Below are 57,671 nucleotides of genomic sequence, written 5' to 3'. Positions count from 1 at the left end.
GCGATCGCTCAAGTGAACCAGGCAAAAGCGAATGTAGTCAAGGATAAAGCCCAGGCAACAAATGCAGATGCACAAGCGCAACGTTATAGTAGTTTGCTCAAGCAAGGGGCAATCAGTAAAGAACAGGCCGAACAGTATCAAACCAGTGCTGATGCTCAACAGGCGACGGTGAACGCAGATCGAGGCGGTGTGGCAAATGCTCAAGCAGCAGTGGCAGCAGCCCAAGCAGATGTCCAAAATGCTCAGGCAGTAGTAGCATCAGATGAAGCTGCGATCGACAATGCCAAAGTTCAGCTTTCTTATAGTTCTATTTACTCGCCAATTGCCGGACGCACAGGTAGCTTAAAGCTAAATCAAGGCAACTTGGTACAGGCGAATGCCACCGATCCGCTAATTACAATCAGCCAAATTCGCCCGATTTACGTCAACTTTTCGATTCCCCAGCGATTGCTGCCAGATATCAAAAAATACAGTGCGAATAACGGCAAGTTAGAAGTCGATGCTTTACCTCCTAAAGATGCAGGGCATCCAGTACGGGGCGAACTAACTTTTGTTGATAGTGGAGTCAATACCCAAACAGGCACAATTCAACTTAAGGGTACTTTTGCCAATGCTGATGAACGCCTGTTTCCGGGGCAGTTTGTCAATGTAGTACTCAAACTAAGCGAAGAACCAAATGCCATTACTGTTCCTTCTCAGGCAGTACAAAGTGGACAAAAGGGGCAGTTTGTGTATGTAGTTAAACCTGACAAAACAGCAGAAATGCGTTTAATTACCGTCGGCGACACCGTTGGGAATGAAACGGTAATTAAGCAAGGCTTGAAACCTGGCGAGCAAGTAGTTACTGATGGACAATTCAACCTCGTGCCTGGTGCCACAGTCCAAGTGAAACCGGAAGTGGGGAGCAGAGGGGCGGGGGGGCAGGGGGAGAAAGGTAAACTCCTAACTCCTCACTCCTAACTCCTCACTCCTAACTCTTTACTCAGCACTCATCCAAGGGAACGCGATGAACATTTCCGAGCTATTTATCCGGCGTCCAATCATGACGACTCTAGTTATGGTTGGCATTTTGATATTTGGGCTGATCGCTTACCAACAGCTACCCGTTAGCGACTTACCCAATGTAGATTATCCAACACTCCAGGTAACAGCTAATCTGCCCGGAGCTAGTCCTGAAACGATGGCTGCCTCAGTCGCAACTCCCTTAGAGCAGCAGTTTTCTAGCATCGCGGGATTGAGTTCGATGAACTCTACCAGTTCTTTGGGTACTACACAACTGACGCTGCAATTTGACCTAAATCGGGATATCGACGGCGCAGCCCAGGATGTACAGTCTGCTATTTCTAAGGGAGCGAAGCAGTTACCGACTAATATGCCTAATCCGCCATCTTACCGAAAGGTAAATCCGGCGGATCAGCCAGTTCTTTATATATCACTCAATTCGTCCATTCTGCCTCTATCAACTGTAGACAAATACGCTGAGACATTGCTGGCACAACGCCTGTCAATGGTAGATGGGGTGGCGCAAGTGCAGGTTTTTGGTTCTCAAAAGTATGCAGTACGAATTCAGCTTGACCCCGAATCGCTTAGTGCTAAAGGGATAGGAATTGATGAAGTAGCTGATGCGATCGCTAACGGAAATGTCAATCTACCTACTGGGACACTTTACGGTAAGCAGCAGAATTCTACCATCCAAGCAAACGGTCAACTCAACGATGCCGCCAGCTATCGCTCCCTAAATGTGGCTTATCAAAACGGCGCACCAGTGCAGTTAGGTGAACTAGGTCAAGTTCTGGACAGTGTGGAAAATGATAAGATTGCGAGTTGGTATTTTCCTGTCAAGAAGGAAAGTCGGGGAGCAGGGGAGCAGGGGAGCAGGGGAGCAGGGGAGAAGTCGCAATCTAAAGTTCAAAATTCTGGCGTGCGGGCGATCGTTTTGGCAATTCAGCGCCAACCGGGAACTAATACTGTTCAAGTCGTGGATGCAATCAAGAAACTGTTACCCACCTTTCGGACACAGATTCCGGCGGCTGTGAATATGGATATTCTCTACGATCGCTCTCAGTCAATTCGCGAGTCGGTGGATGATGTACAATTCACCCTGTTGCTCACCATTGCTCTGGTGGTGCTGGTAATCTTTCTGTTTCTCCGCAATATCTCTGCAACAGTCATTCCCAGTTTGGCAGTGCCGCTTTCGATAGTAGCGACTTTTGGAGTCATGGTGTTGCTGGGCTTCTCCCTCGATAACCTATCACTGATGGCATTAACCCTTTCAGTAGGTTTCGTGGTTGATGATGCTGTAGTCATGCTGGAGAATATTGTCCGCCACATGGAAATGGGTGAAAGCCGCATGGAAGCAGCCCTAAATGGTTCTAAGGAAATTGGTTTCACAATTTTATCTATGACCATTTCTTTAGTAGCAGTATTTATCCCGATACTGTTCATGGAAGGTATTCTGGGGCGATTATTCCGCGAGTTTGCTGTTACTATTAGCGTTGCAATCTTGGTATCTGGCGTAATTTCCCTCAGCTTAACGCCAATGCTGTGTTCCAGATTCTTGAGTCCACCTCATCATGAGGAAGAGAGTGAGGGAGTAGGGGAGCAGGGGAGCAGGGGGGCAGAGGAGCAGGGGAGCGTGGGAGCATGGGAACAGATGAGTATAGAAGAAATTCTTAATTCTCAGTCTCCAGTCTCTAATTCCTTATTGCCAGAGGAGGCTCCACCTTCCCCAGCCCCTAGTCTCCAGTCCCGAATCAAAAATTTCAACCATCGTCTCTACAATTTTTCAGAAAACATTTTTAATGTGATATTGGGGGGATACGATTGGAGTTTGAAGAAATCGCTCAAGTATCACCGCACAACGATGGTGATTTCGGGAGCGATTCTTGTAGCGACAGTGTATTTATTTATCATTGTGCCGAAAGGGTTTGTTCCCAACGCAGATGTCGGACAAATTACGGCAACTACTCAGGCATCAGAAGATATATCCTTTGATGAGATGGTAAAACATCAACAGGCTGTTGCTGCGATCGCTTATCGCGATCCGAATGTCGATTCTATCAACTCTAGTGTTGGGGCTGGCGGGCCCAATGCTTCTGCTAACGCTGGCAGACTTTTAATCGAACTCAAGCCTCGCCATGAGCGCCATCTCAGTGCTGATGAAGTTGTGCAGGAACTCCGACCAAAATTGTCAGTTGTGCCGGGAATCAAGGTTTTCTTGCAAAATCCCCCAGCCATCAATGTCGGTGGACAACAGACAAAAGCGCAGTATCAATTTACTCTGCAAACTCCCAATATTCAAGAACTTTACCAGTATGCTCCAGCTTTAGAAGAGAAATTGCGATCGCTCTCAGATTTACAAGATGTTAACAGCGATTTGCAAATCAAGAATCCCCAAGTCAAAGTAGACATCAACCGTAACCAAGCTTCGGCTCTAGGTTTGACTGCCAATCAGATCGAAACTGCTCTGAGTAATGCTTATGGTACTCGCCAAGTTTCTACCATCTACGCCCCCGATAGCCAGTACCAAGTAATTATGGGCGTGGAACCAAAATATCAACAAAATGCCAATGCTTTAGATTTACTCTCAGTTCGCGCCCCTAGTGGACAACTTGTACCTCTTAATGCAGTCGCAACCTTGAGCAAAGATGTGGGGCCGCTAACTATCAACCACAAAGGGCAACTAGCATCTGTCACCTTCTCCTTTAACCTCAAACCAGGAGTTTCACTCGGTAACGTCACTGGCAAAATTGAGGAATTGGCCCGTCAAACCCTGCCACCTACTATTAGTACAGGTTTCCAAGGTTCAGCGCAGGCATTTCAATCTTCAATTCAGGGTTTAGGATTGCTATTGCTAGTGGCTATCTTGGTGATTTATATCGTGTTGGGGATTCTCTACGAGAACTTCATTCACCCACTGACAATTCTTTCTAGCCTACCCTCGGCTGGATTTGGGGCAATACTGACCCTGTTGCTGTTTCAAGTTGACTTGAATATTTACGCCTTCGTCGGCATTATTCTACTAGTTGGGATTGTGAAGAAAAATGGGATCATGATGGTTGACTTTGCGATTATTGCCCGTCAAAACGGTAAAACGCCCTATGAAGCTATCTATGAAGCCTGCTTGGTGAGATTCCGTCCAATTATGATGACGACAATGGCAGCACTTATGGGTACACTACCCATTGCCCTTGGTTTAGGAGCCGGAGCAGATACACGCCGTCCCCTTGGTTTAGCAGTAGTTGGGGGATTAGTGTTCTCGCAGTTTCTCACACTTTATTTGACGCCCGTTTTCTACACCTACATGGAGTCTTGGCAAACCAAGCTGAAAAAACGCAGCTGGCGCAAACAGCCAATTTGAAACTCCCCCGACTGAACAAATAACGCTTGGTTCATTTGTTCAGTCGTGTTTCAACGATTCATTCTGGGAAAAATAGGATTTTTTTATTAAGCCTTTATTAAATATTTGCTTAACTGTCTTAATTGTCTTATCTGTCCTTGCATTTCCATTATAAAAGTCAGAATATAACATCAAGTATTCCGGCATCAATAAAAACCGAAACAAAAGTGTGATTATGAAGAATACAATTATTAAGTTAGTAGCTGTAGCTACTCTCGTGTTCTCTCTTGTCTTTTCGTGGGCGGCAACCCCTGCTTTTGCTTTTAATTTCAGCAGTTTGAATACGCTGATGGCAATAAATAGTGATGAAACTGTAGATAATACGATTTACAAAGTTGTAGTGAATCATGAGGAGCAGTATTCAATATGGCCAGCTGAGCGAGAGAATCCCCTTGGTTGGCGGGATGCTGGCAAAACTGGCTCAAAAATAGAATGTCTGGCTTACATCGAAGAAGTTTGGACTGATATGAGACCACTTAGCCTTCGCAAGAAAATGGAAGAAGCTGCTCGCAACCAGTTTTAGGGCATTTCCTAGCTAGTTCTATCCTCACAACCCATTTACAAACTAACAAAAGCTCCCTACGAGTTAATTCTAAAAGTGTAGGGAGCTTTTGATATAGGCAGAAGTTGCTACAGACTGCGCAAAACACCGAAACGTGAAGGCAGAAGTTCTTACAGGGAAGGCGGAAGCTGCTACAGACTGCGCGAAACACCGAAACGTGAAGGCAGAAGTTGCTACAGACTGCGCAAAACACCGAAACGTGAAGGCAGAAGTTCTTACAGGGAAGACGGAAGCTTCTACAGACTGCGCAAAACACTGAAACGTGAAGGCAGAAGTTCTTACAGGGAAGACGGAAGCTTCTACAGACTGCGCAAAACACTGAAACGTGAAGGCAGAAGTTAATTTTAACTTGCTTAACTTTACTATGATTGCGATCGCCTGGGTTGGGTACTTGGTGCGATCGCGAGGATCAAAAAAGTCGGGGAGCTTCTTTGTCACAATTGATTTAAGATTGCGATATCAGTTTTGCTTTGAGGAATAAAACCATGACTCAAGCCTTACGCAAACTAGTTACATTCGATGAATTTGTTGCTCAATACCCAGACAACCCACAACGACATTATGAACTCCATGATGGAGTAGTTGTTGAGATGGCACAACCAACAGGCGACCATGAAGAAGTTACAGGATTTTTGGTCAGAAAACTGAGTGTAGAATTTGACCGCTTAAATCTTGCCTATCTCATCCCAAAAACAGTATTCGTCAAACCACTTGAAAACGAATCAGCTTATTCACCAGATGTCCTTATACTAAATCAGCCTAATTTAATAAATGAACCTTTATGGAAAAAAGTATCGACTGTAAGCCAAGCTGCATCCATTCCTTTAGTGGTAGAGGTAGTGAGTACTAATTGGCGTGATGATTACCACAAAAAATATGCTGACTATGAACAAATGGGAATTCCTGAATACTGGATTGTAGACTATGCCGCATTGGGTGGTAGGGAATTCATTGGCAAGCCAAAACAACCTACTATCTTAATTTGCTGTTTGGAAGAAGGTGAGTATCTAATTAATAAATTTCGAGGTAATGACCGTATCCAATCACCAACTTTCCCAGAATTGAATTTAACCGCAGAACAAATTTTTTGCGCTGGTGCGGTCAGCTAAATTCAAAGTGTCTATAAAATTAGGCGTTGCTGAATCAAGGGATGATTTTTGTAGGGTGGGCGACACGAGAGCCCTGAAATACAAGGGACGGGCAAGATGCCATTGGTGTCAACTTAACGTGAAAGCAAGTCTAGAACTAGCTTTTAGATTGCCTCGTTCCCAGTCTCCGACTGGGAATGCTCGTCCTTGAGGCTCCGCCTCTCTTGCTGGCGGCAGAGCCGCCAGGAGTAGCATTTCCAGCCAGAGGCTAGAAACGAGGTTTTAAAGGAGTTTCAGCTTAAGTTGACACCAATGGCAAGATGCCCATCCCACAAAACTAGCAAAATCATCCCGCAAATATGCAACGCCTAAAATTACATTAGAATTCAGGAGTCACAAAGGAACCCACGCACAACTTTTTACGCCGACCTACTTAAAATTATGTCTAATGACGCAATTATTCAATCTGAATTATTAGAACACAAAACTGATAAAGAGCAAAACATCTGTAAAATTCTCAGCGTACAAGAATTAAGTCTTCTAAACAATCGCTCCAATAGCAAAGGGCTAGTTCAACTGATTTTGCACCTTACAGTCATGGGTTGCAGTGGCTACCTATGGGCAACAAAGTTTGGTAATTGGTCGGTGGCTATACCAGCACTGGTAATTTACGGCTTCAGTCTGGCTGCGATGTTTGCACCAATGCATGAATGCGTTCACAGAACGGCTTTCGCTAACAATCGTTTGAATGATGCTGTAGCTTGGTTTTCCGGGTTGCTTTCATTTTACAACAGCACATTTTTTCGCCGCTATCATAAATGGCATCACCGTTACACTCGCGTTCCTGACAAAGATCCAGAATTGACCGATCCCAAACCGAGCAATCTGGGCAAATACTTGTTAATAATTAGCGGTTTACCGTGGTGGTGGGGTAAAATACGCGGGCATTTTCAAGTTGCGACTGGTCAATTTGACAATTTTCCATTTGTGCCAGAATCAGCACGAGCCGAAGTTATTCGTTCTACACGTTGGCAATTAAGTATTTATGCAGGTGCGATCGCTCTTTCAATTGTAGCTAATCAGCCTTGGTTTATCCTCTATTGGCTGCTTCCCTTACTTGTCGGTCAGCCGATTCTCCGGTTTATTCTGCTGGCAGAACATACAGGTTGTACTCTTGATGCAAATCTGCTCACCAATACCCGCACGACTCTCACACTCTGGCCTGTACGATTTTTTATGTGGAATATGCCATTTCATGCAGAGCATCATTTGTATGCATCAATTCCGTTCCACGCGCTACCAAAAGCACATCAGCAATTGAGCAAACACTTTACTCACATTGAACCTGGCTATCTAAAAGTCAATAGGGATATCATAACTAATTCGTAATTCGTAATTCGTAATTCGTAATTAGGACACACAGAAAATTGCTGGCGTTGGTGATAAAGAAACTTTACCATCCCTACTTACTCCCCATTCCCTTTAATTTTAATTTGCTCTAAACTCGACCTGAACGTATCTTTATCAGATCGTGAAGAATAATTAAGAAAAACGAGTATAGACAAACAGTGATAAAAATGCTAGCTGAAAACTTGATGGGAATTGAGACAAGCTTACAAATTAATTGGGTTTGGCTAAATGCCAGCTTACAGTTTGCTAGTTGGGCACTCTTCTCACTTTTACTTGCTGAGATATTGAGAGACAGCTATCATGCTTTGTGTCACCAAGTCAGTTGGCTTGCTAAATGGCACAACAAGCACCACATGGCCTATCGCCGCGATTTATCGATAGTTTCCCTGAAAATTTACCAAGAATCCCAACTCTATCACGACATTTTAGAGTCGAGTCTACTGCTGGTGGTATTGGTAGTCGTTGCCTTAATTGTCCAACAACTGGGGTTATGGCTGGGCGTAGCTTATGGTTGTACCTTTTTGTATGGCGCGTCTGTGCGATATTTTCAGGGAAAAATTGATACAGATTACAACCACTTACCCGGCCCTTTAGAGACAATTCCATCCATTTGGTGGGTGAATCGGTCTTACCATTGGCGACATCATTTTGATGATGTCAACGCTTATTACAGTGGTGTCTTTCCCCTAGTGGATAAAATTCTGGGCACAGGACTGTCTCTCAAAGGTAAAACAATCGCTTTAACCGGAGCATCAGGAGCGTTGGGGCAAGCGTTGGCGGCTGAACTTGTCAAGAATAATGCTAAAGTCGTGGCATTAACCACTAATCCAGAAAAATTAGTAGAGCAAGTTGGGGTAAAGGTGGTTTCCTGGCAGTTGAGTAACGAAGCTGAACTGAGAAATAGTTTAGAGAAAGTAGATATTTTAATTATCAATCACGGAATCAATGTCTACGCCAGCCGCACATCGGAAGCTATCAATTCCTCTTATGAAGTGAATACCTTTTCAGCATTGCGGTTGATAGATATATTTTTGACAACTGTAACAGGCCCACAAGCGAAAGCAACCAAGGAAATCTGGGTAAACACTTCTGAGGCTGAGGTTTCTCCAGCACTGAGTCCACTTTATGAACTTAGCAAAAGAGCGTTAGGAGATATTGTTACACTCAAGCGTTTGGATGGGGATTGTGTAATTCGCAAGTTAATTCTTGGCCCGTTTAAGAGTCAACTGAATCCTTATGGTGTGATGTCTGCACAGCAAGTTGCACGTGCGATCTTATTTTTGGCACGGCGCGACTTCCGAAATATTATTGTGGCAATAAATCCTCTTACCTATCTGCTGTTTCCCTTAAAGGAAACTAGTACGTCACTATACTATCGAGTTTTCAGCCGGACAGCAAAAAGGGAACAGGACTTACGCAAACAATAGTCGAAAAGAATGATTTTCAGGTAGTAGTTTGTCAAGTTTAAATTGATAGAGAAGTAAGTTTGTAGTAAGGACTTTAGTCCTTATTTTCTAAGCACTGAAGTGCTTACTACAAACCCTCAAAAGTGAAAGTGAGCGCCTTAGCCTTGAATAGTTTTGACAAGCAAGGGCGCAGGCGATCGCTAAATTGAAACAGAATTTGGATAAACTTGAGCAAGCGATCGTTTTTTAATAGCCATCATCCGAACTCCACCATTAGGAGCAAGGGTAAATCCACGTCGTTGCAGTTTAATAGGTTTATTTTCTACTAAGGTAAGTTGATAATTGGATAAAACTGTTGCGAGGACTAATTTGATTTCTAACTGAGCCAGGGCATATCCTAAACATCGCCGAATTCCACCACCAAAAGGAATAAATTCCCAAGGGGAATACTGGCGTTCTAAAAAACGTTCGGGATTAAATTGTTGAGGATTAGGATATAAGTCTTCCCGGTGATGCAGAAGGTAGATACTTGGCATTAAAGTTGTATCAGGAGGAAACTCATATCCTGCAATATTTATGGATGATTTAGTAATCCGTGGGAAAAGCACTGGCAGGACTGGATACATCCGCAGGGTTTCTTGGCAAACTGCGCTTAAGTAAGGAAGTTGGGCAATTTCCATCGGGTTCGGATTTTCTCCCAAGCTTTCGAGTTCCTGCTGCAATTTTAAGAGAACATCTGGATTTCGGTGAATTTGATAGAAAGCCCACGCTAGGGTTGTTGCAGTGGTTTCATGTCCAGCAAATAAAATTGTGATCAATTCATCTTTTAATTCATCGTCGGTCATTGCTTGCCCATTTTCATCCCGTGCTGCCATCATCAAGCTCAGAACGTCACCCTGGCTCTGATTGTTCTTTGTTCTTTTCTCTTCAATTTCTGCTTGAAGTAGCTCATAAATATGGCTTTGTTTACTCTTCATCTGCCCCCAAGGAGTCCATTTTCCCCAGTCTTGTTGTAAGAATGGCAAAAATAGCATACTGGAGCGCAAAGGAGAATCAGTCATATCCAACCAACTAGTAAGTAGAGGTAAAATTAGTTGATAGCGTTCCCCTTCACTTAAACCGAAGACAATTTGTAAAATGACTTCTAGACTAACTTTCTGCATGGCAGAACGAGCCACAAAAGGTTGATTGATTTGCCATTGACTGGCGATTTGCTCAGTAATTAAGCAGATTTGTTGAGCATAAGTCTGTAGTCTTTCTCCATGAAAGGGGGGCATTAATAATTTTCGTTCTCGTCGATGGCGGGCACCATCCATTAACATGAGAGAATTTCGCCCAATCAAAGGTTCTGCAATTTTATTACCACGACCAATATCAAATTTAGAATCTTGACTGAAAATTTCTTGAATGGCTTGGGGATGGCTAATAATTACATAAGAACCGAGTCCACTCAGTTGCATGGAAAAAATATCTCCATACTCTTGATTACACTTTTTCTGAAATCCAATCGGATCGGCAATCCATTCGATCAGTTGCCACCACGAAGGGCTAGTAATGCGATTCGGTAATTGACTCAGCATAATATTTACCTGTGATTCCACTTGATAATCTCAAACAAATACACCTATTATCCCTGAGCGAGCGTATTTAGAGACTGGCTCATGACTGCATTTATTAAGCTATCTAGCAAGCGATCGCGTGATAAAAATGTAAGTTCTTTTCCATACAACATTTCTTGTGAAATCACGTAAGATACCAGCGAACCAAAAAAAATATGAGCCATTGCTTCTGGGTCGTTGATTCCTAATTCTGGATGAGATGCAAAATACTGACTTAGCATTTGCCGACCGCGTAGCACAACGGTTTGAGTATAAAGTTTGGCTAGTTCTGGAAAGTTTTGTGACTCGGTGATAATCAAACGCAACAATGCCAAATAATCGGAATTATCAGCGACTTCGGTTAAATAAATTTCAGCAATTTGACGCAAAAAAATCGCAGGTTCATCATTTAATTTTTCTTTGCAAAAAATACTTTGAAAACAAGCGAGGGTCAACCGTTCTATCAACGCTTTAAATAGCCCTTCTTTATCTTGAAAGTGACTGTATATTGTTTGCTTAGATACTCCAGCCGCCGCGCTCACACGATCCATACTTGTTCTCGCGTAACCCTCCTTCAAAAATACCTGTATAGCTCCTTGCAAAATTTGCTCCTGTTTTGGAGCGATCGCAGGTAAAGGATTTTCTAGTTGGAAAGTAGGGTTTATAGGCATGAAGAGTAAATTTTTTTACGTAATATATTGTATTGTCATACTAGACAGTCTAGTATATGACACTGAATTCAAAATTTTCAATTTACAAAATATTTTTCAAAATCCAGGGTGATACCATGACTCAGACTATCCCAACATCCCCGGAAAATCTCAAAGATGCAGTATCAAAGCAGAAAAACCGCAAGAAACCGATCCTTTTAACGATCGGGGTGCTGTTAGTGGCTGGTGGCATTGGCTACGCGGTGTGGCGCTCTCAACCGCAAGTATCAGCAAATATACTGCAAGTTAGTGGACGGATTGAGGGTTATGAAACCGAGATTGGGATCAAGCGTTCTGGAAGAATTGAAACAATTGCCGTGCGGGAAGGGGCAGCAGTTAAAAAGGGGCAAGAGTTAATTAAGTTAGACGACACAGACGATCGATTGCTGCAACAACAATTGCTTGGTAGTCAAGCGAGAGTGACATCTGCTAGATATGATGAACAGCAAGCAGTTTCAGATGTAGAGCGAGTCAGTAGAGAAATTCAAGAAATTAACAGCCAAATTAACGAAGCTAAACTTAATTTGCAGCAGTCTCAAGGAGATACCCAAGGAAGAATTGAGCAAGCACAAGCAAATGTTGCAGCAGCCAAAGCCACATTAGTGCAAGCACAAGCGCAAGTTAAACAGGCAGCAGCAGAAGTTAATTTAGCAAAAATCAACCGCGATCGCTATGCCCAATTGGTAAAAGAAGGGGCGGTAAATCAACAACAATTCGATCAAGCCCAAACTACTCTAGATACTGCGATCGCAACCCTAGAAGCACGACAGGCAGCAGTTAATGCCGAACGCCAGCAATTACAGGCTACGTCAGGAGCGTTAACTCAAGTTAAAACTACAGGTTTCAATCCTGACATTCGCAACGCCCAGTTAACAGCATTAGTCAGAAAGCAGCAGCAAAGTTATGCTCAACTTAAATCTGCACAGGCAAAAGTCAACTCTGCCCGTGCCAAAGTCAAAGATGCCCAAGCATCAAATCAGCAAATTCTCACCCAGATTGCAGACTCCAAAAAAGATTTAAATGTAGTTAGTCCTTTAGATGGAGTAGTTACAGCCCGTAATGTCGAACCAGGTGCAATAGTTAGCAGTCAGACTAATATTTTGACAATTGTTGACCCCAAAACAGTGTATTTTAGAGGTTTTATTCCCGAAGGTGATATTGGCAGAGTGCGTCTAGGACAAACAACAAAAATCTTCATTGATTCTGCACCGGGGAAACCATTAGAAGGTAAAGTCATTGCGATCGATCCGCAAGCTTCATTTACACCAGAAAATATTTACTTTCAAAAAGATCGAGTCAGACAAGTAGTAGGAATTCGGATCAAAGTTCAAAATCCTGATAGCTGCTTTAACCCCGAAAAACCTTATAGTGAATCAGATTTACCCTGCGCCAAAATGGGGATGCCAGCAGATGCCGAAATTAGTTTGAAGGCAGGGGAGCAGGGGAGCAGAGGGGCAGGGGGGCAGGATAGCGCAGTGGTAGCGAGTCCGCGTACTCTTACAGAGAAGCAAGCTACGCGCAGCGTCTCGCAGGGAGCGGCGGCAGGAGGTAGAAGGGAATGAAACAGCAAATTACTACTTTCTCTCGAAACTTACCCTCATCATCTAATCTGCCAACCACAGCAATTGAAGTTCGCGATTTGCACAAGCACTATGGCAACTTAGCTGCTGTGCGAGGAATTGATTTGAGTATCCACAAAGGTGAAATGTTTGGATTAATTGGCCCTGATGGTGCGGGGAAAACTAGTACATTTCACATTTTGGGCGGTGTGATGGAAGCAACGGCGGGAGAGGTACAAATATTTAATCAACCTGCACGAGATGCCCGATTAATCACAGGTTATCTTACTCAACAGTTTTCGCTGTATTTGGATTTGAGTATTGATGAAAACTTGCGTTATGCAGCAGGGTTGCGGCAAGTAGCAGATAATTTGTTACAGAAACGCCGCGATAAATATTTAAAATTAATGAATTTAGAGCGATTTGGCGATCGCTTAGTGGGACAACTTTCTGGTGGGATGAAACAAAAACTGGCGCTGTGTTGTGCTTTGGTTTCGCAACCAGAGGTATTGTTACTAGATGAACCTACCACGGGTGTCGATCCAGTTTCCCGGCGGGAGTTTTGGGATGTGCTGGGGGAATTGTCAGCCGAGGGGATGACAATTGTAGTTGCGACACCATATTTAGACGAAGCTGAACGCTGTCACCGCGTGGCTTTGATGTACAGTGGGCAAATTCATGAAATTGGCACACCCAAAGAGTTACGGGCTAACTTAGGCTTGCATCGCTTGGAAGTGCGAACAGCCAACCTGGAAGCGGCAGAAGAAATACTTTCCCAAGCTACTCAGACAAATATAGTAGATGTGCAAACTTTTGGCGATCGCTTGGATGTCCTCGTTGAAGATATAAATTCTGGCGAAACCCAAGTCCGCGAACTTCTGCAACAACATCAGTTACCTTCTCCCAGTATCGAGTATGGCGAACCCACATTAGAAAATGTCTTTGTCACGCGGCTGCGCCAACAAGGTTCCGTGCCGCAGTTTTTTCCATTTCCTCGTTATCGGAAGAGGGGAGCAGGGGAGCAGGGGAGCAGAGGGGCAGAGGGAGTATTTAATACTCAGGACTCAGCTTTAGCCATATATGCTCGCAACCTCAGCCGTGTTTTTGGCAAGTTTCAAGCCGTTAAAGATGTCAACGTCGAAGTGCGTTACGGCGAAATCTTTGGGTTGTTAGGTGCTAATGGTGCTGGCAAAACCACCACAATTAAGATGCTGTGTGGATTACTAGAAGCAAGCGGTGGTGAAATTTCCTTGGGTGGTGAAACCGGAAATTTGCGGAGTGCAGACTTACGACGACGCATTGGTTATATGAGTCAAAAATTCACCCTTTACGACGATTTAACTATTCTGCAAAATCTCGAATTTTATAGCGGAGTTTACGGTGTACCTCGCAAACTTCGACGGGAAAAAATTGATTGGGTAATTGCTACCTGTGGCTTAGAAGGACAAGCAAATATGATTACTGGGCAGCTACCAGGTGGTTGGAAACAGCGAGTTGCTTTCGGTGCTTGCGTGATGCACGAACCAGATATTTTATTTTTAGACGAACCAACATCAGGAGTAGATCCGTTGGCGCGTCGCCAGTTTTGGAAGCTGATTAATGACTTTGCTCGCAACGGTACAGCTATTTTAGTGACAACGCACTATCTAGAAGAAACTGAACAGTGCAACCGCATGAGTTTTATGGTTGCAGGAGAAACCGTTGCCGAAGGTTCACCCAGTTCTGTCAAAGCATCGCAACCGGGACAACTAATAGAAATTATTGTTAATCAAAACCAAGTAGCTTCTAAAATACTAAAACAACACTTTGAGTCTTGGCGCGTCTCGATTTTCGCTGATAGTTTACACGTTGTTCTCGATCGTCCCGAACAGGAAATAAATCAACTAACTCAACTTTTAAAATCTCATCAAATTACCATCAATTCTTTACGTCCAATTCCTTTTTCTTTAGAAGATGCCTTTATTGGTATAGTACAGCGATCGCAAAAATAGAAAAGGAGTATGCAGCAAATTATTCTCCAAAAACCTCTGCGTTACTCTGCGCTAACCTCCGCGTTCCTACCCTTCGGGAACGCCAAGGGCGAATGCGTTTAAAAAAACTCTAATTTTTGCCAAAGCCGTACTTAATATATATGAAACGAATTATTGCTCAATGTGTAAAAGAAATAGCTCAATTTCGCCGCGATCGCCTGACGTTGGCACTAGCATTTTTATTACCATTCATCACTTTAATAATTTTTGGCTTTGCCATTAGATTAGAGAGTAAAGATATTCCCTTAATTGTGCAAGATTTCAACCGTACAAACCTAAGCAACAGCTATATTGAAAGACTCTATGCCACCAATCAATTTGTACCAAAACAATGGTCTGGTGGCAATCCCACACGGGATGCTATAGATAAGGGAATTGCCAAAGTCGCAGTAATTATTCCGCCAGAATTTAGCCGTGATATTCAAGCAAGTAGAAGTACAAATGTGCAAGTATTAATCGATGCTACTGATGTTAACAATGCCCGTGTAATTAGAAATAGTATTCAGAGAGTGACAAACTTTTTTATGCAAGAGCATGGGCTGCTACCTACTACTAATAGTATTACAGCACGAATGCGTCTATGGTTTAATCCTGGAAGATTAGAATCATTGTATATTGTGCCAGGAACTTACGGAGTTGTACTGTGGATTTTTCCTTCATTGCTCTCTGCGATCGCAATGGTACGAGAAAAGGAAAAAGGGACAATTTTACAGGTCTACGCTTCTAGTATTAGTGCCACTGAATTATTACTTGGGAAAGGATTAGCATACCTGTTAATTGCCATTGCCGAGGCATTATTAGTTATGGTATTAGGCTCAATTATTTTCCAAGTTGGCATAGTTGGCAACCCCATAACATTAGTAATTGGTACTTTACTATTTCTGACAGATAGCGTTTTTTTCGGATTGCTTTTAGGAGTCCGTAGTAGTAACCAAAATGCTGCTGTCCAAGGCGTTTCTCTTGTAGGTTTTATCACATCCTTATTACTCTCAGGTTTTATTTATCCCCTCAATAATATTCCTTTCCCTTTATCACTACTACCTAACATAATTCCGGCGCGTTATTACATCGATATCACTCGTGATGCCTTCGTGCGTGGTACAGGATTTGGCGGAGTTTGGTTTGATTTACTCATGCTTGCAGCTTTGGGATTAGTGTTTTTCAACGTATCACGCCGAGTTTTAAGCCGAATGCAATTATCAAATTAATCTCTCTGGCTTCTCTGCGGTTCAATAAAAAGGAATTTTATGAAACTTATTCAGCGATTATTTGATAGTCCATTTTGGGCATTAGTGCGGAAAGAGATTAATCAAATTCTCCGTAATAAACAGTTAATTGTTTTGTTAGTTGTCCCGCCAACAGTCCAATTATTACTGTATGGCTTCATCCTCAATCCCGACGTTCATAACTTACGATTAGGTGTCATTGACTATGCTAACGTCAGTGCTAGTCGGGAGTTAGTTTCAGCCATGACATCAAATCGAATTTTCACTTTAGAATCTGTACCAAGGAGTGAAAAAGCATTGAGTCGTCAGGTAGAAGAAGGAAAATTAGATGTCGGGGTAGTAATTCCTCCCGATTTTCCGCGTCAACTGGCACAAAAATCAGCAGAAATTCAAGTATTTATTGATGCTGTAAATGCCAATACAGCCGGGATTGCCGGAAATTATATGAATCAAATTATCCAGCAATATAATCTACAATTAACCCAAGGTAAAGTAAATCCCCCAGTTGCACCTGAAGTTGTATTTCTTTACAATCCTGGACTGACAAGTAGTTGGTTTTTTGTCCCAGGAGTGATGGGTTTAGTTTTAACATTAATTGGCACATTAGTATCAGCAATTACAGTTGTCCGAGAAAAAGATACCGGAACTTTAGAACAATTATTAATGACTCCGGCTGCTAACTGGCAAATATTACTATCAAAAATTGTCCCTTTAGCATTTTTATTAATGGGCGATGTTTTATTAGCTATTACTTTAGCAACAGTCATATTTCATGTACCATTTCGAGGTAATTTTCTGCTATTTTTGGCTCTATCAAGTATGTATGTATTTGTAGGCATTAGTTTGGGTATTCTGTTGGCAACTGTGAGTAATTCGCAACAACAGGTAGTTTTGACAGCTTTCTTTATTAATTTACCAATGGTACAAACTTCTGGAGCGATCGCACCCATTGAAGCCATGCCACCTTTGTTTCAAGCCTTATCTTTACTCAATCCCCTACGCCATTACATTGCGATCGTTCGAGGTATTTTGCTCAAAGGTGTTGGCTTAGATGTACTGTGGATGAATGTTTTGGCTTTAGTCGCTTTTGCTGTTGTGTTATTAACTATTAGCATTAGTAAGTTTCGCAGTCAATTAAGCTAAAAGACAGGCTAACTTGAAAATGGATTATATCATGTCCGGCTAATACTTATGATTCCCAAATCTATGCAGAAAGCCCAAAAACCGCTACCATCTGCACCTCTGTGGTCTTAATGATAAGTCTTTAGCTATAAGAATTCAGCACCCAGGTGGTCGCCGAGCATAGCCGAGGTGAGTCAGGAGCCAGAATTGATCGGGAATCTAGAATGATTGGTATATTTATTCATCAAATGTTCTCCTGATTCTTTAACTATTCTGAATTCTGAATTCTGAATTCTGACTCCTGAATTCTTACCTTTAACTGGACATGATATCACAGGTCATTTTTAGGAATTTCCTCACGAAATTCTATGACCAATTGCATAGTTTCCACTACCAAATCGCGTAAATCTCGATTGAGCGCTACAGAGCCTTGAGGCCCAAACCAACGGTCAAAAATAGTGACATATCGCTGATTCCCATTGACGAATCCTTGCATGAACTTAACCAGAGAATAGTTGACTGTATCCAAGAATTTAGAGTTATTTTCTGGCACCATGCAAGCGATACCTTCTCGTGAATAGGGGCGATCGGGTACGATCGCAAAAGCATCTGGATTTTTTTGCTGTTGCAGCCATCCCTCTAAAAGAATGCTATCGGATGAAAAAGCATCAATAGTATCTTGCTGCAAAGCTGTGTATCCCTCTGCCCTAGTTTTAAAATATACCAGTTTAGCTTTGGGTTGTACACGAGCGATCGCCTGCTCATTTGTGGTTCCTGCCAGCACACCAATTCGCTTACCAATAAGTGATTCAGGAGAACCTAGATTACTTCCTTTCTTAACTAATAATTGGGTTCCAGTCGCACCGTAGCTGACAGAAAAATCTACTTTTTTATCTCGCTTCCATGTAAAACTACTAGCATCACATACAATATCAACTTCTTGATTAACTATTTTAGGAATCCGCTCAGATGGGCTAAGACCAACTAATTGCAATTTAATTTTTTTTCCTGTTTCTTTTTCTAATTGCTCTTTAATCAAATTCAGCATGTCTACAGAATAGCCATTTAACTTTCCTTGACCATCCACATAGGCAAAAGGTAGCGCATCTCTACTAGTACCAGCTGTTAATACTCCTGTTCTGGCGACTTTTTTCATTACAGTCTCAGCAGCTACCACATTAGACATGAGCGTTGCAAACATGAGACTTAAAATAGGAATAGCAATTTTTTCATACATAAGCTTTAAGAGTAGGTGATTTTTTCAAAAATCAAATCTGATTTACAGCGTATTTCTGGTACAAGCGATCGCACTAGTACAGCTTGGCGTAAATAAACATACCATTTCAAACGGCGCAAGAGCTTGGAATATAATTCTTTTGACTTTTGTAGGCTCAGGCTGGAGAGTTTCACCATCTCCAAGACGCTACGCGACGATGGTGCAAAGCACCCGCCAAAGGCGATGTCTACGCAAAACTACATAATTCGGTAAAATTGGGTAAAGCAATTTTTGCGCTTGTTAAACAAAGAAAGGCATCAGCAAACCCATGCAACTGAAACTCAGTGCATCTCGACTTCCCTTCGCCCCCTTGTTGTTAATCGCCCCCTTTTTCCTATGGGGGACGGCAATGGTAGCCATGAAAGGAGTCATACCCCATACCACACCGCTATTCATGGCAGGTGTGCGTCTGATACCAGCAGGGATGTTAATTCTGATTGCAGCAGCATTCATGGGTAAACCCCAGCCGAAGGGTTGGGCTGCATGGCTGTGGATTACCTTATTTGCCCTAGTAGATGGGACGCTGTTTCAAGGTTTTTTAGCAGAGGGATTAGTCAGAACTAGTGCAGGGTTGGGGTCTGTGATGATTGACTCGCAACCTTTGGCTGTTGCCTTGCTGTCGTTGTGGCTATTCCAAGAACACATTGGTTTTTGGGGATGGCTGGGGCTAGGCTTGGGAGTCACAGGCATTAGTTTAATTGGCTTACCTGATGAGTGGATTTTACATTTTTCCGACTCAGGCGCAAATATGACAATCGGCAACTGGCAAGATTTGTTTGCTAGTGGCGAGTGGTTAATGCTGTTAGCAGCACTATCAATGGCAGTAGGAACAGTGTTGATTCGGTTTGTGTGCCGACATGCTGACCCTGTAAGCGCCACAGGATGGCACATGATTTTGGGCGGATTGCCACTATGGGGAGTTTCATCAGTTGTTGAATCCCAGCAGTGGGAAAATCTGGGAGGATCTGATTTCATGGCCTTGGGTTATGCTACCGTATTTGGCAGTGCGATCGCTTATGGGTTATTCTTCTACTTTGCTTCTAGTGGCAGTCTCACGAGTCTTAGTTCTCTCACCTTCCTAACACCCGTCTTTGCGCTACTATTCGGCAATCTCTTCCTCTCAGAAGTCCTCAGTCCGTTGCAGTGGGTAGGAGTATTTCTCACTTTAATTAGTATCTATCTCATTAACCAACGCGATACTTTAGGAGGACAAAACGACAAAGTTACTGTCGGCGAGATAGCTAATATACAGCAACCAGTTTTAGAAGCATCTGCTAAAAAATTGAACCCCATCAGCCTAGCAGTTAGAGAATCTAAACCAGAAATTTTACCCTAACTTGTTAAAATAATTCTTAATTAGTAATTAAGTAAGGGATGAGGGAGATAATCAATTAAAAATGACGCTCGCAGACTCGCTCTAAGCGAAGCCATGCCGTTGGCGCAGCCTCTCGTAGAGAAGGCTTTACGCTGCGCTAACAAAATTTAAAATTTAAAATTAAAGAACTTCTGCCTGGTTGTTGAGCGTAGTCGAAACACTGCCTCCTTTTCCCAATTCCCAATTCCCAATTAAAAATGACAGTTAACATTTGGTCGTTTAGAAGCTATTGTGGTATCGAAGATTTGAAAAGCACCTTCAGGCTGAAACTTGCAATATGAGGCTATGCCGTTCCTCAATTCTGATATTTACCTGTTTTTCTTGCGTGGGTTTGTACCCGAATCGCTCAAGCGCAGCGACACTTAACCTAGCACCTAAAATTCTAGAACTTGCACAAGCTAGTTCGACAGTTACTCCTAGTCTGGCTGTTTTGAGATATGGAAGTCGAAAATCAGATGTGCAGAGACTACAAACCCAATTAAAGCAGTTGGGGTACTACAGGGGCGTGGTAGATGGACAATATAACGCCAGTACGGAAATTGCTGTAGCTAAATTCCAGAAAGTAAAGGGTTTAAAATTAGATGGGATTGCTGGCCCGGCGACTCAGGAGAAACTGCAAGCAGCTGTAGCACCTAAAAAACAGTTTTTCACTTCTCCAATAGTTACTCCTCCAAAAGTTACCTCTTCAATAGTTACCTCTATTGCTCCGACTTCTGCAAATCCCCAAGCACCTGAGAGAGGTTTTGCCTGGTGGTTACTATTTACCATTGGAGTTCTAGGATGTACTGGCGCACTTTTTTATCTGCTGAGGTCGTTTCAGAAGGTAAAGCAAGTGCAAAACTCCGAAATATCAGAGCCTAAAAGTTTGAGTGAAGCTAACAAAGAACCGATTACACCACCTTTACTGGAGACTGTCACTATTCTCCAAACGCCTCCACCACCATTTTCCACACAATTACTGTTACCAGAAAAAACTTCCCGTCTTGCTAAACTCAATATCGTGGAGGAATTAATTCAAGATTTACGCAGTTCTGACCCAACCAAGCGGCGCAAGGCTATTTGGGATTTGGGTCAGCAGGGAGATTCGCGGGCAATTCAACATCTGGTTGACCTGATAATTGATGCTGATTCTCAAGAAAGGAGCTTAATTTTGGCAGCTTTGTCAGAAATTGGCATCCGCACACTCAAACCAATGAACCGTGCTTTAGCAATTTCAATTCAAGATGAAAGTCCACAAGTGCGGCAAAATGCGATCCGTGACCTGACGCGCGTTTATGACATGATGGGTCAAATGAGTCAGATGTTGCACCATGCGCTAGAAGACCCAGATCCCGATGTGCAAGCAACAGCACGATATGCTCTAACCCAGATGAATCGAATACGAATACGTGACTTGCCGGAGCAACAGAGTCTACAGGAAGATGCCGATCGTGATTGACAACCATAGACGATTGGTAGTGTACCCAATACTTCTCGCTTTGTGCATTTTTAATTAGGAATCAGGTTTTGGGAAAAGAGTACTGGGTTTGGGTTAAAGGTTTTTTCTTCCCCTTTTCCCCAAAACCCGATAAGTATTGGCAGTGTACCAAGCTGAATCTGTTGTCAGCTTAAAAGTATTTCAACTGGATTTGGATATTGGTATCTGGCCCTGCCACTAAAAATGCTGCTTCGCTAAATTTGGGCGCTCTTGTGCGAATTTCTGGGTTGCTGGAAAACCCAAAACCTTCGCTTGGTATACCAAAAATATTGCTATTGAGAGTGCGGTCATTATTTTGGTCGTGGAAGACAGCAACGGCGTAACTACCTGCTTTCAAGTTATCAAAGGTAATTGGTAAGGGATTTTCAGTAATCTTAGTACACTGCTTTTGTAAGACGCGATCGCGATCGCTAGGAAATCCTTCACTGCTAGCAAATATACTGGCACAGACTTGTCCTTTTTTATTCTTCAAGCCATCAATTTCCACGGTGAGTTTGCCGTTAAAATTTGCTTTGGCACTAAATGACCATGCTAAACTTCCCATCACTGCAAATAGCAGCATACTAACTCTTAAGCCTTTAAGCATAAAATTTTCACAAGGTAAAATGCGATCGCTAAATTATTGAAGGAGGCAGGAGGCCTCCTGCCTTTCTTGATAAAGCACTAATCAGACAAAAAGTAGGAGGTTCTATACCCCCTACTTTTCCCCGCTTGGATAGAGAATTTTGCGGAATCAGTTCAATCGACTAATGGTGTCTTGATAGCTGATATTTAAGAATATGCCAGAGGATGAACCAAAGAAATATTTCCCCTAAAGTCTCCCAATTGAGCCTTGTTCATCAGAAAATCCAGTTGCATCACCTTCTTTGAGAAATCCACTGTAGGCTTCCATACCGTGTTCGCCGATATCCAAACCTTCTAATTCCTCTTCTTTGGATACTCTAATACCTAAAGTCGCTTTTAGTGCCAACCAAAAAATACTACTGAGTAAAACAGTGAAGCCACCTACTGAGACAACGCCCAGCAACTGAACACCAAACTGTCCAAAGCCACCACCTGAAAATAAACCTTTTTCTGGGCCAAGTGTATACCAGGTAAAAACACCAGGGCCAACAGACCATAGACCAACTGCTAAGGTTCCCCAGATACCACAAACTAAGTGAACTGAGGTAGCTCCCACTGGGTCATCAATGCCAAGTTTGTCAAAGAATGTTACAGAAAAAACTACCAGTACTCCAGCGATGAAGCCAATTACTAAAGAACTAACGATACCTACGTAAGCACAAGATGCTGTAATCCCAACCAAGCCAGCCAAAATACCATTGATAATCATTGACAGGTCTGGTTTACCTAAGTACAACCAAGCTGTGATGGTGGCGGCAATTCCACCGGCAGCAGCAGCCATGTTAGTGGTTAGAGCAATATGACTGATCGCACCAGGATCGGCAGCCATTACAGAACCAGGGTTGAAACCAAACCAGCCCAACCACAGGATCAAACAGCCCAACGTAGCAATACTCATGTTGTGACCGGGCATTGCTACAACTTGCTTGTCTTGATATTTCCCAAGACGGGGGCCAAGAAATGCTGCTCCCATCAAAGCTGCCCAGCCACCTACAGAGTGAACCACCGTAGAACCGGCAAAATCCCAAAAGCCTCTATCTGCTAGCCAACCACCACCCCAAATCCAATGTCCGGTAATGGGATAGGCAATACCTACAAGTAAGAGGCTGAAAATTAGGAAGTCAGCAAACTTAATCCGTTCGGCTACTGCACCAGAAACGATTGTTGCAGCTGTTCCAGCAAACACTAGCTGGAATAAAAACTTGGCTGCTAAAGGTACACCAGCCCAATTAATGGCACTGAAGACACCTTTATAAGCGTCTGCTGTGGCGGGACTGTTATCTACTCCTTTTAAGAAAAACCCATTCAATCCAATGAAGTCATTGCCATCACCGAACATTAAGGCAAAACCGATTGACCAAAAGGCAACGGTAGACAGAGCAAATACAATCAAGTTTTTGGAAAGAACATTGACAGCGTTTTTCTGGCGACAGAAGCCAGTTTCTAACATCCCAAAACCAGCGTTCATGAAGAACACTAAAAAAGCAGCGATCGCTACCCATAGGGTGTCAATAGCGATTTTGAGTTCTGCTGTCGTTGGCGCTGCGGCTGGAGTTTGGGCAACTGCGGCATAACCCCAACCCAACACAATCAGACAAGCGATAGGTAAACAAGCTTGCCAACTAGGAGAAAGTCGCTTAATTAGATTAAATAGCTTGACTTTAGAGTTGGATTGTGGGTTGATAACGTAATTTCTTGCAGACGAATGCCTCTTTTTTGTTTTCGATTTTTGTTTGTACATGAATTTGAGCATCATCCTCTAAATCATCCTTAAAAAAAGGAAAAAACAGGTTAATCAGAAAAAACTGTTGTCCGAAGTTAGATCCCGTGGTTTTTGATATTTTTCCTTTAGACCACTTGTTTAAAAACCAGAAACTCAAATAACCTTAGTAGGAGTTTAAGAAACTATTGGCACATCTGTAAATATTTTTTATAGTTCTTCCTAAGAAATTTATGATGTATTTTCTAAAATAGTCAAGTCTTCTTCACTTAATCTTTAATCTTGGAAAAAAAATTGCCGATAAATTGCTCAAAATTGTCTTGAATAATGTCAATAAAAAATCCGGTAGAAAGTGGCAAAGAATTTGTGAAATATATATTGACTACCATAAAATGGCTTTTTTAAGCTAAAAGTGTGATTATTGGGTCTATTCACTATCGAGAACACCGACTTCTGGAGTATTAGTACGATTTTTGTCTTCTTCTGCAATCAATTGCCCGAGCGGATAAACATCAGGCCATACTGACACGCAGTTCTGCTTGACCTAAGAAGCCAACTGAGAGAGTACCCATCATGCCATTGATACCGTATACGGCAAATGCCCTCACGGGGTCATCAATGTGGAGTGACTCAATTAAATCCATTCCCAGAGTGACCAAAATTCCACCCGTTAACCCAATCAAAACTGAAGCCCAAGGTGCAGCGTAGGCACAAGGAGCTGTGATTGCCACTAATCCTGCGAGCGAACCATTGAGAGAATAAACTAAATTACATTTACCTGTGCGGGTATATTGAAAAATTATCGTTGATCTCGCTAAGTATTTTCCGATATTATAAAATCGTATAATTCTGGATGTTGTTAATTTTTTATACAAAGAGTTAATTCTTTATGACTTTAAAGGTATGGCATTTCATCACTACACTCAAAGTTTTGTATTAAAAGCAACGCAGATTTCCCACACTTGTCCTGAGATAGTAGCTTGGTCGAGCTATTTATACAAGATGCAGCGTTTTCCAACTACATGACTCACATCGAATTGTTACAACAAGGCTAACAAACCTAATTTCCTTAAAAAAACCGAGTTTACAGTACCTGTAATATGGGAGACTTGGCAATATTCCCTATCAATCAGATTTCAGATGAATAACACAATTTCGGATATTGCAATCAAGACCATCAACGGTGAAAATAAGCAATTCAACGACTACACCGATAAGGTACTCTTAATTGTAAATGTGGCTTCCTTCTGCGGTTATACTTCTCAATACGAGGGGTTAGAAAAGTTGAACCAAAAGTATGGAGAAGCAGGTTTACGTATTTTAGGGTTTCCTTGTAACGATTTTGGTGCGCAAGAACCAGGAAGCAATGAAGAAATTGTGCAATTCTGCACGAGTAAATATGGTGTTACCTTTGAACTATTTGATAAAGTTCATGCCAAAGGTTCACAGCAACATCCACTTTATGAGCGACTTACTAAAGCTGTTGAGCCAACGGGAGCTGTTGCTTGGAACTTTGAAAAATTTTTAGTTAATAAGCAAGGTGAAGTGGTCGCTCGATTTAATAGTAGTGTCCAGCCAAATTCACCAGAAATAATTGCCATAATTGAGAAAGAATTAGCGAAATAGTCATTAGGTAAAAAGTTCAGTACTATTAATGATTGACTGTTAGCTCTGGACTGTTAAAATTATTTACTTCCAGAGAATTAATTGAGAAAATCGTCTCAATGAGTAGTTTAATTTATTTGTGTCTAATTTGTCATGAACGTTGCAATCATTGGTTGTGGTTATGTTGGTTATAAAGTTGCTCAATATTGGCAGCAAGAGATGAATTTTGTTGTCAGTGTAACCACAACTTCGCCTGAGCGTGTCCCTGCCCTACAATCAGTATCTCAAAGAGTTGTAGTTACCTGTGGTAATGACATAGATGGTCTAAAATCAGTTTTGCATAATCAAGATGTTGTACTTTTGAGTGTTGGGCCAAAAAGTAGAGAACTTTATGAAGAAGCTTATCTACAAACTGCCCAAACTTTAGTTTCGTGCTTACAACAGATTAAGAGTGTAAAACAATTAATATACACAGGTAGTTATGCAGTATATGGTGACAGGAATGGTGTATGGGTAGATGAAGAAACACCGCTTGCACCTCCTAATTTAAATGCCCAAATTCTCCGAAAAACAGAAGAGGTGTTGCTATCAGCATCTAGCGAAAATCTCCGTGTTTGTATCTTCCGCTTAGGAGGGATTTATGGAACTGGTAGAGAACTGTTGAAAATATTTGGTAGATATTCTGGTACAACCCGTCCGGGCAATGGTGAAGATACCACAAATTGGGTTCATCTAGATGATATTGTTGGTGCGATAGAATTTGCCCGTCACCGTCGTTTGCAAGGAATTTACAATCTGGTAGATGATGCACATCTCACCAGCCGAGACTTGCTAAATAGCTTATTTGAAAAACATAATTTACCCAAAGTAGAATGGGATACATCTATTAAGAGTACTCGCCCATATAATGCTTGGGTATCGAATGAAAAGCTCAAAGAAGCTGGATACGAGTTGATTCATCCACAGATGATTTTTTAGCAAGTATTAAAAACTAGGAATTATGCAACCATCTGCTGTAGCTAACACAACCAATTTGACAGCATCTCCTAGCCAGTTTTACAGTTGGCAGAATTATCGTTGTGCCTACGAAGTTCATCAACCAATTAATACAACATCTGAGGGCATTCCCTTACTGTTAATTCATCCAATTGGCGTAGGATTGTCGCGGCGATTTTGGCAGCGATTTTGTCGCGAGTGGTATAGTACAGGTCAGCGTAATTTAATTTACAACCCTGATTTGCTAGGATGTGGTGAAAGTGAAATGCCCCGTATAGCTTACACTCCTAGTGATTGGGCAGAACAGTTGCAATCCTTTTTACAAAAAGTAGTCCAGGAACCTGTTATTCTAGTAGTACAAGGTGCTTTATTGCCAGTTGCTATCCAACTAGTCCAAAAGGAATCAAACTTAATTGCCGGACTGGTACTTTCTGGGCCGCCAACGTGGGCTTTGATGACAACTAAACCACCAGAATGGCAGGAGAAATTCCTTTGGAATGTGTTAGATTCGCCTTTTGGTAGTGCTTTTTATCAGTATGCACGCACCCCAAAATTTTTACGTTCTTTTTCGATTCGCCAACTTTTTGCTTCTGAAACTGCTGTGGATGCAGAGTGGTTAAATACATTGCTTGCAGGTGCAGAAAATCTTGCTAGTCGCCATGCAGTGTTTTCTTTTTTAGCAGGGTTTTGGCGAGATGATTATACTAGTTTTATAGCCTCGATTCAGCAACCAACATTAGCAGTTATGGGCGAAACTGCATCGAGTATTAGCCAAGACAATAAAAAAGAAACGCCAGATGAACGCTTGGCTCACTATCTTGCTTGTTTGCCTGAAAGTCGAGGTGTAAAAATAAATGGGCGTAATGTTTTACCCTATGAATCAACCACTGAATTTGTAGCAGCGATCGCTCCATTCATGAATGAAGTTTCTTAGACGATTGATAGTTACATTGTACCAGCTCTCCCATGATAGGTTATGACTGGAATTGATTACTAAAGGCAAGCAAAATTATGTTACCCAATCATCGAGGACAAAGAGTACCCAATGTCACTTTTCATACTCGCAAGGACAACCAGTGGGTAGATGTGACAACCGATGAGCTATTTGCTAATAAGACAGTAGTAGTCTTCTCTTTACCGGGTGCTTATACTCCGACTTGTTCATCCACTCATCTCCCTGGATACAACGAATTGGCTCCGGTTTTCAAACAAAATGGTGTCGATGACATTATCTGTATTTCTGTTAATGATGCCTTTGTGATGAACGAATGGGCAAAGGATCAAGAGGCAGAAAATATCACACTAATTCCTGATGGCAATGGTGAATTTACTGAAGGCATGGGTCTATTGGTAGATAAATCAGACCTGGGGTTTGGGAAGCGATCGTGGCGCTATTCTATGCTGGTGAGAGATGGTGTAATTAACCAAATGTTTATTGAACCAGAGGAGCCTGGAGATCCCTTTAAGGTATCGGATGCTGAGACAATGCTCAGATACATCAACCCCCAAGCAGTAAAGCCCGAAGTAGTTTCCCTGTTTGCAAAAGTGGGTTGTCCCTTCTGTGCCCGTGCTAAGGCAATGCTCAAGGAACATGGCATCAACTACGAAGAAATTACCCTGGGTAAGGATATCACCACACGATCGCTAAAAGCAGTTGCAGGTGCGACAACAGTTCCCCAAGTATTTATCGATGGTAAATTAATTGGTGGTTCTGAGGCATTAGAAGCCTACTTCGCCGCTAAATAGGGTTGAGTAGGGTTGCAATACTGCATAGGTTTTGCCTAAAAAAAGAAATTTGTAGGTTGGGGAGCCACTGCGTTGGACGGGTTCCCCGGCTTAAAGCAAGTGGCGTTTGAGGAACGAAACCCAACATTTAGTAGGGTTTGTTGGGTTTCGCTATTGCTCAACCCAACCTACGAATATTTTTAAACCGAGCGGTATTAAGTAGAGTTGCACAGCCATCAATTGTGTCAACTTCAGGTGAAAGTTATGATATTTTTGACCGCAGCCTGATTTGTGAGAATTGAAAGCCACAGATTCCCGACTTCGTAAAAGTTGTCGGGGATTTTGTTTTTCGTCAGCATTTAACAAATCTTCAGATGGGTAGATGTATTTTTATCCAGCTATTCACTAACGATCGGATAAAATTGATGCGGATTGAATTTACATTTATTTAAAATACAATATGTTTACCAGAATTCGTCGTCTTTTGAGCCAATTTTTCAGCAGAACAAGAACAATCAACAACGAACCACTAAATAAAGTCAGTTTAATTGTCATTATTATAATTGATATTTTTATCTTGATTAATGTTTTTACCGGACTCGATGATATTAGTAGATGGCATATCAGTCCGACTGAAGCTTATCCATGTTATTCAGAGTGGCAAAATTACCGGGCGAAAACCACTAAAGATAAAGACTATGAAATTGTTAGCCTTTCATTGTCTTCTTACACAAACAATCAATATAGTTTTCGGCGAAACTATCAACAAGCCGAAACAGGACATCTGGGTAAGGTTTCTCAAACGTGCTTGCAATATGCCGATTACAAAGATAAGATTAACAATCCTGAAAAGCAGCAAATCATTAGAAATATCGCTCAAAAACAAGCGAAAACCAGTAGGCTTGAACAAACCAATAGCACTATTCAATCTCAGTATGACTCAACGCTATTAGAAAAAATTGCCGGTCAAGGTCGCGAACAATCAATTAATCAAGTCAGTGCTGAAAAAGCTAAACAGACATTAGAAGAAAATAATCGTCAAGTTTCTACTCTGAAACAAGAAATTTCTACTCTGAAAAATGAACTGCTTGCCAAACCTGAAAGCATTAGTTTTATAACATTTATTAAAGATGACAACCGATTCCAAGAAGTTGACAAAGGCTATCATCAAGCATCATTTTGGTATCCCAGTATTCAGCTTGGTTTTCAGTCTCTCTTTCTTTTACCACTAATTCTCATTGCTTTATTAGTTCAGAAATTTGCCGAAAGAAGAGGATATGGACTCGTCTCGCTAATTAGCTGGCATTTGCTAGTTATCTTTTTTATCCCATTAATCGTTAAAATATTTGAATTTCTGCAAATAGGTGCAATATTTAAATTTTTATTTGATATAGTTAGCGCCATTTTTGGTGGTTTACTTTTCCTGATAAATTATGTTTATATCTTGCTGATTCCAGTTATTGGTTTTGGAATCATCCAGTTTTTTCAAAAATTTGTCTTTAACGCTAAAGTCCAAGCAGCTAGCAGAGTTCAAAAATCAAGATGTGTCAATTGTGCCAAGAAAATTCGACATCTTGATACTTACTGCCCACACTGCGGTTATTATCAGTATATTGAATGCCATAACTGTCATAATCTTACTTATAAGCATTTGTCGTACTGTAAACATTGTGGAACTTCTCAAGTTTCCAGTAGTTTGTAATTCGTGAAGTCATCGATCGCCTTTTAAATTTAGACATGGAAAAAGAGAAACAAATCAATAAAGAGAGTCAATCGCCGCTTGATTTTCTCAAAAACCTGTTGATTGCTCGTTGGCGATCGCTCTTACTCCTTTTGATCGGAGTCTATTTACCTTTACAGATTTTTGAAATCCTGACAGTGAGGATATGGGAGAATCAAGCGGGCTTTCCGTGGGATGTACCGATTCTGTTAGCAGTTCATTCTACAGAAAACCCACAGTTAGATGTTTTAGCTGTCACCCTAGCTACAATTGGGTTGCCTGGGACGGCGATGCTGATTTTGGGTGCGATCGCACTAATATTATTACTTCAAAAACGCTGGCGATCGCTAGCTTATTTACTCACCGCCTCAGCAGGAAGCGTCATCATCAACCGCACAGCAAAGCAATTAATGCATCGAGTGCGTCCACAATTGTGGGAGTCCATTGCGCCTGAGTCTAGTTTTGCATTTCCCAGCGCTCATGCGATGACGAGTGTAACACTGGTAGCAATTTTGTTATTTTTAACTTGGGCTACCTCTTGGCGCTGGTTGGTTCTCATATTCGGCAGCTTATACATCATCGCGATCGCGTGGTGTCGTCTCTATCTAGGGGTTCATTTTCCTAGTGATATTCTCGCAGGTTGGATGGTTGCATTAGGTTGGACAATTGGTGTCAGTCTGATTATCAAACCGTATATAACTATAGCCAAATCCGTAGATGGCGAACGTCCTAAAGATGAAACTACCTTACTCCCTGAAGAAATAAAGTTGATAAATGAGGAGTAATATCAGCCCTCACCCTAAATCCCTCTCCCAACGGAGAGGGACTTTGAAATTGGTTTAACTCAGTCAGACGATTGATTTACCGTCAAAAATAGATTGTCAAACATTTATAGTTGACGTTGAAAAACAAAAAGCGCAGAAATAATAAAATTCTCCTGCTGCTGATTGCGATACTTTTCGGTCTACTGACTTTACCATTTAACCTCTTGGTGATAGAGTTATCCAATAATTCATATCTATTTAAAACAACAATCAACATAACAATGAAAACATTGCGGGCTTTAACGCCGATCGCGCTGGGTTTACTCACGCTTATGGTCGCGAGTTCTGTGAATGCTCAAGCGATAATCGATACTGTAGACAATGGTAATTTAAGTGTGACGGGGATGACACGAGGAAGCGGTTGCACTGTCCTTTTTAGCCCTCAAGGGGAGCTAGTTCAAAATGGTCGTTCCTGTAGTTCAAGAGAAATTGGTAAAGCTCAAACTGCGATCGATACCTATCTCCGGGAGCAAGGCGCACCTGAGCGCAACAGTGACGACTCAATGCGGCAAAGACTGACCTTAATCTGCTACGGTGAAGGTCGCAAACCAAGTATTGAAAGCCGCAACAGCTATGAATGGAACTCACGTCGTCATCGCTATGAACCGCAAAATCGTGTAGAGTCTTCGACAAACGAGTTCGATTCCGAGGTTCAAGTCGAGATTCGTAATATGCAGGGAAAAATTCATCTGGGCGGAAGGCTCATCCCGCCAATTAATTCAGGCGGTACTAATGGATGGTGGAACCTCAACGATCTCCGTGTAACACCTGAGCAAATCACGGGGAAATACCGGGTGAATGGGCTAAATCATCCGCGTGTTGAGATCGATCGACGCAGTGGACGGATTGCCATTAATGGGATTGAGGATTTCCGTGGTACTTGCGATTCAGGCGACTGGAGCAGTGGCAGAACTCGTTTCTAGTCTGGCTACTTTTTGTCTAAGTCCCAATAAGTAAGGCCAGTTCATCCTGACTTTTGCCAATGGCGGTAGAGATGCGGTAACTGTATTTGGGAATGCGGCGAATAACGCATCATCTAGAATTGATCGCGGTCTTTGACATTAGCTTTAGACACAATTCGCCTCTACCATCTCTGCTTTCGCGGCTACAGAGAAACCAAATGAAGCGATCGCGGTTGTGACTGCTAAAAGCAAATTTTGAAGCTTCATGTTAAAAATGTATCGCGATTATTCAGGAAAATAACGAATCAGAATTGGTAAGGCGATCGCGAAGTGCCACTGGAAGTTAGAGATAAGAAGCTTTTGCGTCATGTGTCATATTTGATCGCGCTGCATAGGATTAATTGCGATGATAAATTTTCTAGTTTTGATTGTCTAGTCCCGGATTTCTCGCAAAGTAAAGATGTCAGTAACGAGCTGAATCCTCAATGCTGGCTAACTTGACCCGAATTTCTTATAAGAGTGTGGGAAGATGTGGCAGGGGTGGGAGTGTGGGAGGGCGTGAAGAAAGTGCTTCTCCTCTCTCCCCACACTCCCTGGATTTCTCACTTGTGAGAAATCCAGGTTGAGACTCTCTAAATCAAGACATCGATTTTATTCGCCACCATCGCTGAAAATAATGTTGTCGCTACGAATCCAACCAATTACTCCCGATTTCGGGAATTTAACTTGACACCAGTTAAGCTTACTACCACGTCTATCTTTATCTTGAACGCATTGCAAGTTTTGGACGCGATCGCTACCTAAACCGTAACCCTTAGTAGATGAATTGATAGTTGGTCTTGTACGTAGGTTAATTCTTCTCGCTCGTCCTCCAGATAGCCTCACCCAATTAGTTCTAGCGATGATATAAGGTTGACTTAACTGATTTATAACAGAAGGATTTGAGGTTACAGAAACATCATTAATTCCTTGCACTCGTTTATTAGTTATATTTGCTTTCACTGGAAAAGTCGCAGTAATTGATGCTAAAGATAAAACAGTGGTAACAAGTAATGTTGTCAGTTTCATGATTTTTGTTCGCCTAAATGTTGACAAATTAAACCTTAACTAGCCTTGTCTTAGGGAACTCCAAAAAATAAATTATCCAATTTGTCTACTCAACTAGACTTCTTTCTTCCTTGTCCCCCTTGTCTTCCTTGTCCCTCTGCGATTGAATATTTTTTTACTTGGAAGTCCCTTAACGCATTATTTAGCAATGGCTACGCCCGCCGCAGGCATCGCTAAAGTTTTCGGCCGATTGTGCCTTAAACAAGGAATGCGGGTTTCAGCTTTCTCAGCTACCTTTTAATACATCCTCTCAGTTCCCTCTAAGGGACTTTCAATTAAAAAATATTCCATCGCTTTGAGGGCAGGGGGAAAGAAAGTCGTTTTAACGTTCGTGAAATGGGATAATTTATTTTCTACAAGTCTCTAAATTGGATTGTTTTTCCAGATAGCAACTACTTCTGACAATCTCCTGAACCCCCCGTGTAAACGATCGATTGGTAGCGTCCTTGGTCTGTTTGGATTGTTACACAGTAGTTGGTTTTGCCTTCTAGCCAGTAGCTGTAGCCCGAATCATCACTCTTGACCCATCGATAGCCCCGTTTTTTCACTGCGTTTTCTGCCTGTCCTGCCCTTGCCCCCACTAAATCGCGCAACCGAGAGACGGTAGTACCCGCTTCAGGCTGACGCCCAGCAGCAACCCTATCATTTCTGTTACCTGAGTCTTGTCGATTGGCAGATGTATCCCAATAGACAAAAATCGACTCATTGGCGAGACGATAAATCTGTCCTCGATCGCCAAGTCCAGATTGTCGATAGGCAGCATCACCATTTCGATCGCGATAATTGCCGGGTCGATTACCCGAAGGGAGCAGGTCATAGCTACGACCATTTTCCAGTTGAATGCTAACCGCACCCTGCCGTTGGGAAAAGGTACAGGAACCAGAGGATGTAGCGCGGTCTTCTCCTTTTGGGAATACATCGCAACGGGCATTCACGGTATCGGCTTTGACGGATACGGGAAAACTCAAAGAAGCGATCGCCAGTGCTACCGCTAAAAATAAATTTGAAGATTTGATCGTCATAAAACTCCTGAGTTATGACAAGGAAGAGGACATTTTATATCATCCTCTAAATGTGCATTTGCGAATTGATGTTTGTAAATTCTTCTTAATCAGTAGATCGAACAGTTCATTAGACATCTTCAGCAACGCCAAATTAAGTAGGACTTACGCACGGGTAACGGAAAACGAACCACAGAGGGCGCAGAGTTCACGGAGGAATGAGAGTTTGAGAGGGTTTTTGCGTAAGTCCTATTAAGAACAGCCTTCAACATATTCGACTTCTGGCAATTTACCCGCTCTGAACTCAGTGACAAGTTTACCATCAGTCTCAAAGACTAGACGATAGTTGCGATCGCCACGGTCTTTTGGGATGAAAGTTAGGTAATGTCCATTTTGGACGTATTTATGAGGTGTGACTTGAATTTGTCCTGGGTAAAGAGACTTGATTCGCGCTTCGGTGTCGCCAATTTTTGCACCTTTGAAGGTAGTAATCTGATTATTTTCCCGCACATCTACTCTAGAAATCCGACCTTTTGTCACCATGAACGAAAGATTTTTGGGTTCATTTTCTGGCTTAACATAATAGCAATTATTATTTGGTGAATCGCCCACTAGCTTAGTACCAGCAGCCTTTGCCGCTTGAGGGACAGTCATGCCAACTTGTACTGTGCCAATACCGTTGATAAACAGTTTTGACTGATTCGTTAGTTTTGCCTTTGCGACAACTGTGCTAATAGTCAAAGAAGAAACTGTCAGCATTATGGTGACAAAAGTCAAGAATTTAGTTTTGCTATTCATAATTGAATATTTTCCTCAGTTAAGTCGATAATTTCATCGAAGCAAAAGTTGCGGACTAAATTTGCCAATTTTTCTGCCAAAGCAGAATGAGTTTGGGGAATTTGTTCAATTAGTTGCAAAATCCTTTCAGCATCGACTTCTACGGCTGCCTGATTCAATTCTATTAGCCATTGGGCAGGCATAATGGTAATTGCAGAGCGAAGATCCAAGATGGAAGATTGAGTATTCTCTAGGTTTTTGTCTGTTGCATCTTCGCTGTTTTCTTCTGCACAGACATAACGTACTTGCAAATATTCAGCGATTTTTTCAAAAATCACTTGCTCTCGGAATGGCTTACGAACCAAGTCGTCACAACCTGCGGCTAAGATACTTGCCTGTTGTTCTTCAAAAGCACTGGCAGTTAGGGCAATAATTACGGTGCGGAGATTTGTGGTTGTATTTTTTTCCCTGTCTCTAATCTCTTTAGTAGCATCGTAGCCGTTCATGACAGGCATCCGCATATCCATCCAAATTAGGTGAGGTTGCCAGGTTTGCCAAATCGCGATCGCTTCTTGTCCATTAGTCGCAGCTTCGATTTCAAAACCAATGCTACCAAGAAGTTGGACTATGAGATCGCGGTTTTCTTTACGGTCATCTACTACGAGAATACGGTAAGCAGGTTGGTCTGCTGCCAGCTTCAGTACGCGTCCTTTATTTAATTTTGGTGCAGCTTTTAAAGCTGCGGCTAAATTCACTTGAATGTCAAAGCTAAAAGTAGATCCTTGTCCAAGGCTACTAGTTAAGTGAATATCGCCTCCCAGCAACCGCACAAATTGACGGCTGATAGTCAGTCCGAGTCCAGTTCCCTCCTTAGTTTGAATACCACTTGTTGTCTGGACAAAAGGCTGAAACAGGTTATTCATTTCTGCTGCTGCTATTCCCCGTCCAGTGTCCTCGACTTCAAAGTGTAAGGATTGGGGATTGGATACAAGAGGCAGAGGGGCAGAGGGGCAGAGGGGCAGAGGGGAAAGACTTACTGCAACTTCTCCCTTGCTCCCTTGCTCCCTTGCTCCCCTGCTCCCCTGCTCCCCTGCTCCCCTGCTCCCCTGCTCCCCACTCCCCAAGCTTACCCGCAACGTTACTCCCCCAGTCTGAGTAAACTTGACGGCGTTACCCAAAAGGTTTATGAGAACTTGGCGGAGTTTACCTTCATCTGTTTGGATGTAACGCGGGAGATTGGCAGCCATTTCAAATTTGAGAAACAATTGCTTCGCCTGTGTCCGCACTTTGAACATCTCTTGTAGTGTTTGCAACAACAGATAAAGGTCGAAGTCTTCAGGGTTGAAAATGATTTGTCCAGCTTCAATTTTGGACATTTCCAAGACATCGTTAATCAGGTTAAGCAAGTGTTCTCCACTGCGGTTAATGGTAGCTAATGATTCGCGCTGGTTTGAGTTGAGGCTAGTGTCTCGCTCCATTAATTGGGAAAAACCCAAAATCGCATTTAAAGGGGTGCGGAGTTCGTGACTCATATTAGCCAAAAAAGCACTTTTGGCTCGGTTGGCAGTTTCGGCGGCTTCTTTGGCAATTCTCAGCGCTTCTTCTGCCTGGTGTCTAGCTCGACCGATCGCAATTATTTCACCTACCAGTTTCAATAGATTAATATCTTCTTGGTTCCAGGTTTTTGAGTAGTGAATCATCGCTGCACCAACAAACCCAACCACTCTCCCAGCATGAACCATTGGTACAGCTAGTATAGATTGAAACGACATACTTTCAAAAAGTTTTCGCTCAGGTAAATGCGGCGGTAAATCTTCTACACAAGAGATTTGTCGATGCCTACCACGGAGAATTGGCTCGTAGAAATAGGGGAAAACTTCCACAGGCGAACCTCTGGCAATATCAATCAATGGTGCAACATCTTCGCCACACCATTCATGGATCAGGTTGAATTCACGTTTATCCTGGGAGCATTCAAAGATGCAACTGTGTTCGGCATCAATAAATTCAGCGATCGCTTGCAGTGTAAAATTAATTGCTGTTGCTAAATCTTGGTCAATAAATTGCCGAGAAACGCTGCTGATTAAACTTTCGGCTTGAGTCCGACGTTGCAAAGCTGCTTCTGCTTGTTTGCGATCGCTAATATCACGAGCTACACCCACAATCTGAAAATTACCTTGGGCATCTTGTGTGCGGACTGCATTAGAAGTTAGCCAAACCCAGCTCCCACTGCGATGTTTAGCGCGGTACTCAGTCCCCGAAATTCCCTCACCTGTTGCCAGAATACTTTGGGCGACTTCTTGACATTTGGGCACATCATCGGGATGAGTAAAGAATGCCAAGGAATTACCCTCCATTTCGCTGGGGGCAAATCCGGTAGTCTTCAAGATATTTGGAGAAATATAGTTGAATATCCCATCAGGAGTAATAATAAATAGCACATCGTTAACCTTTTCAACGATAGTGCGGAACTTTAACTCGCTTTGCTGTAGGGCTGCTTCTGCTTGTTTGCGTTCCAATTCAGCACCGGCACGGGCAGCAAAGATTTTAACAATCAGTTCCCGTCCCGGATCGGGTTTCATGGGTTTGACATCTATCACTGCGAGATGTCCAATGATTTCGCCGGATGAACTGGTGAGAGGAACGCCAAAAAAACTCTCGGCATTCATCTTCACTAAATCGGCATCTTCTGGGAAACTAGTTTGCACTGCTTGCGGGTAGTGACACATGTTCCCTCGCAAGGTGTGTTCGCAAGGAGTACCGTGCAAATCATATTCCAAGTTCTCCTTAATAGCCCCATTACACCAAAATGCCAAAGTGCGGACTCTCGTTTTTGGATCGTCATCAAACTCAGTCACTAAGGCATATTGAACCTGCAAGACTTCGGCAAGGTAACGAACGCAAGAATTGAAAAATTCATTGCCTGTTTTCGCTGCTGTACCCTCAACAATTAAGCGTAAAGCTTGTTCTTGCTGTTTGCGATCGCTAATATCTGTAAAAACAGAATCCAAACAGGATTCTTCGGCGTTGAGACGAAGTGATAACAGTACCCAAACAACAGATCCATCCAAGCGTCGCAGTGCTACTTCAAAATTGCGAACTTCGCCGGACTCTTCTAACTCTGCTAACATCTGCACCCGATCTTCTGGATTGACATATAAATCAGTTGTGAAATACTTGCCAATTAAGCCAGCAGCAGAGGTAAAACCTAATATCTCAGCACCACGTTGATTAGCATCGATAATCAATCCATCTTTTTGGCAGGTGCGAAAAATCCCCACCTGGGAATTTTCAAAGATGTTGCGGTATTTCATTTCACTACGACGCAAAGCTTCTTCTACTTGCTTGCGTTCTGTGATGTCACGTCCCACGCCGGCGATCGCAATTTCACCATTGGGAGTGTTAATTGTGGAAGTATTAAAGTTGAACCATCGCCAGCTACCATCTTGGTGTCGCAATCGCACTTCAATATTAGTCAGCTTTTCGCCAGTTATCGCCCTTTGTAAGGCAGTGGCGCTAATTGCTAAGTCTTCAGGTTTGGTAAACTCCACCACAGAATGACCTTCGATTTCCTCTAGGCTGTAGCCCATAAGTGCAGTCACATTCGGCGAGTGATAAGTAAAAATTCCCTCTGGTGAGAGGACAAATATCAGATCGTTGGCATTTTCAACAATGCTACGGAATTTTAACTCACTTTCCTGGAGGGCTGCTTCGGCGCGTTTGCGTTCTGTGGCATCAGTACCAACTGAAAGAATTTCGATTAAATTTCCTTGGGCATCTAAAATGGGTTTATTCGCCCAGACAATCCAGACGCGATCGCCATTTTTACATAAGTTCTCGTTTTCGTTAAATAGATAATTTTCTGGCTGCTGACAAATATCAACCATTAATGTCTGCAAATCGCGCCCAGAAGTTTCCGTTTCTGGAACAATTGTACCAATAACATTGCTTCCGATAATCTCATCTACATCGAAACCAAAAAGCCTTTGACCGTAGTCATTTAAAAATATAATGTCACCATTGCCATCCCAACGCAGAATGATACAGTTGGCTGTTTGCACCAAATCGCGGTACTGAGCTTCGCTTTGACGTAACGCTTCTTCGGTGCGTTTGCGAGCAGTAATATCCCGGACTATTGCTAAGATGTGTCGCTTGCCATTGTAAATGCAAGTCGTTCCTTTGACTTCCACATTTATTAAACTGCCATCTTTGCAGATATCAACTGCTTGTCCATAAAATTGCTCGCCACATCGTGTTTTATCGACAAACTCTAGAAAAACAGAATGTGAGTCTGGGTGAATATAACGAGATGGATGTAAAGTGAGAAATTCTTCATAAGAGTAACCGTGCATCTGACAAGCCGCTGGATTAACTTCGGCGACTTTTTCAGTCTCTATGTCAGTAATAAATAGTCCATCATTGATTGCTTCAAAAATACTGCGATATTGTAATTCACTTTGTCGCAGTGCTGCTTCTGCTCTTTGGCGTTGGGTGATGTCGCGGAAGCTCCACACTCTACCAATAATTTGTTCGCCGATGCGCTGAGGGCAAGAGTAGCGCTCAAACACTCTGCCATCTTCTAGTTCTAACCAGTCGTAACTAACTAATTCCGGCTGTGAATATAATTCTCGGACTCGTTGCAAAAACTCATCGGGGTCTTTTAGTTGATTTGCCAGATACGCTAGTCGCTGAGTACAATCTGGTTCCGTGAAAAGTTCTGGTGGAATTGACCACATTTCTAAGAACTTTTGGTTATAACTAGTAATATTACTTGAGCTATCGACTACTAATATACCGTCTTGAATCGATTCAAAGATAGCGCTTAACAAAGATAGAGAATTTTCTAAAGCTACTTGGGTTTGTTTGCGTTCGCTAAGATCCCGCCCTAAAACCACCAGAGCTTTGCGTCTACCATCCTGGTGAAATAGGGGAGCTTTAATCATATCTAAACTGCTCACTGTCCCATCAGGGCGAGGAACAGCTTCTTCTACCCGATGCACATATCCCAATTGCCAAGCTTGTTCATCTGTTTTATCGCAGTTGAGCAAAGCATCGCGATAAAAATTGCTAAATTCCGCCAGTTCTGAATCTGTTTTGCCTTGATAATCAACGCCTTGTAGCTCTAAAAATTCTAGGTTAGCCTGGTTTGACAGCAGCCATTTTCCCTCGCTGTCTTTTAAACAGATAATATCGGGTGTAGCGTTAATTAATGTCTGCAATCGCTCCTCAATCTCTTGCAAGGATTCTTGAGTTCGTTGAGTCAATGTGATATCCCGAATCACCAGTATTGCACAGCGATCGCCAGTCATTCCGGTACAGCTACCAGAAATTTGTAGTGTTATTTGCTCATCTTGCTGCAACTGATAATTTTTTGTTTCATAATCTCCATTGAGTATCTGCACATCAGGATAGCAAGGCAAAGCAACTGGTTGTCCTAATTGTGTGAGTGGTAGCAAGTCAGTTAACTTCGCACCGCAGACAGTAGCGTGAGATTGGTTTACCAGAGACTCAAAGCGAGAATTGCACCATTGAATGAGTCGATCTTCTCCTACCCAGACTACAGCATCAGCGATCGCACCCAGTGTTACTTCCATTTTGTTCACAGTGGCTTGCAATTGCTTTACCTGCTCTAGCTGTTGTGTACTCATCAACAATTCCTCTTAAATAACTCGTAATTCGTAATTATCATGAATTAGGTACTATACAAATTAATGATAATGTGGTATATATCGCACTAATAAATCTGTATAGTGATTGTATCGTTAGTCCCTGACTGAAATATTCGACTACAGCAAAACTACATATTATCTTCAAAATTTTACCTAAGTAGGGATAATATTATGTCCGCTTGATTACTTATTAAACCCGAATCACCGCACCCCCAACCCCTCCCCGCAGGCGGCTACGGTGTATACACAAGTCTTTGAGAGTTGCCTCACAGCGTTTAGATCCCCCCTAACCCCCCTTAAAAAAGGGGGAACCAGAGTCAAAGTCCCCCTTTTCAAGGGGGATTTAGGGGGATCTTCAACGATTTTGGTTTTATACAAAGCAGGACTTACGCAAAATACCTCTCAAACTCTTATTCCTCCGTGTTCTCTGTGCCTCTGTGGTTCGATTTTCCGTTACCTGTGCGTAAGTCCTACAAAGATGTGTGTACACCGTAGCCGCAGGCGGGGAGGGGAGACAAAGCACAGCTTTGGCGGGGTGGGGTTCTTTTATTATGGGTAATTTGGCAGACATGATATAAGCCCTAGCAACGCCCAACGCCAAATCAACAAATGCGATCGCCGAAATAAATAAAACCCTTGCAGTATGGTAATTACGAATAACGCCCAGCGGCTACTTGGTATAAAGATTGTATCGTTAGCCCATCATTGGGGTATTCAGCTACGGTGAAATTACATATTACCTGAAAGCGATCGCCATTGAAGGCTGGGAATATTTGCTGGCGGAGAGTAGTTAAAATCTCACTGAGGCGATGGTTTACTTCTGTTTTTGTTAACCCAGAAACTCCCACGACAAATTCACCATTACCCCAATAACCTAGCACTTCACCACTGCAAAATACCGATTGGAATAAACGACTCCATCTTTGCAATACCTGGTTTCCAACTTGATGACCATACTTAATATTAATTTGATGAAAATCAGTCACACTTAAAATTATCAAGCAAACAGATTGCTGATTTTTCTCAGCTTGAGCAATTAGGTGTTGCAAGTCGCGGTTAGACTGAAACTGATTTGCTAGTCCGGTTAAAGGATCTTTAGTAGAAAGCGATTGTAGTAAACGGCTACGTTCTAAGCGATGGGTAATGCGTGCCAACAGTTCTGCACCCACAACAGGTTTAATCACATAATCATCTGCCCCAACAGCAAACACTTGTTGCACAGTTTCCATCTCTCGGTGAGCAGTCAGAAACACAATCGGTAATTCCTGCCATTGGGGATCGGTACGAACTGCTCGGCAAAGTTCGATACCATTTATATGAGGCATTTCCACATCCAAAATCAACAAATCCGGTTTAGTAGATTGCAATACTTCCCAGAAACGTAACGGATTTTCTAATCCTGTCATCCGCATACCCCACGGCTCTAACATTGGGCGCAGTGCTGCTAAAATTAGTGGGTCGTCATCTACTGCCAGTATATTTACCCGCAAAGAGCGAGTACGTTGTAATATTTGGGATGAAACATCCCAAACTTGAGCAGCTGTTACAGGCTTGACCAAAAAACCCCGTGCCCCATACTGAGCCAAAGTTACGCGTTCTACTAACTCATCAGTTGCAGCCAGCACCAGAACGGGTACGGGTGGAGTACGCGTTGCTAAGTCCGAAAGTAGTGCCAAACTTTCTTTACGCCAGCCGATATCATCTATATTTAGCACTACTAAATCTGGAGATGTGGTTTGGAGAAAGTTTTTTGCATCCTCTAAGTTGCTGATTTGCTGCCAGCATATTCCCATGCACTCAACCAGTTGTTGCAACTGAGAACCTAGTTGCAGATTCGGGTCAATTAATATCAATCGGCTACTAATTTCGGGTGCGATCGCAGTAGAAGTTTGGTAATCTACATTTTGCCCCATCAGGTTGATGATGTTACCCAAATCTTCAATCAGCCCCAGCAATTGCCGCTTTTCACTTACTGACAAATCGCCATCTTTCCCTAAAATCTGTTCAATTTCCCGCGCTAGCAGAGTGCCATTGTCTTGCTCAAACATTCCCAACACACCAGCTAGTTTGTGCGCCTCTCGTTCTCCCGATTTACGTAACTCCCCAGTCAGCGTTTTACCAGATAGTGCTGCCGCCAATTCTTGCAGTACCGTCAACCGCTGCACCATCAACCCCTGATATTGCTTCCACAAGCCACCCATCGCTTGCTGAAACTGCTGTTCAACATCACGATTAAGAATTCGAGATTTTTCTTCCTCCCCCTGCTCCCCTGCTCCCCTGCCCCTCTGCTCCCCTGCCCCTCTGCTCCCCTGCTCCCCTCTTCCCGCAACAGGATTCAGCCGATATCCCAAACCATAAACATTTTCAATCCAGTCTACTGCTCCGGCTGCTTTCAACTTTTGTCGTAAGTATTTGATGTGCGATTTTACAGTCTCCTCTTGGGGTGGATCGTCAAAAGTCCACAAATGTTCAATGATATCCCCCCGACTAAAAACACGCGATGGATTCCGTAAAAATAGCTCCAGCAAACTATATTCTTTAGCTGTTAATTCCAGCAGTTTGTTATTATATGTGACTTCGCAACTACTGGGATCTAGCCGTAGCGCGCCTACTTCCACTATAGGAGTACAGGGGCGATCGCCTCGACGGATCAACGCTCGTATCCGTGCTTGCAGTTCTTCCAAGTCTAAAGGTTTGATCAGATAATCGTCTGCACCTGCATCAAGTCCCTGAATCCGCTCTCTACTACCATCTTTCGCCGTCATCAAGAGAATCGGAGTGAAGCAACCACCAGAACGCAATCGCTGACACAATGTAATTCCGTCTAGTTTTGGTAATCCTACATCTATTAGTAACAGGTCATAGTTCGTACTTTGCGTGTATTCCCAACCCATTTGTCCGTCTTGTACGACATCAACAACATAGTGTTGCTTAGTCAGAGACTTCAACAAGACACTTGCTAAAATTTCTTCATCTTCGATTAGCAAGATTCTCATACACCCGTCCAAAATATAATTTGCTACTTCACCCAAAAAAATAGTACAGTAGGTGGCTATTTTTCTACAAGAAAAAAATATAAGAATTTAGCAAGTCTTCTTATTTCGGTTACATTGAATTCACCTTATACCTAACTATTAACTCCTCGCTCTAAAAAATGGTTCCTTCCAAACGAGTTTATTTATTATTGGTTTTGGGTATTGCGATCGCCCCGATCCTATCCTTATTTATCAGCATTAGAGCAATCATCGCGCTCGCTGTGCTATTTGATGCAATTATTCTCGGACTGATGGTTGCAGATGGTTTGCGGGTGCGGCGTTCTCGCGTGCAAATTACCCGCGAATTACCGTCACGATTATCCATTGGGCGAGATAATCCAGTAGTGCTAAAGGTGACATCGCCAAATACCGATGCCCAAATTGAAATCCGCGACTATTATCCAACAGGATTTGGCGTGTCTGCACCTGGACTCAGCGCCATTATTCCCAGTAACAGCACTGAGGAATTAACGTATAGTGTCCACCCGACACAGCGGGGAGAGTTTCCTTGGGGGAATATCCAAGTCCGACAGTTGGGGCTTTGGGGGTTAGCTTGGGATGATTGGCAAATTTCTCAAAGTCTGCCAGTGAAAGTTTATCCTGATTTAGTGGGATTGCGATCGCTCACAATTCGTCTGACACTGCAATCATCAGGATCGATGCGCCAATCTCGCAAAACTGGTATTGGCACGGAGTTTGCCGAACTGCGAAACTATCGCACTGGTGATGATTTGCGGTTTATTGATTGGAAAGCTACTGCCCGTCGGGTTGGGGCTTATGGTAATGCCATGCCACTGGTGAGGGTTCTAGAACCAGAACAGGAACAAACATTACTGATATTACTCGATCGCGGACGGCTGATGACGGCAAAAGTGCAGAATTTGCAGCGATTTGACTGGGGATTGAATGCAACTTTATCCTTAGCCTTGGCAGGTTTACATCGAGGCGATCGCGTGGGTGTTGGTGTATTTGACCGCCAAATGCATACGTGGATTCCCCCAGAACGCGACCAACATCATTTGAATCAATTAATCGATCGCTTAACTCCAATTCAACCAGTATTATTTGAATCTGATTATTTGGGAGCAGTGACAAATGTTTTGCAGCGACAAACTCGGAGGGCGCTGGTAGTAGTGATTACTGATTTAGTTGATGTCACTGCCTCTACAGAACTCCTAGCCGCACTCTCCAAGTTAGCACCCCGCTACCTTCCATTTTGCGTAACTTTGAGAGATCCACAAGTCGATCGTCTAGCACACACTTTTACAGATGATGTTGCAGGTGCTTACACCCGTGCAGTAGCACTAGATTTATTGATGCAACGACAAGTAGCTTTTGCCCAACTGAAACAAAAAGGTGTATTGGTGCTAGATGCCCCAGCAAATCAAATTGCCGATCAGTTGGTTGAGCGATATCTGCAACTCAAAGCGCGAAATCAACTTTAGTAATTGTCACTCTAACTTGTGTATTTTTATTCATTGAAGAAGAATTCAGAAGTCAGAATTCAGGAGTCAGAATCAAGACGCTCGTTCGCGTAGCGTGTCGCAGACAAGACTCGCTTGCCGCCGACGCTATCCGTCAGCGATGCACTGAGTTTCGACTGCGCTTAACTACCGCCGAGCGTTGTGTCATACAGAATACCTAACTGAATTCTGACGACTGACGCCTTTATTCTGTTCAATTATTTAGCGGAGGCATAAACTTTGCTTAAAATTATCCAGGTAGAGACTGATGAACATAAACTTCAGATACAAGAGGTATTTTGGGAATATTTTAATGAGACTAAGTTGATATTCAGCCATCAATTCGGCATCAATTTAAATGCTAATACATTCTTTGAGCAATATATGACTCAACTCCACGAATTTCTACCCCCTTCAGGGCGCTTGCTTTTGGGGCAATATGAGGAAACAATAGCTGGCTGCGCTTGCTTGCGAAAGATTGGTGAAGATATTGGCGAAATTAAAAGAATGTATGTAAAACCAGAATTTCGCAGAAAAGGAATCGGTCGGTCTTTATTAAAAGCTATCATCAATGAAGCTGCCTACATTGGTTACTCAAGGATACGTTTAGACAGCGCCCCTTTTGCAAAAGAAGCACACGCACTTTATCATGTATTTGGCTTTCAGAATATTGAGCCGTATTTGGAAAAAACCGAGATTCCTCTCGAAAATCGAGCAAACTGGATTTTTATGGAATTAGTTTTAAAATGATCGATATTCGTTGTGAAACTCTGTCAGACTACACAGCAATAGCTGAGGTGAATACATTAGCTTTTGGGCAGGAAAACGAAGCTAAACTTGTAGAAAAAATTCGCAATTCCGATCGTTATATTTCAGAACTTTCTCTAGTTGCAGAGGTTGAAAATATTGTAGTCGGTCATATTTTATTCAGCTACATTGACCTAGTAGGTGAAGAAACACTCCAGGTTCTAGGTTTAGCACCTTTGGCAGTTCATCCACAATTTCAAAAACAAGGAATTGGCAGCGCACTAATAAAAGCAGGGTTAGAAATAGCAGAAGCAAAGAAAGAAGCCATAGTAATTGTACTTGGTCATCCCCACTTCTATACTCGCTTTGGTTTTCAGCCTTCTGTTGTTTATGAAATCGAGTCTCCTTTTCCAGTACCAGAAGAATTTTTCATGGTGAAAGCACTACAAAGTTATCAAAAGCAGTATAAAGGCAAGGTTGTTTATCCAGCTACTTTTGATGAAGTATAATATTATCCCCACGTTAAATCAGTTAAAGCAAGAGACGCATGAATCGTCGTTAAGACGAAAGACTATTGTAGAGACGCCGATTTATCGCGTCTTTGTGATGGATTTATCACGTCTTTATGTAATAAATTAGATTTTTCAAACAGCGTCTGAGTTAAGAGCGTTTAAAATTACTGGTGATGAAACTACACCCTTTGCCTCTAACGCAGCTGCAACCCTTAAAATTAAGGCTTCATTATATGGTGCTGCAATCAATTGCACACCCAAAGGTAAGGCATTTGGGCGCTGAATGGGTACTGATAAAACTGGTAAACCAATGAAAGATAATGGTTGAGTAAATAGTCCTAAATGAGGACGGACAAGAATTTCTTCGCCATCCAAAATCATGGTTTGTTGACCAATTAATGGTGCAGAAATTGGTGTAGTTGGGGCAAGAATGACATCGACATTTTGAAAAACTTCCCGAACGCGATCGCGATACCATCTTCTAAATCGTTGTGCTTGGATATACCAGCTACTAGGAATTAACGCTCCAGCCAAAAAGCGATCGCGTGTTGCTGGATCAAAATCTTCAGGACGCAATCGCAACTTATCCAAATGCAGATTTGCACCCTCGCTAGCTGTAATCACAAAGGCTGCTGCACGGGCGCGGTGTGCTTCTGGTATGATTACGTATTCAGTAACATCTATTGCATCAGCTACTTTTTGCACTGCTGCTAAAGCTGCCGGTTCTGCACCTTTGGTAAAATAATCAGCTGCAATCGCAATTCTAATATCAGAAATATCTTGTTTGAGTTGTGGTAAACATAATTCAGGTGGACGCTTTGTACAAATGGGATCGCGATCGTCTTCTCCCTGAAGCACATCAAACACCGTAGCGATATCCTGCACCGAACGCGCAAAAGAACCAATGTGGTCAAAACTACTAGAAAATAAAGCTACCCCAGCACGAGATAATCTTCCATAAGTTGGTTTGAAACCAAAAACGCCACACAACGCCGCCGGAACGCGAATGGAACCATTAGTATCAGAACCCAATGTCAGCGGTACTAACCCAGCCGCAACCGCCGCCGCCGAACCACCCGATGAACCACCAGCAACTCGCTGTAAATCATGGGGGTTGTGAGTAGCACCGTAATGGGAGTTTTCTGTTACAAACCCATAAGCGTACTCATCCATATTCAAAGCACCAAGCAAAACAGCACCCGCTTGCTTCAACTTCACTACTGCGGTTGCATCTTGACTAGCTTCTGGGTTTTCTGCATTGATTTTCGATCCCGCTAGAGTTGTAAAACCAGCGATATCAAAGAGATTTTTCACCGCAAAAGGCACACCAGCAAGCACTCCAGGATGATTACCTTGGGCAATTTCCCTATCAATCAGTGCTGCATCTGTTAAAGCTGTCTCAGCAGTTATAGTCGTAAAACAGTTGAATAGATGATTTCGCGTTGCTATTCGTGCTAGCGCAGCTTTCGTAACTTCCACTGCGCTAACTTTACCTTCGCGTACAGCAGTTGATATGGTTATGGCATCGGCTGAATCAAAGTTCATGCTGAAATATTAAGAGATAGCACGTTTAGCTTTTTGAGTAATAGCAGTCAGCAATAGTTTTTGCTTCAGTAAAACATCAAGATAGCTATTCTTGAAGCAATTATGGTTCAAAAACTGGTGCAACTTCAATTTCCTCTGGTAAAGGGAAAGAATTTACCAGATTAGCGATCGCCATAATTCTCTCAAAATTTGCCACCACATCATCACGATACTCATCTCCAATCTCTAAATCCAACAACAACCCCATCAGATCGACATACTCACTCACATCAAACTCTTCTCTTTTCATTTCTCTTCCTTTGCGGTATCCTGCGGCAAGCCGTACCACTTCGTGGAAGCAAGGCTACGCGTAGCGTCTCGTAGAGAAGCGTCTACGTTATCTTAAACTTATAATTTCTTGTGAGAACTGAAATGCGATTAATTTGATACAGTAAACCCGGCTGTTATTTATGTGAAGGCTTGCAAAGAAAGCTAAGAACAAATCCAAAATCTCAGTTTCGAGTTGGAAGTGAGGGATATTTACGACTCGTGAAGATTGGTTGAGTGCGTATGAGTATGAGGTGCCAGTAATTTATTTAGCGAACCACAGAGGCGCGGAGGACACAGAGGGGAGTGAGAAATTAGATTAATTTGGTTTTCCATAGTAGACTCCTTTACCGTCGGTGCCAATGAAGACTAGCCCAAATTGCTGTCTGCTAGCTTCCATCACGTTCGGGACATCGCCAATGGGATTTAGAGGATTAGAGATGTTTGTCCATGTTTGCCCTCGATCCAAAGAACGGAAAATTCCTTTTCCCATACCAATAACTTTGCCATATAAATATAGTGCTGGAATTTTACTTCCGGTTTGTGGCTTGCCAAAAGCAAATAAATTAGCTTTCTCCACACTAGCTATTTTGGCAAACTTCGCACCACCGTTTGTTGAACGATAAAGCCCATTAGAATCAAGACTGATCCAAACTTCGCTACTCACTCCCGGAACTGTTTTGAGCATAGACCAATCTTCGCTAGGAAGTGTTGAGTTGACAAGACTGAAGTATGCGGCTCCATCCTTACTGCGGTAGACTTTGCCACCGTTGTAGTAGTAAAAAATATTGCCATTTACTTTGTCTGATGCCAATGGTTGACCCCAGTACCACGGCCCTTTGGGCCCATTGGGTAAACCTGATACTCCACTCCAAGTAGCTCCACCGTTAGTTGTACGTATAGGTTGTTTCTCGCTGGCGATCGCTACAAACAAACTTGGATTAGTTGCAGACATAGCTACCCGTAGTGGCATAGTATTCTGCGGAAATGAGAAAAAGTTCTTCCAGGTATGTCCGCCATCTGTGGAAGTTCCTCCTGTAAAGGTATTGAACCCTCGATGTCCGCCAACGCGTACCATACGTAAGGGATCTTTTTCACTGTAGGCAATGCTGTATGTTTCTTGATACCAAGGGCCGTTACTACCACCCAATTGAGTAGATGGGTAAGTATCTAATTTCTGGCCATGGTTAAAGCCTTCTACATCAGCCATACCGCTTAACAATAGCGAGCCTTTTGGAGGTGAGACGAGTTCAAAAGCAACTGTTCCCTCATGTCCTTTTTCATAGTTAGACCACATAGGCTTGCTAGCATTGATATTGTCTGCCTGCCAGGTTCCGTACCAGTCTGTTAACCAAACTTTGCCAGCAATATTTGGGTCAAATTCAATCGCTGAGGCCGCAGAAGCAAAATACCAGTTTGGCCACCAAGGTACTTGAGGATTCAATGAATGGCTTTTCTGTTGCCATGTAACTCCACCATCGGTAGATTGAAAGACTCTAGAGTAATTAGTACTTTCATGGTATTGGTCATAAGTAACTAAAACGTGATTAGAGTGATTGGGATCTACAGAAAGCCCATTAAATGAAATAGTTTTGATGTTAGTTGGCGTAATATTGCTCCAAGCCCCATTTACATATTTGCTAACTCCTGAAGTGTGCGTTACATACAGTACTCCATTGCTATTCAGCGCCATTCGATTTGCTTTTGATGGGCTTCCGGCTATTCTGCTCCAGGTAACACCTGTATCGGTAGACTTATATATCCCGTCCCCATAGGCATTTGCATAAACCAAGCCAGAATTCTTTTTACTAAACAAAATTCCTGTAATACCAATGGATGCATTGGGTTTTCCAGAGAAAGAACTTACTTTCTTCCATGTTTGACCAGCATTCATCGACTTCCATAGCCCATCCAAACGCGAACCAAAGAAGATGATATTAGAATTAAATGGATTAACTCCCAGCCTTTCCCCCGTCCATCGCTTAGTTTCGTTGCCACCCATTGGCAAATCTATGTTTAGTTTGTTCCAGGTTTGACCTTTATTGGTCGATTTGAAGATTGTTCCTAAGCCAGCCTTAGTATATTTGCCTGCTGCGATATAGACAACATTTGGATTGCTAGGGTCAAGCGCTAATCCTTCTCCGCCATAGTAGTTACTTTTATCGTAAGTGAAGTGATCTGTTAATGGCGTCCATCTCTTCTCTAGCGAATTCCAACGATAGAAGCCACCGATATCGGTTCTAATGTAGGCTAAATTCTTCTCTAAAGGATGCAGATAAATATTGGTAACATAGCTTCCTCCCCCTATAGAGACTTGATTCCATTGATACCCAGATGTAATGCTGCGACTAGGTTCAACGGTTGTAAGTGCTACGGTTGTAGCTAGAACGAGCATAGAAAAGCGGATTATTTTCCTTAAAGGAATATGGAACAAGCGAATGCTCATATAGTCTCATTTGTAAAGGACTGGAGTCAGAGATAATACTTAGCAAATAAGACTAAGCAGTATAAAATTAAGTGAAAATGCGGTATGCATTTTCCCCTGAGTTGGAAGATGACGTAATGACTGCTAATAGCTGATTGTTGATATAAATGTTTTGGCAAAATAAAAATACTTTGTCAATGTTTTTATGAAGTTTATGTATACTTTGTTATAACTACTTAGATTTATATATGATTGAATACATAGGTTTTTACTGCTGCTGAATAGTATAAAAAAATACTAAAACTTATTTTATATTTACACCACAAGAATAAGTTTCCTTGTTTGTTGCAGCACCGACATTGATTTGGGATGAAAATGAAGCTAGACGACTTGCATAAAAATATCTAGAAGTTCCCGTAAAGGCACAAAAAATACCCTAAAATATGCCTCCTGCCAGTTATCTATTCAGAATATTCAACATTCGTGCAAGAGGTGTATTGAATAGCCGTAAGTTGCCGAATATGAGAAAGAAAATTCAATCTCTCGATCTCAGATTCTGCGCGTTATCCTACAGAAACGCCTAACAGCAAACTGCATCTCTGCGTGAGAACAAAAATTATTTTACTCACCAGGCAAAATCAACCACCCCCATTAGTGTTTTATAGCAGTTTTCATGTATTTGAACTACACCTGTCGTAGGGGCACGAGGCCTTGCGCCCCTACCGCTATCACAGGATTTAGGTGCCTTAGAAAATCTCACATTCCTCCAACAATTTAATTAAGTATTTTTTGAAATATTAAAAATCCCTCTAAAGTCAGAGATATATTCTGTGCTGTGGTAGAGGATTTTTTGATTCTACTTCAGTATTTTAGTAAATAAACAAATTTTCCTGCTATTGAACTCAAATTAGTCTCTTTAGCTAGAGATATAAACAATTTTAAAATGATAGCAGATAAATGGTCTAGAATAACAATAAAAAACATGGATAACAAAAATAAACTTGAGAGTAACAAAAATAATCTTAATTTAAATCGTGACAAAAAAGAGGATGAAACTAATATAAATTCATTATCTAACGAACCCAAACAGTTAACTAAAACAATTAGTATAGATGGTCAGCGTCCAGTTGATCCAAGTAACATTCGGATTAAGGAAACAATTGATATAGATGGTCATCGCCCAATTGCAAAAGATAAAAATCATAGCGATCGCACAATTGATATAGACGGTCAACGCCCGATCGCTGAGAGTAATTTTGAAGAACATGATATGCTACCTCTAGACGGTAAGCGTCCAATTGACCCTAGTGATTTAGAGATTGAGAAAATTATTGACATAGATGGTCAACGTCCGATCGCCAAGAGTAATTTTCAAGTTCAGGATACCCTAGAGATAGATGGTAGCCGCCCAATAGTTTCAAATAACACTCCTGATTCGCAAATACCAACAGATTACGTAGACTAAAATCACAACCTTTCTTGACACTGTAAAGTAGTGAAGATAAAACAAGGGTACTCAGTAATCTACGTTGTTAGCATAGACTAACGCTATACCAATTATCTGTGAAGTTGCACATTATTTTAACCCCTCGCAACCTCGACTAAAATCACAACCTTTCTTGACACTGTAAAGTAGTGAAGATAAAACAAGGGTACTCAGTAATCTACGTTGTTAGCATAGACTAACGCTATACCAATTATCTGTGAAGTTGCACATTATTTTAACCCCTCGCAACCTCCCCGATGCTTTGGGGAGGTTGCAAGGCGATGGGGTTGTTTCTATGCGTCTTCATAAAGAATTGGTATAGATGATATGTTAGTGTTGAATCGCAGATGTTATAGCATCGCCATGATTATTTATTATTTATGCTTGCTGTAGTGATTTTAGGTCTGACTATAACAATAAATGCAAGCAAAGTAAAAACTAACATCTGCCAAGTCACCAAATTCCAGCCACCAAGATTCCAGCATAATAGACCAATGCTAGTACCAACAGCACCACCAATAAAATAGGTAGTCATGTAAACTGTGTTGATGCGACTGTTTGATTGAGCATCAAGAGTGTATATCCTGGCGACATTGGTAACTTGAATTGCCTGTACACCTACATCTAGTAACAATACAGCAACAGCGATCGCCAGCGCTGAATTAGAAGCAATTTTAGCAATTACTAAACTTACAATCACCAGAGATACAGAAATAGTTAAGGAACGTTGGGAATTACCTCGATCGGCTAATTTACCAAAAATTGGTGCCATTAATGCACCTGCGATCGCCACAAAGCCATACATCCCAATTGTGTCAGATTGAAAATTAAAAGGCGCTCCGCTTAAATGGAAAGTCAACGTTGTCCAAAAAGAGCAAAAGACACCAAACATTAATCCCCCAATTAAAGATGTTTCTCTCAATAAAGAAAAACGTTTTAATTGTTGAAGCGTTGATTTTAGTAAATCAAAATAATCACCACTGTATTCATTATTTACATTAGGCAAGTAAATCTTTAGTAAGACAGTAACAATTAAAATCATTCCTCCTGAAAATCCATATACATAACGCCAACTCAAACATTCAGCAATATATCCACTAAAAACCCTTGCTCCTAAAACTCCAATCAATATACCAGTAAAAATACTGCCTACAGTTTGACCTGTAGTTACTCTATCTATACTTGCTGCTAAAGGCAGAATAACCTGAGCGGAGACTGTTGTAATTCCAATAGCTACGCTCAAGATCCAAACCTGGAGGATATTTTGTGAAAACGTCATGACTATCAACAAACAAAACAAACATATAAGTAAGGAAAGAATTAATGTCTTTTTGTTGATTTTATCGCCCAAGGGAATTAAAAAGAAAAGCCCAAAACCGTAACCAACTTGCGAAAGCACAGATATACTACCCGCTTCACCTTCACTAACTTGAAAAGAAGATGCAATATCTTTGAGAATTGGCTGATTATAATAAACGTTAGCAACACACACACCAGATGCGATCGCCATAATCAGTACCTGAAATTTAGTTAATCCGTTACCTGAGATTTGTTTTTCCATTCAACCTAAGTTACTATAATTTAGTTGCTTGAGGACTTTTTTCTTTAGCTTCATCTGTGTTTATCAAAACAGAATTCAGGAGTCAGGAGCCAGAATTCAGAATTAATTTTGAACGAAAGAGCGGATAGCATAGCGTTAGCGTTCGCGCAGCGTCTCATAGAGAGAAACAAGCGTTGCGTCTTGATTCTGACTTCTGACTCCTGACTTCTGACTTCTGACTCCTGACTTCTGACTCCTGACTTCTGACTTCTTCTTCAATAGTTATTAGTTTTCCTGGTACCAAACCGCCAAGTTAGGATGATTGCAGCGCTGGCTAAACCAATAGCCAATCCCCACCAAAGACCAATAGCTCCAGACCCCAACGAGATCCCAAAAGTATAACCAGTGAATAAACCAACACACCAATAAGCAAAAATTCCAATCAACATCGGGATTCGAGTGTCTTTTAGTCCGCGTAATGCTCCTGCGGCAGTAACTTGCACGCCGTCAACTATTTGAAAAATTGCCGCGACTGCTAGCAATTTCACCGCGAGGGCAACCACATCGGCATTGTTCTGATTGTTGATGTCAATATAAAGAGAAATAATCGACTTTGGTACTAGCCAAAATGCAATGCCTACTACACTCATAGATAAAGCTGCAATGGCAATGCCTATATATCCAGCTAGACGACTGCCAACTAGGTCATTCTGTCCGGCTAACTGTCCAACACGAACTGTTGTCGCTAGAGAAATGCCTACTGCCATCTGGAATGACATCGAAATTGTTTGTAAAGCAATTTGATGGGCAGCCAGGGCATTTGTTCCCAATTGTCCGATCAATAAAGTCACAACAGTGAACAGTCCGGCTTCGACCATAATCAGACCCCCGATGGGCAATCCAACCTGCAAAATCTCGCCAACGATCCGGCGATGCTCTAGAGGAAAGGCTTCGTGAGACGAAGGTCGAAAAATACCGTAAACTGCAAAGCGAGGCTGATTGTATATATAAACTGCCAAAGCCACAAACATACTCCAAAGTGAAAGCGTGCTTGCCCAACCGATACCAGCTAAACCCAGCGCCGGGAATCCCAGTTTGCCAAACATCAGCACATAGTTAGCCGTGATGTTGAGCAGAGTACCGAAAACCACTGTCACTATCACTAATTGCGGTTGCAACAGAGCAGAAAGAAAACTTTTAAGTACTGCAAAGCCCAAACCAGGAATAAAACCCAGTGCGATCGCTCTTAAATAAATCTCTGCTAGTGCTACCGTGTTAGCATCCTGTCCTAGTAAAAGTAGTAAAGCACCTCCATTGTAAAGCAGCAATGTAATTGGTATTCCTAGCAGCAGAGATATCCCTAGTCCAAGCCTGACAATTGTGCCAACTTTTTCTTTATTTCCGGCTCCGTATGCTTGGGCAGCTAAGGGGCTGACAGCAGAAACGATACCAGTAAAAATCAACAGAGAAAAAGTAAAGATAACAGTTCCCAAACCTCCAGATGCAATGGTTTGACTTCCCAACCAGCCCATCATTACCGTATCGACAAAACCAGTTGCAGATTGAGCCAGTTGTGCCGCTGCCAAAGGTACGGCTAACATAAGACATTTTTTAACTTCAGAAAACATATACAACTACAACTGATAACCCGATGTGAAGAACAAAGGGTTTTTCCAAAATCTAAACCCATGTTCAGGAGATATTGCTCCTGGGAACTTGAATCTATCTTAATGGAGTCAGAGGACTCTCGTCACAGTCGTTAGTGCGGAAGACTTAACAGGAGATGAATTGCAACCAGGTAAAACTAACACGACACCTATTTTTTGTTGGATAAAGTTTTAGAATGTTTGGTGTGGACGATGGTTTATTCCCGAAGCAGCCTTCAAGCAGATTATCCAACATTGCGATCGCCAATGAAGCTGAAAATCCCCATACCAGCTTTGAGTGTCACAAATAATTTCAATGTTTTGGCAATCATCTTGAAGCTACGTTAAAGTAAACAGTTGGAGTTAAGAATGGATTTATATGCGCTTACCAATTGCAATTAGTGCTGTTTTAGTGGCATCTTTAAGTTTTAGTGCACCTGTAATATCTCAACCTCCTCCTATACAGGTAGCCAAAACGCCCGCGCCTAGTAGTTTAGCCTTGGAACAATTTAAGATTAATTACCGATTATGGAGACGGCAAAAAATCTCTAACTATCGCTATGAATTCACTAGAAGTTGCTATTGTTTACCTAAAGCCACAGAACCAGTGATTATTAAAGTACGTAATAGAGTCACAAGTTCTATTACTTATAAAGCAACTCAAAAGCCAGCTGATGCAGAATTGTTTAAACAATATAATACAATTCCTAAACTCTTTGATATCATCAGGGATGCGCTGATTCGGAAAGCAGCAAAGTTGACTGTACAATACGATCCAATACTTGGTTATCCAACTCAAATTAACATTGATTATAATAGCCAAATCGCTGATGATGAAATATTTCTTACAATTAGCAATTTGCAAAAAACTAATTAACTATGGCTAGTACCGCAAGTCGGAATTAAAAATTAAAAATTAAAAATGAATACAGCATAAGCGTTCCATTAATTTTGAATAGGTGGTTTATTTACGCCGTGTTGTACGAGGGAGAGCATTCTTTGTCAAAGCAGTGCTTAATTGATTCAGCATATCTTATCTTGCTTGCTCTAGAGAGTAGAATTTCTTAGCAAATTAAGGAGATGAGTTGATTGCAAATCCGCTCAGATGACTTGACAGGTAAAAAGATTGCCGATCTTCTGCGGGAGCATATCGAAAATATGCATGAGATGACACCGCCTGAAAGCGTTCATGCTCTTGATTTGGAAGCATTGCGTTCGCCTGATATTACTTTCTGGACGGCTTGGGAGCGATCGGAATTACTCGGATGTGGCGCACTAAAAGAACTAGATTCAAGAAGTGGTGAAATCAAATCAATGCGTACCGCCAAGGCTCATCGACGTAGAGGTGTCGCCTCAAAGATTCTTGAACACATCATAAAAGAAGCCGAACGGCGTGCTTACGATCGCCTGTATTTGGAAACAGGGGCAATGCCAGAGTTCGCCCCAGCACGAGCCTTGTATACAGGGTATGGGTTCGAGTACCGAGGCCCTTTTGCTGACTACATTGATGATCCAAACAGCGTATTTATGACGTTAGCTCTATAAAGGTTTAGGATGGCGAATAAGTAGGTAGACATAATTAAATATAAAATGAACTCCTAGTTTGTAGTGAGCGATTTATCGCTCAGAGCAAGGATGATCGGGACTAAAGTCCTTACTACAAACAATAAATTTATTTATGCCTAGATACTTACATTATTGGGCTGAAGCATTTAAAGTCTTTCAATAATACCATCACCACTCATCATTTTTGCGACTTCATCCATAATTTCTTTACTGCTATAGTCTGGCTTAAATGGATTTATTGGTTTTAACGATCACTGAATATTCAGTGGTTTTGTTTGAAAGGATTTTTGAAACTCATCTCACAGTTTATGCTGGCTGAAAACCAACATACACTAAACAATTCAAAAATGCTATATGTACTTGCAATTACATTTGCGTTCCTCAAATTTGTGAATTTTGAACTATATAATTACTAAACTTAAGTATTAAATAAAATGATTACCAATAGTTTAGGAAAAGCAAAGACGTGAACCGTTTCAAAAAGCTATCCTCAATTGCGTTCCTGTTATTAGCCTTCATTTATCCACCTACTTTGGTTGAAGCCAAAGAGAACACTCTCAACAATGTTCTCAATGAACAGAGTATTGACGCACAGACAAAATTAGTTGGAGAGCAAAGTGAAGAGTTTTTGTTAGCTCACAGACGGAATCGACGACGTTATCATAGACGGCAACGAACTGGAAGATATTATTATCAACGCCAGAGGAATCGACGACATTATTATAGACGGCGCTATCGCTCCATACGTTATCATGGACAACAATATCGTCGTGGAGAATGGGAACTTGTGCGCGATCGTCATGGACGATTAATGTATGATTGGCAGCGTTAATAGTAAACTTTACACTCAATTTTTCTAGAGAATCTTTATGCGTAAATCCTAATGCAAAACCCAAATACTTTACCCGGTTTTTAATTATCTCACGGGTTGGCGGAATATCTATGGTGTTAATAAACTCATGGTCAATGTTGTTCTATTCAGATGCGATAAATCATCATAAAGACGCAATAAATCGCCGTCTCTACAAAAGACTAATTATTGGGGTGCAGGGGATCAGGGGAGCAGCACTTCGGCTCATTTCGGCTACGCTCAATGACCAACGCTCAGTGACCGAGGATAAGTTGCAGTAAGTTTTACCCCTCAAGCTTGTGAGAAACGCCAGTAGGGTGGGTTCCACGCCGAAATAACAAATGCTATCATGTCCGCATAATTAGCCTCTTTTTATCACTTTGGGAGAAACCAATCACTGAAAGCCTTTCAGAGCTTTAATCTCCAGGTTTTGGTTACAAATTTTAGTTCCTGTTAGAAAATAAACACTCAAAGCTTGACTCAATCAAAGTTTCGGAATCTTGCTTCGATTATTGTTTTCCGAGAGTAACAAAACAGGGTTAGTTATGCTAACCACAGTCATTGCACCCCACACGCCAGTCGCTCATGGCAGGGTGGATTAATTGTCGGGAGAGAAAAAGTTTTCTCAGTCGACCATTGGAC

General features: G+C 42.0%; 45 protein-coding genes and 1 pseudogene (1 of these 46 running past the window's edge). 28 read left to right on the top strand and 18 right to left on the bottom strand.

Going from position 1 to position 57,671, the window contains the following annotated elements:
• The 6 genes from ACM0OX_RS10705 to ACM0OX_RS10680 form a co-directional block, all read left to right on the top strand.
• Positions 1 to 960, top strand: the 3' portion of a protein-coding gene (locus ACM0OX_RS10705; RefSeq protein WP_414514859.1) for an efflux RND transporter periplasmic adaptor subunit. 519 nt of this gene lie to the left of the window's left edge; the window shows 960 of its 1,479 coding nt (coding positions 520–1,479); its start codon lies off the left edge, out of view; its stop codon occupies positions 958 to 960.
• A gap of 46 nt (positions 961 to 1,006) precedes the next feature.
• Positions 1,007 to 4,360, top strand: a complete 3,354-nt coding sequence (locus ACM0OX_RS10700) for an efflux RND transporter permease subunit (protein ID WP_414514858.1) — start codon at positions 1,007 to 1,009, stop codon at positions 4,358 to 4,360.
• Between the two features lie 328 nt (positions 4,361 to 4,688).
• Positions 4,689 to 4,922 carry an MbtH family protein gene (locus ACM0OX_RS10695; protein WP_414514885.1) on the top strand — a complete coding sequence of 78 codons (234 nt, stop codon included), beginning with the start codon at positions 4,689 to 4,691 and terminating at the stop codon, positions 4,920 to 4,922.
• Between the two features lie 524 nt (positions 4,923 to 5,446).
• Positions 5,447 to 6,070, top strand: a complete 624-nt coding sequence (locus ACM0OX_RS10690) for a Uma2 family endonuclease (RefSeq protein WP_414514857.1) — start codon at positions 5,447 to 5,449, stop codon at positions 6,068 to 6,070.
• Between the two features lie 420 nt (positions 6,071 to 6,490).
• Complete coding sequence (locus ACM0OX_RS10685; RefSeq protein WP_414514856.1) at positions 6,491 to 7,438, top strand: fatty acid desaturase family protein; 948 nt, start codon at positions 6,491 to 6,493, stop codon at positions 7,436 to 7,438.
• A 188-nt stretch (positions 7,439 to 7,626) separates the two neighbouring features.
• Positions 7,627 to 8,886: a bifunctional sterol desaturase/short chain dehydrogenase gene (locus ACM0OX_RS10680; RefSeq protein WP_414514855.1), complete on the top strand. Its 1,260-nt coding sequence runs from the start codon at positions 7,627 to 7,629 to the stop codon at positions 8,884 to 8,886.
• Between the two features lie 179 nt (positions 8,887 to 9,065).
• Here ACM0OX_RS10680 and ACM0OX_RS10675 read toward each other — a convergent pair whose 3' ends face one another.
• Positions 9,066 to 10,445, bottom strand: a complete 1,380-nt coding sequence (locus ACM0OX_RS10675; RefSeq protein ID WP_414514854.1) for a cytochrome P450 — start codon at positions 10,443 to 10,445, stop codon at positions 9,066 to 9,068.
• 47 nt (positions 10,446 to 10,492) lie between these two features.
• A complete protein-coding gene (locus ACM0OX_RS10670) occupies positions 10,493 to 11,134 on the bottom strand; it encodes a TetR/AcrR family transcriptional regulator (protein WP_414514853.1) in 642 nt (213 codons plus the stop codon).
• Positions 11,135 to 11,250: 116 nt separating this feature from the next.
• Here ACM0OX_RS10670 and ACM0OX_RS10665 point away from each other — a divergent pair, with 116 nt between their 5' ends.
• The 4 genes from ACM0OX_RS10665 (at position 11,251) to ACM0OX_RS10650 (ending at position 17,131) form a co-directional block, all read left to right on the top strand.
• The gene (locus tag ACM0OX_RS10665; protein ID WP_414514852.1) at positions 11,251 to 12,735 is read left to right on the top strand and encodes an HlyD family secretion protein; all 1,485 of its coding nucleotides are present in this window, start codon (positions 11,251 to 11,253) and stop codon (positions 12,733 to 12,735) included.
• Positions 12,732 to 14,723, top strand: coding sequence for an ATP-binding cassette domain-containing protein (locus tag ACM0OX_RS10660; protein WP_414514851.1), 1,992 nt, complete (start codon positions 12,732 to 12,734; stop codon positions 14,721 to 14,723). The genes ACM0OX_RS10665 and ACM0OX_RS10660 overlap by 4 nt, the downstream gene beginning before the upstream one ends.
• A 140-nt stretch (positions 14,724 to 14,863) precedes the next feature.
• Entirely contained in the window at positions 14,864 to 15,970 is a 1,107-nt protein-coding gene (locus ACM0OX_RS10655; RefSeq protein WP_414514850.1) for an ABC transporter permease, read from the top strand.
• 39 nt (positions 15,971 to 16,009) lie between these two features.
• Positions 16,010 to 17,131 (top strand): ABC transporter permease, encoded by a 1,122-nt coding sequence (locus ACM0OX_RS10650; RefSeq protein WP_414514849.1) that lies wholly within the window; start codon positions 16,010 to 16,012, stop codon positions 17,129 to 17,131.
• Positions 17,132 to 17,441: 310 nt separating this feature from the next.
• Here the strand turns inward: ACM0OX_RS10650 and ACM0OX_RS10645 are convergent, their stop codons facing one another.
• Both ACM0OX_RS10645 and ACM0OX_RS10640 read right to left on the bottom strand, forming a co-directional pair.
• The gene (locus ACM0OX_RS10645; RefSeq protein WP_414514848.1) at positions 17,442 to 18,347 is read right to left on the bottom strand and encodes an amino acid ABC transporter substrate-binding protein; all 906 of its coding nucleotides are present in this window, start codon (positions 18,345 to 18,347) and stop codon (positions 17,442 to 17,444) included.
• Positions 18,348 to 18,352: 5 nt separating this feature from the next.
• Positions 18,353 to 18,523 (bottom strand): hypothetical protein, encoded by a 171-nt coding sequence (locus ACM0OX_RS10640; protein ID WP_414514847.1) that lies wholly within the window; start codon positions 18,521 to 18,523, stop codon positions 18,353 to 18,355.
• 131 nt (positions 18,524 to 18,654) lie between these two features.
• On the opposite strand from ACM0OX_RS10640, the gene ACM0OX_RS10635 reads away from it, so the two are divergent.
• Together ACM0OX_RS10635 and ACM0OX_RS10630 are read left to right on the top strand one after the other, a co-directional pair.
• Positions 18,655 to 19,722 (top strand): DMT family transporter, encoded by a 1,068-nt coding sequence (locus ACM0OX_RS10635; protein WP_414514846.1) that lies wholly within the window; start codon positions 18,655 to 18,657, stop codon positions 19,720 to 19,722.
• A gap of 316 nt (positions 19,723 to 20,038) precedes the next feature.
• Positions 20,039 to 21,199, top strand: a complete 1,161-nt coding sequence (locus ACM0OX_RS10630) for a peptidoglycan-binding protein (RefSeq protein ID WP_414514845.1) — start codon at positions 20,039 to 20,041, stop codon at positions 21,197 to 21,199.
• Positions 21,200 to 21,368: 169 nt separating this feature from the next.
• Here the strand turns inward: ACM0OX_RS10630 and ACM0OX_RS10625 are convergent, their stop codons facing one another.
• The 3 genes from ACM0OX_RS10625 to ACM0OX_RS10615 form a co-directional block, all read right to left on the bottom strand.
• Positions 21,369 to 21,824, bottom strand: a complete 456-nt coding sequence (locus ACM0OX_RS10625; protein WP_414514844.1) for a DUF2141 domain-containing protein — start codon at positions 21,822 to 21,824, stop codon at positions 21,369 to 21,371.
• A gap of 225 nt (positions 21,825 to 22,049) precedes the next feature.
• Positions 22,050 to 23,603, bottom strand: a complete 1,554-nt coding sequence (locus ACM0OX_RS10620; RefSeq protein WP_414514843.1) for an ammonium transporter — start codon at positions 23,601 to 23,603, stop codon at positions 22,050 to 22,052.
• Positions 23,604 to 24,094: 491 nt separating this feature from the next.
• Positions 24,095 to 24,457, bottom strand: coding sequence for a hypothetical protein (locus tag ACM0OX_RS10615; RefSeq protein ID WP_414514842.1), 363 nt, complete (start codon positions 24,455 to 24,457; stop codon positions 24,095 to 24,097).
• Between the two features lie 265 nt (positions 24,458 to 24,722).
• On the opposite strand from ACM0OX_RS10615, the gene ACM0OX_RS10610 reads away from it, so the two are divergent.
• The 4 genes from ACM0OX_RS10610 (at position 24,723) to ACM0OX_RS10595 (ending at position 27,929) form a co-directional block, all read left to right on the top strand.
• Positions 24,723 to 25,208, top strand: a complete 486-nt coding sequence (locus tag ACM0OX_RS10610) for a glutathione peroxidase (RefSeq protein ID WP_414514841.1) — start codon at positions 24,723 to 24,725, stop codon at positions 25,206 to 25,208.
• A gap of 132 nt (positions 25,209 to 25,340) precedes the next feature.
• Complete coding sequence (locus ACM0OX_RS10605) at positions 25,341 to 26,165, top strand: SDR family oxidoreductase (protein WP_414514840.1); 825 nt, start codon at positions 25,341 to 25,343, stop codon at positions 26,163 to 26,165.
• Positions 26,166 to 26,187: 22 nt separating this feature from the next.
• Positions 26,188 to 27,117 carry an alpha/beta fold hydrolase gene (locus ACM0OX_RS10600; protein WP_414514839.1) on the top strand — a complete coding sequence of 310 codons (930 nt, stop codon included), beginning with the start codon at positions 26,188 to 26,190 and terminating at the stop codon, positions 27,115 to 27,117.
• 77 nt (positions 27,118 to 27,194) lie between these two features.
• Positions 27,195 to 27,929: a glutathione peroxidase gene (locus ACM0OX_RS10595; protein ID WP_414514838.1), complete on the top strand. Its 735-nt coding sequence runs from the start codon at positions 27,195 to 27,197 to the stop codon at positions 27,927 to 27,929.
• A 150-nt stretch (positions 27,930 to 28,079) separates the two neighbouring features.
• Here ACM0OX_RS10595 and ACM0OX_RS10590 read toward each other — a convergent pair whose 3' ends face one another.
• Positions 28,080 to 28,274, bottom strand: coding sequence for a hypothetical protein (locus ACM0OX_RS10590; protein WP_414514837.1), 195 nt, complete (start codon positions 28,272 to 28,274; stop codon positions 28,080 to 28,082).
• A gap of 94 nt (positions 28,275 to 28,368) precedes the next feature.
• Between ACM0OX_RS10590 and ACM0OX_RS10585 the strand changes: the two genes are divergently transcribed.
• The 3 genes from ACM0OX_RS10585 to ACM0OX_RS10575 all read left to right on the top strand — a co-directional run bounded on the left by ACM0OX_RS10585 (position 28,369) and on the right by ACM0OX_RS10575 (position 31,375).
• Positions 28,369 to 29,610 (top strand): hypothetical protein, encoded by a 1,242-nt coding sequence (locus tag ACM0OX_RS10585; RefSeq protein WP_414514836.1) that lies wholly within the window; start codon positions 28,369 to 28,371, stop codon positions 29,608 to 29,610.
• A 35-nt stretch (positions 29,611 to 29,645) separates the two neighbouring features.
• Positions 29,646 to 30,413, top strand: coding sequence for a phosphatase PAP2 family protein (locus tag ACM0OX_RS10580; RefSeq protein ID WP_414514835.1), 768 nt, complete (start codon positions 29,646 to 29,648; stop codon positions 30,411 to 30,413).
• 260 nt (positions 30,414 to 30,673) lie between these two features.
• Positions 30,674 to 31,375: a hypothetical protein gene (locus tag ACM0OX_RS10575; protein ID WP_414514834.1), complete on the top strand. Its 702-nt coding sequence runs from the start codon at positions 30,674 to 30,676 to the stop codon at positions 31,373 to 31,375.
• 630 nt (positions 31,376 to 32,005) lie between these two features.
• Here the strand turns inward: ACM0OX_RS10575 and ACM0OX_RS10570 are convergent.
• The 5 genes from ACM0OX_RS10570 to ACM0OX_RS10550 form a co-directional block, all read right to left on the bottom strand.
• Complete coding sequence (locus ACM0OX_RS10570) at positions 32,006 to 32,422, bottom strand: hypothetical protein (RefSeq protein ID WP_414514833.1); 417 nt, start codon at positions 32,420 to 32,422, stop codon at positions 32,006 to 32,008.
• Between the two features lie 431 nt (positions 32,423 to 32,853).
• Positions 32,854 to 33,483: a hypothetical protein gene (locus tag ACM0OX_RS10565; protein ID WP_414514832.1), complete on the bottom strand. Its 630-nt coding sequence runs from the start codon at positions 33,481 to 33,483 to the stop codon at positions 32,854 to 32,856.
• Positions 33,484 to 33,714: 231 nt separating this feature from the next.
• Positions 33,715 to 34,260 (bottom strand): hypothetical protein, encoded by a 546-nt coding sequence (locus ACM0OX_RS10560; protein ID WP_414514831.1) that lies wholly within the window; start codon positions 34,258 to 34,260, stop codon positions 33,715 to 33,717.
• On the bottom strand, positions 34,257 to 39,887 hold the full coding sequence (locus tag ACM0OX_RS10555) for a PAS domain S-box protein (protein WP_414514830.1): 5,631 nt from the start codon (positions 39,885 to 39,887) through the stop codon (positions 34,257 to 34,259). Before ACM0OX_RS10555 ends, ACM0OX_RS10560 begins: the two co-directional genes overlap by 4 nt.
• A 671-nt stretch (positions 39,888 to 40,558) precedes the next feature.
• On the bottom strand, positions 40,559 to 42,904 hold the full coding sequence (locus tag ACM0OX_RS10550; protein ID WP_414514829.1) for a response regulator: 2,346 nt from the start codon (positions 42,902 to 42,904) through the stop codon (positions 40,559 to 40,561).
• Positions 42,905 to 43,062: 158 nt separating this feature from the next.
• Here ACM0OX_RS10550 and ACM0OX_RS10545 point away from each other — a divergent pair, with 158 nt between their 5' ends.
• The 3 genes from ACM0OX_RS10545 (at position 43,063) to ACM0OX_RS10535 (ending at position 45,662) form a co-directional block, all read left to right on the top strand.
• On the top strand, positions 43,063 to 44,388 hold the full coding sequence (locus ACM0OX_RS10545) for a DUF58 domain-containing protein (protein WP_414514828.1): 1,326 nt from the start codon (positions 43,063 to 43,065) through the stop codon (positions 44,386 to 44,388).
• Between the two features lie 258 nt (positions 44,389 to 44,646).
• Positions 44,647 to 45,156, top strand: coding sequence for a GNAT family N-acetyltransferase (locus ACM0OX_RS10540; RefSeq protein ID WP_414514827.1), 510 nt, complete (start codon positions 44,647 to 44,649; stop codon positions 45,154 to 45,156).
• On the top strand, positions 45,153 to 45,662 hold the full coding sequence (locus ACM0OX_RS10535) for a GNAT family N-acetyltransferase (protein WP_414514826.1): 510 nt from the start codon (positions 45,153 to 45,155) through the stop codon (positions 45,660 to 45,662). The genes ACM0OX_RS10540 and ACM0OX_RS10535 overlap by 4 nt, the downstream gene beginning before the upstream one ends.
• A gap of 135 nt (positions 45,663 to 45,797) precedes the next feature.
• On the opposite strand, the gene ACM0OX_RS10530 is transcribed toward ACM0OX_RS10535, so the two are convergent.
• A complete protein-coding gene (locus ACM0OX_RS10530) occupies positions 45,798 to 47,210 on the bottom strand; it encodes an AtzE family amidohydrolase (protein ID WP_414514825.1) in 1,413 nt (470 codons plus the stop codon).
• A gap of 100 nt (positions 47,211 to 47,310) precedes the next feature.
• Complete coding sequence (locus tag ACM0OX_RS10525) at positions 47,311 to 47,499, bottom strand: DUF4089 domain-containing protein (RefSeq protein WP_414514824.1); 189 nt, start codon at positions 47,497 to 47,499, stop codon at positions 47,311 to 47,313.
• A 170-nt stretch (positions 47,500 to 47,669) separates the two neighbouring features.
• Between ACM0OX_RS10525 and ACM0OX_RS10520 the strand changes: the two are divergent.
• Positions 47,670 to 47,839, top strand: a pseudogene (locus ACM0OX_RS10520) (glutaredoxin family protein).
• On the opposite strand, the gene ACM0OX_RS10515 reads toward ACM0OX_RS10520, so the two are convergent.
• Positions 47,836 to 49,911 (bottom strand): hypothetical protein, encoded by a 2,076-nt coding sequence (locus ACM0OX_RS10515; protein WP_414514823.1) that lies wholly within the window; start codon positions 49,909 to 49,911, stop codon positions 47,836 to 47,838. The pseudogene ACM0OX_RS10520 and the gene ACM0OX_RS10515 overlap by 4 nt on opposite strands.
• Positions 49,912 to 50,923: 1,012 nt before the next feature.
• Here ACM0OX_RS10515 and ACM0OX_RS10510 point away from each other — a divergent pair.
• Positions 50,924 to 51,406 (top strand): hypothetical protein, encoded by a 483-nt coding sequence (locus ACM0OX_RS10510; protein ID WP_414514822.1) that lies wholly within the window; start codon positions 50,924 to 50,926, stop codon positions 51,404 to 51,406.
• A gap of 388 nt (positions 51,407 to 51,794) precedes the next feature.
• On the opposite strand, the gene ACM0OX_RS10505 is transcribed toward ACM0OX_RS10510, so the two are convergent.
• Together ACM0OX_RS10505 and ACM0OX_RS10500 are read right to left on the bottom strand one after the other, a co-directional pair.
• Entirely contained in the window at positions 51,795 to 52,988 is a 1,194-nt protein-coding gene (locus ACM0OX_RS10505) for an MFS transporter (protein WP_414514821.1), read from the bottom strand.
• Between the two features lie 254 nt (positions 52,989 to 53,242).
• Positions 53,243 to 54,568, bottom strand: coding sequence for an MATE family efflux transporter (locus tag ACM0OX_RS10500; RefSeq protein WP_414514820.1), 1,326 nt, complete (start codon positions 54,566 to 54,568; stop codon positions 53,243 to 53,245).
• 225 nt (positions 54,569 to 54,793) lie between these two features.
• Between ACM0OX_RS10500 and ACM0OX_RS10495 the strand changes: the two genes are divergently transcribed.
• From ACM0OX_RS10495 to ACM0OX_RS10480, 4 genes are all read left to right on the top strand, one after another.
• Complete coding sequence (locus ACM0OX_RS10495; protein ID WP_414514819.1) at positions 54,794 to 54,961, top strand: hypothetical protein; 168 nt, start codon at positions 54,794 to 54,796, stop codon at positions 54,959 to 54,961.
• A gap of 31 nt (positions 54,962 to 54,992) precedes the next feature.
• On the top strand, positions 54,993 to 55,490 hold the full coding sequence (locus tag ACM0OX_RS10490; RefSeq protein ID WP_414514818.1) for a DUF6174 domain-containing protein: 498 nt from the start codon (positions 54,993 to 54,995) through the stop codon (positions 55,488 to 55,490).
• Between the two features lie 212 nt (positions 55,491 to 55,702).
• Positions 55,703 to 56,158 carry a GNAT family N-acetyltransferase gene (locus ACM0OX_RS10485; RefSeq protein WP_414514817.1) on the top strand — a complete coding sequence of 152 codons (456 nt, stop codon included), beginning with the start codon at positions 55,703 to 55,705 and terminating at the stop codon, positions 56,156 to 56,158.
• 487 nt (positions 56,159 to 56,645) lie between these two features.
• A complete protein-coding gene (locus ACM0OX_RS10480; protein WP_414514816.1) occupies positions 56,646 to 57,011 on the top strand; it encodes a hypothetical protein in 366 nt (121 codons plus the stop codon).
• Positions 57,012 to 57,671 lie beyond the last annotated feature (660 nt).

The organism is Nostoc sp. PCC 9305 (assembly GCF_963920915.1).
Lineage (GTDB): Bacteria > Cyanobacteriota > Cyanobacteriia > Cyanobacteriales > Nostocaceae > Nostoc.
This window is presented reverse-complemented; position numbering and strand designations above follow the sequence as displayed.

Coding starts and splice junctions, on each gene's coding strand:
- ACM0OX_RS10680 (WP_414514855.1), top strand. CDS start 7,627: ATGCTAGCTGAAAACTTGATGGGAATTGAGACAAGCTTACAAATTAAT.
- ACM0OX_RS10530 (WP_414514825.1), bottom strand. CDS start 47,210: ATGAACTTTGATTCAGCCGATGCCATAACCATATCAACTGCTGTACGC.
- ACM0OX_RS10555 (WP_414514830.1), bottom strand. CDS start 39,887: ATGAGTACACAACAGCTAGAGCAGGTAAAGCAATTGCAAGCCACTGTG.
- ACM0OX_RS10505 (WP_414514821.1), bottom strand. CDS start 52,988: ATGGAAAAACAAATCTCAGGTAACGGATTAACTAAATTTCAGGTACTG.
- ACM0OX_RS10700 (WP_414514858.1), top strand. CDS start 1,007: ATGAACATTTCCGAGCTATTTATCCGGCGTCCAATCATGACGACTCTA.
- ACM0OX_RS10515 (WP_414514823.1), bottom strand. CDS start 49,911: ATGCTCGTTCTAGCTACAACCGTAGCACTTACAACCGTTGAACCTAGT.
- ACM0OX_RS10575 (WP_414514834.1), top strand. CDS start 30,674: ATGAAAACATTGCGGGCTTTAACGCCGATCGCGCTGGGTTTACTCACG.
- ACM0OX_RS10490 (WP_414514818.1), top strand. CDS start 54,993: ATGCGCTTACCAATTGCAATTAGTGCTGTTTTAGTGGCATCTTTAAGT.
- ACM0OX_RS10675 (WP_414514854.1), bottom strand. CDS start 10,445: ATGCTGAGTCAATTACCGAATCGCATTACTAGCCCTTCGTGGTGGCAA.
- ACM0OX_RS10635 (WP_414514846.1), top strand. CDS start 18,655: ATGCAACTGAAACTCAGTGCATCTCGACTTCCCTTCGCCCCCTTGTTG.
- ACM0OX_RS10655 (WP_414514850.1), top strand. CDS start 14,864: ATGAAACGAATTATTGCTCAATGTGTAAAAGAAATAGCTCAATTTCGC.
- ACM0OX_RS10625 (WP_414514844.1), bottom strand. CDS start 21,824: ATGCTTAAAGGCTTAAGAGTTAGTATGCTGCTATTTGCAGTGATGGGA.
- ACM0OX_RS10525 (WP_414514824.1), bottom strand. CDS start 47,499: ATGAAAAGAGAAGAGTTTGATGTGAGTGAGTATGTCGATCTGATGGGG.
- ACM0OX_RS10670 (WP_414514853.1), bottom strand. CDS start 11,134: ATGCCTATAAACCCTACTTTCCAACTAGAAAATCCTTTACCTGCGATC.
- ACM0OX_RS10600 (WP_414514839.1), top strand. CDS start 26,188: ATGCAACCATCTGCTGTAGCTAACACAACCAATTTGACAGCATCTCCT.
- ACM0OX_RS10610 (WP_414514841.1), top strand. CDS start 24,723: ATGAATAACACAATTTCGGATATTGCAATCAAGACCATCAACGGTGAA.
- ACM0OX_RS10535 (WP_414514826.1), top strand. CDS start 45,153: ATGATCGATATTCGTTGTGAAACTCTGTCAGACTACACAGCAATAGCT.
- ACM0OX_RS10630 (WP_414514845.1), top strand. CDS start 20,039: ATGAGGCTATGCCGTTCCTCAATTCTGATATTTACCTGTTTTTCTTGC.
- ACM0OX_RS10565 (WP_414514832.1), bottom strand. CDS start 33,483: ATGACGATCAAATCTTCAAATTTATTTTTAGCGGTAGCACTGGCGATC.
- ACM0OX_RS10510 (WP_414514822.1), top strand. CDS start 50,924: ATGGATAACAAAAATAAACTTGAGAGTAACAAAAATAATCTTAATTTA.
- ACM0OX_RS10545 (WP_414514828.1), top strand. CDS start 43,063: ATGGTTCCTTCCAAACGAGTTTATTTATTATTGGTTTTGGGTATTGCG.
- ACM0OX_RS10580 (WP_414514835.1), top strand. CDS start 29,646: ATGGAAAAAGAGAAACAAATCAATAAAGAGAGTCAATCGCCGCTTGAT.
- ACM0OX_RS10570 (WP_414514833.1), bottom strand. CDS start 32,422: ATGAAACTGACAACATTACTTGTTACCACTGTTTTATCTTTAGCATCA.
- ACM0OX_RS10620 (WP_414514843.1), bottom strand. CDS start 23,603: ATGTACAAACAAAAATCGAAAACAAAAAAGAGGCATTCGTCTGCAAGA.
- ACM0OX_RS10640 (WP_414514847.1), bottom strand. CDS start 18,523: ATGGTGAAACTCTCCAGCCTGAGCCTACAAAAGTCAAAAGAATTATAT.
- ACM0OX_RS10650 (WP_414514849.1), top strand. CDS start 16,010: ATGAAACTTATTCAGCGATTATTTGATAGTCCATTTTGGGCATTAGTG.
- ACM0OX_RS10585 (WP_414514836.1), top strand. CDS start 28,369: ATGTTTACCAGAATTCGTCGTCTTTTGAGCCAATTTTTCAGCAGAACA.
- ACM0OX_RS10690 (WP_414514857.1), top strand. CDS start 5,447: ATGACTCAAGCCTTACGCAAACTAGTTACATTCGATGAATTTGTTGCT.
- ACM0OX_RS10500 (WP_414514820.1), bottom strand. CDS start 54,568: ATGTTAGCCGTACCTTTGGCAGCGGCACAACTGGCTCAATCTGCAACT.
- ACM0OX_RS10595 (WP_414514838.1), top strand. CDS start 27,195: ATGTTACCCAATCATCGAGGACAAAGAGTACCCAATGTCACTTTTCAT.
- ACM0OX_RS10605 (WP_414514840.1), top strand. CDS start 25,341: ATGAACGTTGCAATCATTGGTTGTGGTTATGTTGGTTATAAAGTTGCT.
- ACM0OX_RS10695 (WP_414514885.1), top strand. CDS start 4,689: ATGGCAATAAATAGTGATGAAACTGTAGATAATACGATTTACAAAGTT.
- ACM0OX_RS10665 (WP_414514852.1), top strand. CDS start 11,251: ATGACTCAGACTATCCCAACATCCCCGGAAAATCTCAAAGATGCAGTA.
- ACM0OX_RS10550 (WP_414514829.1), bottom strand. CDS start 42,904: ATGAGAATCTTGCTAATCGAAGATGAAGAAATTTTAGCAAGTGTCTTG.
- ACM0OX_RS10660 (WP_414514851.1), top strand. CDS start 12,732: ATGAAACAGCAAATTACTACTTTCTCTCGAAACTTACCCTCATCATCT.
- ACM0OX_RS10685 (WP_414514856.1), top strand. CDS start 6,491: ATGTCTAATGACGCAATTATTCAATCTGAATTATTAGAACACAAAACT.
- ACM0OX_RS10560 (WP_414514831.1), bottom strand. CDS start 34,260: ATGAATAGCAAAACTAAATTCTTGACTTTTGTCACCATAATGCTGACA.
- ACM0OX_RS10645 (WP_414514848.1), bottom strand. CDS start 18,347: ATGTATGAAAAAATTGCTATTCCTATTTTAAGTCTCATGTTTGCAACG.